Annotated in this window: 53 protein-coding genes and 1 pseudogene (1 of these 54 cut by a window edge); 36 read left to right on the forward strand and 18 right to left on the reverse strand. The window is 37.6% G+C overall.

From position 1 onward, the window contains the following. The first annotated feature begins 181 nt into the window (after positions 1–181). From BN1068_RS00855 to BN1068_RS00885, 7 genes are all read left to right on the forward strand, one after another. A complete protein-coding gene (locus tag BN1068_RS00855) occupies positions 182–1,420 on the forward strand; it encodes a dicarboxylate/amino acid:cation symporter (RefSeq protein WP_077600955.1) in 1,239 nt (412 codons plus the stop codon). A 257-nt stretch (positions 1,421–1,677) separates the two neighbouring features. Further along, on the forward strand, positions 1,678–2,457 hold the full coding sequence (locus tag BN1068_RS00860; RefSeq protein ID WP_077600956.1) for a class I fructose-bisphosphate aldolase: 780 nt from the start codon (positions 1,678–1,680) through the stop codon (positions 2,455–2,457). A 63-nt stretch (positions 2,458–2,520) separates the two neighbouring features. Next, positions 2,521–3,585 (forward strand): zinc-dependent alcohol dehydrogenase, encoded by a 1,065-nt coding sequence (locus BN1068_RS00865; protein WP_077600957.1) that lies wholly within the window; start codon positions 2,521–2,523, stop codon positions 3,583–3,585. A 163-nt stretch (positions 3,586–3,748) separates the two neighbouring features. Further along, a complete protein-coding gene (gene srlA, locus BN1068_RS00870) occupies positions 3,749–4,276 on the forward strand; it encodes a PTS glucitol/sorbitol transporter subunit IIC (RefSeq protein ID WP_077600958.1) in 528 nt (175 codons plus the stop codon). Positions 4,277–4,290: 14 nt separating this feature from the next. Then, complete coding sequence (srlE, locus tag BN1068_RS00875; RefSeq protein ID WP_077600959.1) at positions 4,291–5,301, forward strand: PTS glucitol/sorbitol transporter subunit IIB; 1,011 nt, start codon at positions 4,291–4,293, stop codon at positions 5,299–5,301. Positions 5,302–5,591: 290 nt separating this feature from the next. After that, positions 5,592–5,945, forward strand: a complete 354-nt coding sequence (locus tag BN1068_RS00880) for a PTS glucitol/sorbitol transporter subunit IIA (RefSeq protein WP_077600960.1) — start codon at positions 5,592–5,594, stop codon at positions 5,943–5,945. An 8-nt stretch (positions 5,946–5,953) separates the two neighbouring features. Beyond that, a complete protein-coding gene (locus tag BN1068_RS00885; protein WP_077600961.1) occupies positions 5,954–6,340 on the forward strand; it encodes a transcriptional regulator GutM in 387 nt (128 codons plus the stop codon). Positions 6,341–7,195: 855 nt separating this feature from the next. Here the strand turns inward: BN1068_RS00885 and BN1068_RS00890 are convergent. The 3 genes and pseudogenes from BN1068_RS00890 to BN1068_RS00900 form a co-directional block, all read right to left on the reverse strand. Then, positions 7,196–8,398 (reverse strand): CynX/NimT family MFS transporter, encoded by a 1,203-nt coding sequence (locus BN1068_RS00890; RefSeq protein WP_139344691.1) that lies wholly within the window; start codon positions 8,396–8,398, stop codon positions 7,196–7,198. A 110-nt stretch (positions 8,399–8,508) separates the two neighbouring features. Beyond that, positions 8,509–9,930, reverse strand: coding sequence for an NAD-dependent succinate-semialdehyde dehydrogenase (locus tag BN1068_RS00895; protein WP_077600963.1), 1,422 nt, complete (start codon positions 9,928–9,930; stop codon positions 8,509–8,511). 172 nt (positions 9,931–10,102) lie between these two features. Beyond that, positions 10,103–10,840: pseudogene (locus BN1068_RS00900) on the reverse strand (class II fructose-bisphosphate aldolase). A 456-nt stretch (positions 10,841–11,296) separates the two neighbouring features. Here BN1068_RS00900 and BN1068_RS00905 point away from each other — a divergent pair. Continuing rightward, positions 11,297–12,109 (forward strand): GntR family transcriptional regulator, encoded by an 813-nt coding sequence (locus tag BN1068_RS00905; RefSeq protein WP_077600964.1) that lies wholly within the window; start codon positions 11,297–11,299, stop codon positions 12,107–12,109. Between the two features lie 457 nt (positions 12,110–12,566). Here BN1068_RS00905 and rpsD read toward each other — a convergent pair whose 3' ends face one another. The 3 genes from rpsD to BN1068_RS00920 form a co-directional block, all read right to left on the reverse strand. Continuing rightward, positions 12,567–13,169, reverse strand: coding sequence for a 30S ribosomal protein S4 (gene rpsD / locus BN1068_RS00910; protein ID WP_077600965.1), 603 nt, complete (start codon positions 13,167–13,169; stop codon positions 12,567–12,569). Between the two features lie 472 nt (positions 13,170–13,641). After that, positions 13,642–14,928, reverse strand: a complete 1,287-nt coding sequence (locus BN1068_RS00915) for an RNA-guided endonuclease InsQ/TnpB family protein (RefSeq protein ID WP_077600966.1) — start codon at positions 14,926–14,928, stop codon at positions 13,642–13,644. 172 nt (positions 14,929–15,100) lie between these two features. Beyond that, complete coding sequence (locus BN1068_RS00920) at positions 15,101–15,580, reverse strand: GAF domain-containing protein (RefSeq protein ID WP_077600967.1); 480 nt, start codon at positions 15,578–15,580, stop codon at positions 15,101–15,103. A gap of 143 nt (positions 15,581–15,723) precedes the next feature. Here BN1068_RS00920 and refZ point away from each other — a divergent pair, with 143 nt between their 5' ends. The 5 genes from refZ to BN1068_RS00945 all read left to right on the forward strand — a co-directional run bounded on the left by refZ (position 15,724) and on the right by BN1068_RS00945 (position 21,109). Then, positions 15,724–16,350: a forespore capture DNA-binding protein RefZ gene (refZ, locus tag BN1068_RS00925; protein WP_077600968.1), complete on the forward strand. Its 627-nt coding sequence runs from the start codon at positions 15,724–15,726 to the stop codon at positions 16,348–16,350. A 171-nt stretch (positions 16,351–16,521) separates the two neighbouring features. Further along, positions 16,522–18,216: a septation ring formation regulator EzrA gene (gene ezrA / locus BN1068_RS00930; protein ID WP_077600969.1), complete on the forward strand. Its 1,695-nt coding sequence runs from the start codon at positions 16,522–16,524 to the stop codon at positions 18,214–18,216. Positions 18,217–18,436: 220 nt separating this feature from the next. Further along, positions 18,437–19,579 carry a cysteine desulfurase family protein gene (locus BN1068_RS00935; RefSeq protein WP_077600970.1) on the forward strand — a complete coding sequence of 381 codons (1,143 nt, stop codon included), beginning with the start codon at positions 18,437–18,439 and terminating at the stop codon, positions 19,577–19,579. A 5-nt stretch (positions 19,580–19,584) separates the two neighbouring features. Further along, positions 19,585–20,787, forward strand: a complete 1,203-nt coding sequence (gene thiI, locus BN1068_RS00940; protein ID WP_077600971.1) for a tRNA uracil 4-sulfurtransferase ThiI — start codon at positions 19,585–19,587, stop codon at positions 20,785–20,787. A 124-nt stretch (positions 20,788–20,911) separates the two neighbouring features. Beyond that, positions 20,912–21,109, forward strand: a complete 198-nt coding sequence (locus BN1068_RS00945; protein ID WP_040979745.1) for an alpha/beta-type small acid-soluble spore protein — start codon at positions 20,912–20,914, stop codon at positions 21,107–21,109. A gap of 177 nt (positions 21,110–21,286) precedes the next feature. Here the strand turns inward: BN1068_RS00945 and BN1068_RS00950 are convergent, their stop codons facing one another. Beyond that, positions 21,287–22,084, reverse strand: coding sequence for an NAD kinase (locus tag BN1068_RS00950; RefSeq protein WP_077600972.1), 798 nt, complete (start codon positions 22,082–22,084; stop codon positions 21,287–21,289). A 286-nt stretch (positions 22,085–22,370) separates the two neighbouring features. On the opposite strand from BN1068_RS00950, the gene BN1068_RS00955 reads away from it, so the two are divergent. The 6 genes from BN1068_RS00955 to BN1068_RS00980 all read left to right on the forward strand — a co-directional run bounded on the left by BN1068_RS00955 (position 22,371) and on the right by BN1068_RS00980 (position 27,644). Then, positions 22,371–22,928: a DUF2953 domain-containing protein gene (locus BN1068_RS00955; RefSeq protein ID WP_077600973.1), complete on the forward strand. Its 558-nt coding sequence runs from the start codon at positions 22,371–22,373 to the stop codon at positions 22,926–22,928. Then, entirely contained in the window at positions 22,928–23,470 is a 543-nt protein-coding gene (ytfJ, locus tag BN1068_RS00960; protein ID WP_077600974.1) for a GerW family sporulation protein, read from the forward strand. Before BN1068_RS00955 ends, ytfJ begins: the two co-directional genes overlap by 1 nt. Before the next feature lie 93 nt (positions 23,471–23,563). Continuing rightward, positions 23,564–24,064: a thiol peroxidase gene (gene tpx / locus BN1068_RS00965; protein ID WP_077600975.1), complete on the forward strand. Its 501-nt coding sequence runs from the start codon at positions 23,564–23,566 to the stop codon at positions 24,062–24,064. A 302-nt stretch (positions 24,065–24,366) separates the two neighbouring features. Then, positions 24,367–25,359 carry a class I SAM-dependent methyltransferase gene (locus BN1068_RS00970; protein WP_077600976.1) on the forward strand — a complete coding sequence of 331 codons (993 nt, stop codon included), beginning with the start codon at positions 24,367–24,369 and terminating at the stop codon, positions 25,357–25,359. A gap of 21 nt (positions 25,360–25,380) precedes the next feature. Further along, on the forward strand, positions 25,381–26,565 hold the full coding sequence (locus BN1068_RS00975; RefSeq protein WP_077600977.1) for an acetate kinase: 1,185 nt from the start codon (positions 25,381–25,383) through the stop codon (positions 26,563–26,565). Between the two features lie 251 nt (positions 26,566–26,816). Further along, a complete protein-coding gene (locus BN1068_RS00980; protein ID WP_077600978.1) occupies positions 26,817–27,644 on the forward strand; it encodes a DUF2785 domain-containing protein in 828 nt (275 codons plus the stop codon). Between the two features lie 107 nt (positions 27,645–27,751). Here BN1068_RS00980 and BN1068_RS00985 read toward each other — a convergent pair whose 3' ends face one another. Beyond that, positions 27,752–28,180, reverse strand: a complete 429-nt coding sequence (locus tag BN1068_RS00985; RefSeq protein ID WP_077600979.1) for a universal stress protein — start codon at positions 28,178–28,180, stop codon at positions 27,752–27,754. A gap of 227 nt (positions 28,181–28,407) precedes the next feature. Continuing rightward, complete coding sequence (locus tag BN1068_RS00990; protein WP_077600980.1) at positions 28,408–29,505, reverse strand: M24 family metallopeptidase; 1,098 nt, start codon at positions 29,503–29,505, stop codon at positions 28,408–28,410. Positions 29,506–29,691: 186 nt separating this feature from the next. On the opposite strand from BN1068_RS00990, the gene BN1068_RS00995 reads away from it, so the two are divergent. From BN1068_RS00995 to BN1068_RS01010, 4 genes are all read left to right on the forward strand, one after another. Then, positions 29,692–30,360 carry a PspA/IM30 family protein gene (locus BN1068_RS00995; RefSeq protein WP_077600981.1) on the forward strand — a complete coding sequence of 223 codons (669 nt, stop codon included), beginning with the start codon at positions 29,692–29,694 and terminating at the stop codon, positions 30,358–30,360. Between the two features lie 90 nt (positions 30,361–30,450). Further along, a complete protein-coding gene (locus BN1068_RS01000) occupies positions 30,451–31,137 on the forward strand; it encodes a metal-dependent hydrolase (protein ID WP_077600982.1) in 687 nt (228 codons plus the stop codon). A 109-nt stretch (positions 31,138–31,246) separates the two neighbouring features. Beyond that, a complete protein-coding gene (locus BN1068_RS01005; RefSeq protein WP_077600983.1) occupies positions 31,247–31,474 on the forward strand; it encodes a hypothetical protein in 228 nt (75 codons plus the stop codon). Between the two features lie 72 nt (positions 31,475–31,546). After that, entirely contained in the window at positions 31,547–32,854 is a 1,308-nt protein-coding gene (locus BN1068_RS01010; protein WP_077600984.1) for a DRTGG domain-containing protein, read from the forward strand. 159 nt (positions 32,855–33,013) lie between these two features. On the opposite strand, the gene BN1068_RS01015 is transcribed toward BN1068_RS01010, so the two are convergent. Next, positions 33,014–33,307, reverse strand: a complete 294-nt coding sequence (locus tag BN1068_RS01015; RefSeq protein WP_077600985.1) for a YtpI family protein — start codon at positions 33,305–33,307, stop codon at positions 33,014–33,016. A gap of 240 nt (positions 33,308–33,547) precedes the next feature. Between BN1068_RS01015 and BN1068_RS01020 the strand changes: the two genes are divergently transcribed. Further along, a complete protein-coding gene (locus BN1068_RS01020) occupies positions 33,548–34,495 on the forward strand; it encodes a DHH family phosphoesterase (RefSeq protein ID WP_077600986.1) in 948 nt (315 codons plus the stop codon). 229 nt (positions 34,496–34,724) lie between these two features. On the opposite strand, the gene ytrI is transcribed toward BN1068_RS01020, so the two are convergent. Further along, positions 34,725–35,231 (reverse strand): sporulation membrane protein YtrI, encoded by a 507-nt coding sequence (gene ytrI / locus BN1068_RS01025; protein ID WP_077600987.1) that lies wholly within the window; start codon positions 35,229–35,231, stop codon positions 34,725–34,727. Then, a complete protein-coding gene (locus BN1068_RS01030) occupies positions 35,231–35,563 on the reverse strand; it encodes a sporulation membrane protein YtrH (RefSeq protein WP_077600988.1) in 333 nt (110 codons plus the stop codon). The genes ytrI and BN1068_RS01030 overlap by 1 nt, the downstream gene beginning before the upstream one ends. A gap of 165 nt (positions 35,564–35,728) precedes the next feature. Here BN1068_RS01030 and dnaE point away from each other — a divergent pair, with 165 nt between their 5' ends. From dnaE to BN1068_RS01065, 7 genes are all read left to right on the forward strand, one after another. Next, positions 35,729–39,046 (forward strand): DNA polymerase III subunit alpha, encoded by a 3,318-nt coding sequence (dnaE, locus tag BN1068_RS01035; protein WP_077600989.1) that lies wholly within the window; start codon positions 35,729–35,731, stop codon positions 39,044–39,046. A gap of 297 nt (positions 39,047–39,343) precedes the next feature. Continuing rightward, positions 39,344–40,582 carry an NADP-dependent malic enzyme gene (locus BN1068_RS01040; RefSeq protein WP_077600990.1) on the forward strand — a complete coding sequence of 413 codons (1,239 nt, stop codon included), beginning with the start codon at positions 39,344–39,346 and terminating at the stop codon, positions 40,580–40,582. Positions 40,583–40,970: 388 nt separating this feature from the next. Then, positions 40,971–41,825, forward strand: a complete 855-nt coding sequence (gene accD / locus BN1068_RS01045) for an acetyl-CoA carboxylase, carboxyltransferase subunit beta (protein WP_077600991.1) — start codon at positions 40,971–40,973, stop codon at positions 41,823–41,825. 6 nt (positions 41,826–41,831) lie between these two features. Then, a complete protein-coding gene (gene accA / locus BN1068_RS01050) occupies positions 41,832–42,788 on the forward strand; it encodes an acetyl-CoA carboxylase carboxyl transferase subunit alpha (protein ID WP_077600992.1) in 957 nt (318 codons plus the stop codon). A gap of 136 nt (positions 42,789–42,924) precedes the next feature. Further along, a complete protein-coding gene (gene pfkA, locus BN1068_RS01055; RefSeq protein WP_077600993.1) occupies positions 42,925–43,884 on the forward strand; it encodes a 6-phosphofructokinase in 960 nt (319 codons plus the stop codon). Between the two features lie 282 nt (positions 43,885–44,166). Next, the gene (gene pyk / locus BN1068_RS01060; RefSeq protein WP_077600994.1) at positions 44,167–45,927 is read left to right on the forward strand and encodes a pyruvate kinase; all 1,761 of its coding nucleotides are present in this window, start codon (positions 44,167–44,169) and stop codon (positions 45,925–45,927) included. Between the two features lie 316 nt (positions 45,928–46,243). Beyond that, positions 46,244–46,639 (forward strand): FxsA family protein, encoded by a 396-nt coding sequence (locus tag BN1068_RS01065; RefSeq protein WP_077600995.1) that lies wholly within the window; start codon positions 46,244–46,246, stop codon positions 46,637–46,639. A gap of 4 nt (positions 46,640–46,643) precedes the next feature. On the opposite strand, the gene ytvI is transcribed toward BN1068_RS01065, so the two are convergent. Further along, positions 46,644–47,750 (reverse strand): sporulation integral membrane protein YtvI, encoded by a 1,107-nt coding sequence (gene ytvI / locus BN1068_RS01070; RefSeq protein ID WP_077600996.1) that lies wholly within the window; start codon positions 47,748–47,750, stop codon positions 46,644–46,646. A 643-nt stretch (positions 47,751–48,393) separates the two neighbouring features. On the opposite strand from ytvI, the gene citZ reads away from it, so the two are divergent. The 5 genes from citZ to BN1068_RS01095 all read left to right on the forward strand — a co-directional run bounded on the left by citZ (position 48,394) and on the right by BN1068_RS01095 (position 54,703). Beyond that, positions 48,394–49,512: a citrate synthase gene (gene citZ, locus BN1068_RS01075; RefSeq protein WP_077600997.1), complete on the forward strand. Its 1,119-nt coding sequence runs from the start codon at positions 48,394–48,396 to the stop codon at positions 49,510–49,512. Positions 49,513–49,573: 61 nt separating this feature from the next. Then, entirely contained in the window at positions 49,574–50,848 is a 1,275-nt protein-coding gene (gene icd, locus BN1068_RS01080; RefSeq protein ID WP_077600998.1) for an NADP-dependent isocitrate dehydrogenase, read from the forward strand. Positions 50,849–50,994: 146 nt separating this feature from the next. After that, positions 50,995–51,933, forward strand: a complete 939-nt coding sequence (mdh, locus tag BN1068_RS01085; RefSeq protein WP_077600999.1) for a malate dehydrogenase — start codon at positions 50,995–50,997, stop codon at positions 51,931–51,933. Positions 51,934–52,143: 210 nt separating this feature from the next. Continuing rightward, a complete protein-coding gene (locus tag BN1068_RS01090) occupies positions 52,144–53,556 on the forward strand; it encodes a hypothetical protein (protein ID WP_077601000.1) in 1,413 nt (470 codons plus the stop codon). A gap of 166 nt (positions 53,557–53,722) precedes the next feature. Then, positions 53,723–54,703: a zinc-binding dehydrogenase gene (locus tag BN1068_RS01095; protein ID WP_077601001.1), complete on the forward strand. Its 981-nt coding sequence runs from the start codon at positions 53,723–53,725 to the stop codon at positions 54,701–54,703. Positions 54,704–54,984: 281 nt separating this feature from the next. On the opposite strand, the gene BN1068_RS01100 is transcribed toward BN1068_RS01095, so the two are convergent. The 5 genes in view from BN1068_RS01100 to spoVAC are tightly spaced (at most 14 nt apart) and all read right to left on the reverse strand, a layout consistent with a single transcriptional unit that may run on beyond the window. Next, the gene (locus BN1068_RS01100) at positions 54,985–55,842 is read right to left on the reverse strand and encodes a DUF421 domain-containing protein (RefSeq protein ID WP_077601002.1); all 858 of its coding nucleotides are present in this window, start codon (positions 55,840–55,842) and stop codon (positions 54,985–54,987) included. A 14-nt stretch (positions 55,843–55,856) separates the two neighbouring features. Next, positions 55,857–56,060, reverse strand: coding sequence for a hypothetical protein (locus BN1068_RS01105; RefSeq protein WP_077601003.1), 204 nt, complete (start codon positions 56,058–56,060; stop codon positions 55,857–55,859). 11 nt (positions 56,061–56,071) lie between these two features. After that, positions 56,072–56,422, reverse strand: coding sequence for a stage V sporulation protein AE (gene spoVAE / locus BN1068_RS01110; RefSeq protein WP_077601004.1), 351 nt, complete (start codon positions 56,420–56,422; stop codon positions 56,072–56,074). Next, complete coding sequence (spoVAD, locus tag BN1068_RS01115; protein WP_175637035.1) at positions 56,419–57,435, reverse strand: stage V sporulation protein AD; 1,017 nt, start codon at positions 57,433–57,435, stop codon at positions 56,419–56,421. Before spoVAD ends, spoVAE begins: the two co-directional genes overlap by 4 nt. Beyond that, on the reverse strand, positions 57,435–57,671 hold the 3' portion of the coding sequence (gene spoVAC, locus BN1068_RS01120; protein ID WP_077601006.1) for a stage V sporulation protein AC. The gene runs 243 nt beyond the window's last position; only the last 237 of its 480 coding nucleotides appear in the window; its start codon lies off the right edge, out of view; the stop codon is at positions 57,435–57,437. The genes spoVAD and spoVAC overlap by 1 nt, the downstream gene beginning before the upstream one ends.

The raw sequence follows: 57,671 nt of genomic DNA on the forward strand, positions 1-57,671 counted from the left end.
GAACCTGTTGCAGATTTTCTTTAATACTCCTTTATGGCAGGATAAAAAGTATTTATAAAATCTTTCTGAAAGAGAAGTTGATAATTATAAGAATATTTAATAACTTCCCTTCATTTCAGCATTCCTGTAAAATAGAATAGATTCTATTAATATCATATTGTAAAGAGAGAGGAAATATAAAATGTTAGAAAAATTAAAAGCCTATCGATTTCCACTTATTCTTTTAGCTTCTATTATTATCGGAGCGATAATTGGGTTATTTTTTGGAGAAGATGCAGCTGTATTAAAACCTTTCGGGGACTTATTTATTAATTTACTGTTTATGATTGTTATCCCGCTCGTGTTTTTCTCTATTTCATCAGCTATCGCCAGCATGGACAGCATGAAAAGACTCGGAAAAATTATGGGTTCGATGATTACCGTCTTTGTGATAACCGGAGTTATTGCAGCTGTATTTATGCTTGTTGCGACAGTTATTTTTAAGCCTGGTTCAGGTGTGGATATTCCATTAAGTGCTCCTGAAAATGTAGAAGAGCAAAGCCTGTCAGATCAATTAGTCAACACGTTTACTGTTCCGGATTTTGTTGAACTGTTCTCACGAGATAATATGATGGCGCTTATTGTAATGTCGATACTGGTTGGTGTGGCGACCGGGCTCTCCAGAGAGAAGGGGAGGCCATTTGCGAGACTTCTTACGAGTGCATCTGATGTATTTATGAAGCTGATTCAGCTTATTATGTATTATGCACCTATTGGATTAGGAGCGTACTTTGCCTCCTTAGTCGGAGAATTTGGTACAGCACTGATTGGCGATTATGCAAAAGCAGTGATTGTTTATTATCCGGTGTCTATTTTGTATTTCGCTATTGGCTTTACATTATATGCATTTATCGCTGGTGGAAGAAAAGGAGTCAGCCGCTTTTGGAAGAATATACTTGGTCCAGCTGCTACCTCATTAGGTACAGGAAGCAGTGTGGCTACCATTCCAGTTAATCTGCAGGCAGCAGAGCGGATTGGTGTTCCAAAAGATATCCGTGAGACGATTATGCCTCTTGGAGCAACTATTCACATGGATGGTTCCTGTTTATCAGCTATGTTAAAAATTGCCTTTATCTTTGGCGTATTTAATCAGGATTTTACCGGAATTGACACATTTTTAACTGCTATTGGTATTTGTTTATTATCCGGTATTGTTATGAGTGGAATTCCGGGCGGAGGTTTTACAGGAGAATTAATGATAATTACATTGTACGGTTTTCCAATCGAAGCTCTGCCAATCATTACTGCGATCGGAGTTGTTGTTGATCCGCCGGCTACGATGGTTAACTCGACAGGTGATACAGTTTCGAGTATGGTTGTGGCTAGACATATTGAAGGGAAGGACTGGATGGAGAAGGCAGATGCATCATCCAGTGCTTAATATAAAAAAACAAGACGCACAAGTACAAAGCGTCTTGTTTTTTTATATGTTAAAAATCATATTATGAGATCATTTCATTTTACAGACATTAATCGATAATAAATAAATTGAAATTTTAAAATAATAAATTGACAAAGAATATCAATTATACTATTATAATTTTAAACCATTATACGTACAAACGGTTTAAGTTGTAATAATTTAAACAATAATGGGTTGGTACTTTATACAAAATAATCTAAGGAGTGGACGACCAAATGGGAAAATCGTTACGGCTGTCAAGAATTTTTAGAAAGGACACAGGTAACTCACTTATATTACCTGTAGATCATGGAATTGGAGGGAGTATTGAAGGATTAGAAGACCCAGTTAAGATTCTTAAAGAGTTACAAACACCTGATATTGACGCAATATTACTAAATGATGGTGTTGCTAGACAAGCTGAAGAAGTTTTTCATGGAAAAGGCACACCAGCCCGAATGTTAAATTCGGATATTTTTAGTTATGAAGTAAAAAATGAACGAATGGAACATCATTTAACGTTCAGTCCAGAGTTTGCAGTCCGTAAAGGATATGATTGTATAAAGCTTGTCTTGTTTTGGGATCGCCCTGCTGAGGAAAGAATGCGTTCTATGAAATTGATAGCCTCTGTTATTGAGGAAGCAGAAAAATGGGAAATGCCGGTTTTAGTGGAGCCCCTTACATCAAAGCCAATCGAAGATCCTAAAGAGCGGGCAAAAGTTATCTCTGATGCAAATAGAGCTGCGTTTGAACTAGGTGCGGATATATTAAAAGTAGCTCACCCTGGTGATACAAAAACACTTGAAAACTGGGTGAATTATTTTGATATTCCTATTATTCTGCTAGGTGGAAATAAAAGCGGGACTACGGAAGATTTAGTGAAAATGGTAGATGATGCTATTAATGTTGGTATTAATGGTGTTGCTATTGGCAGGAATGTTTGGCAACGGCCGCCAAAAGAAGCAAAAGAATTATTAGCTAGATTTGCAGAAATTATCCATAAGCCAAGAAACTAAAAATGTTAATTATTAAGTAACTCGAAATATTTAGCACAAGAATAACTTAAGGGAGGAATTTTGATGACTAAAATGAGAAAGTTTGCTGTTTTAACAAACGCAAAAAATGCAGAGGTACATGAAGGAGAAATCCCTGAGGTTGGTAATAATCAAGTCCTCATTAAGCAAAAAAATTGTAATATTTGTACAACAGATTTCGGGCAATGGCTTGGTCTAAGGGAACATCAACCATATCCGATGGCAGGCGGACATGAAGGTGCTGGAATCGTTGTCGCAAAAGGTAAAAATGTGAGAGATGAAATAAGTATAGGAGATCATGTTGCACTTGCTTATGATTACTGTGGAGAATGTACGGCTTGTCAAACTGGGAGAACGAGCGAGTGTGTAGAGATATCAAACCCTTTTAAAGATAAAAATGATGAAGGATATTACGGTCATTTAGGTTTTGCAACTTATAATGTTAAGGATGCAAATGCAGTGATTAAAATGAATCCTGAATTATCGTTTAGTGAGGCCGGGTTTTTGGAACCGCTCGCAACTGTGGTAAGTGGTCTAAAGCGATTAAGGGTTAGCGCGTTAGAACGTGTTGTTGTCATTGGTGCTGGAACAATGGGGATATTAAATGCACTAGCTGCTACAGCATATGGCGCAGAAGTCATTGTTACTGAAATGATGGATAAGAAGATTGAAGCGGCAAGATCAATGGGGCTAAATGTTATTGATGTAAAAGAATGTGATCCAGTAGAAAAAGTAAAAGAATTAACAAATGATGAGGGGGCAGATGCAGTTATTCTTGCCGTTGGAGCTACGAAAGCAAATAATCAAGCATTAGAAATGGTTAAGCGCTTAAATGGTAGATTGTTGCTTTTTGCTGCAGGGTATCCTGCTCCTGAATTACATGTAGATTCGAATTTAGCCCATTATAGAAAAATGGAATTGATAGGGACCTACGGAGCTGATATACATGACTTTAATAAATCAGCAAATTTATTAAATACTGGAAAAGTTGATGTGTCAAAATTAATTGAAACAAAAGTACCTCTAGAAGAAATCCAAAAAGCTTACGAGATTGCTAGTGCGCAAGGAAGTTACCGCGTAAGTGTTTTATTACAAGAAGAGTCAGAATAACTTTACGCAATAAAAATAATACGATGTATGAAGTAATTGGAGAGGGTATCACGCTCTCTTTTACAGTATGTAAGCGCAAACATATAATAAATTAATTTTTTGGCATGAAGTTTTTTAAAATCTCAATCAAAATCAGTATAACAAATAAAAGGAGGATGAAGTTATGTCGTTTGTTGTTGATTTTGCGGAACAGTTTATGGGCTTTTTCGGATTTGTAGGGGATACGTTTGTCGGCATGTTTACTGGCATTGTTCCTATACTTGTAGGAATGCTAACTTTAATTCAATTTATTGTAAATCTTGTTGGTGAAAACCGAATTGAAAGAATGGGAAAATTATTAGCAAAAAGTAGCATATTAAAATATTCGATATTCCCGGTATTTGCTGCATTTTTCCTTGGAAGCCCAGCAAGTGGTACTATGGGAAGGTTCCTACCGGAAAAGTCAAAACCAGGATTAATGGAAGCGTTTTTTAGAAATGGACATCCCTTGACTAGTTTATTTCCCCATACAAATCCAGCTGAATTATTTGTTTGGCTAGGAGTTGCCCAAGGTATTGAGGCACTTGGATTGCCAGTTGGAGCTTTAGCTATTCGCTATGTTATTACCGGTATTGTTGTAGGTGTCATCAGTGGTATTATTACCGAGATAGTATTTACAATTATTGCTAAAAGAAATAATTACGAAGTTTAACAGGGGGGATAAAAATGTCTAAAAGTATAACGATTAAAGTTGAAAAAGGTGGTAGTGGTTGGGGCGGTCCACTTTACTTACAATGTGAAGGGAAGAAAAACAAAGTATTATCAATGACAGGTGGAGGAATTCATGATTTAGCTACACATATTGCAGACGCTATAAGCGGTGTGGCAGTTGATGGATTTAAAGAGGTACCGAATGATGATGAGATTGTTTGTGCAATTATTAATTGTGGCGGTACATTAAGATGTGGTGTTTACCCACAAAAAGGGATTTACACGATTAATTTAAATGCGATTGGTCCATCTGGCCCTTTAGCTGAGCACATTAAAGAGGAAATATACGTTTCTGGGGTTAAAAAAGGAAATATTACAATAGTACAAGAATCAGACCAGCCAGATCATGAACACGCTGCGGTAGTAGAACCTGAATTAGAGAAACAACCAAAAAAAGTCGATAAACAACGCGCAGCCGAAGAAAGCGGTAACCTGATATTTAAACTATTAACCAAAATTGGTTCTGGCGTTGGCTCTGTAGTTTCCATGTTCTTAGACTCTGGTAGAAAAACGGTCGATCTGTTATTGAAAACGATTATACCATTCATGGCATTCGTTAGTATTTTAGTAGCACTAGTCCAATATACAGGAGTAGGGGAATTGATTGCGAACGCTTTAACCCCGCTAGGGTCGTCACTTTGGGGATTACTGCTTATTTCTATTATTTGTAGTTTCCCGTTCTTGTCACCTATCCTGGGACCAGGAGCAGCTGTTGCGCAGGTCGTTGGTGTTCTAGTAGGCACGCAAATTGCAGCAGGAGCAATTCCACCACAATTCGCATTACCAGCTTTGTTTGCTATCAACGCACAAGTAGGTGGGGACTTCTTCCCTGTAGGTATGTCTTTAATGCAGGCGAAACCAAAAACAATAGAATATGGTACACCAGCATTCCTGATCGCGAGACAAATTTCAAGCCCTATTGCTGTTGTTATTGCATATCTGTTCAGTATTGGACTCTATAATTAAAGTGATTGAACTATTAAAATTAAAAATTCGCAGTTAGCGAAAATTTAATAGTAGATGAGAGCAGGAAATAAATGGTTTATGCTAATCAACTTTCATTTAATTAGTAAAACAGGTATCTGTTTTTATTAATAGGATTGTATAAATGGTAGACTAACCAATTCAGCTCTCTATATTTTTTTGAAGTTAAAACTAACATAATAGTTACAATAATAGATTTATAAAAATCAAAAAGAAAAGATAAATAATATGTTAAAATATTTATCGTAAATATTTTTAAGGAGGTAATTTACTTGAAATATAACGTAAATATTGTCGAAGTTGGTTCAAATGTTGAGGGTATGTTGAAAACGGGGTTATTAATTCTTTTTAATCAAAGTGCACCGGAAGATTTAAAACCATTCTGTGTTGTTACCGAAGAAAATAAGCATGATGGACAAGTAGAGTCAGGTGATGTTATGACTATAGTAGGTTGTACGTATAAGGTCACAGCTGTAGGCAATATTGTCAATGAAAATCTCTATTCGCTTGGACATGCCTCACTATGTTTTGATGGAGCAAAGGAGGCACAATTACCTGGTCATATTCATTTAACACCGGATTTTGAAAGCGATTTATCCAATCTTGGGGAAATTACAATCGAGTAGGTGAGAAAATGGAGATTCTATTTTTATTCTTTATTGTTTTAGTTATTTTGCAATGGTTTTTTAAAGTAAAACAGACAAAAGTATTGCATACCCATTATAATAAGTTTTTAGAAACAGGAAATGTATTAGTGGAGAGAAAGAAAGGTATTTTTTCTGGTGCTATTATCATGCTTCAATTAGATAAGGAAGCGAATATTAAAGGCTGTTTATTGATGTCTGGTGCAACCTTTTTTTCTTCTTGGCGCAGTTGTGAAGAACTAATAAATGAAAACTTATTGAGTATAAACGAGGAAAACCTTAATGGCTATAAAAAAACTGTAAGAAAAGTAATTGCTAAAGCTGTTGAAAGTTATCAAAAGAGTAAAGAAAAAGAGCTACAGGAGAAACCGGTTTAGTAATTGTTGACTAAATATTTATTTCAAATCTTTTACTAATAAGAACAAAAGTCATTAAAAAAAGGAAGTATATTAAAAAAATGACAACGAAAAAATGAGAAATGATGTAATTATGCCCCAAGCGGGGGTTGGTGTTTATAAAATGATAGATCCGAAAGAAACGGTAAATGAAATGCCAATGGTTAACCCAGGTAGAATGTCAATCATATCTCCAGTAAAAGGAATTAAAAAGCTATTATGAGGAAAGCGAAATAGCTATTACAGCATGGGCACTTCTTGGTAAAGGAACAATTTTACAAGATGAGCTGACTAAAGAACTTGCTCAAAAATATGGTAAGATACCTGCCTAGATTATTTTGAGGTGGCGTTTAGAGTGTGATACAATTGCTATTCCGAAATCTGTTACACCGTTACGTATTAAGAAAAATTTTAAGTTATTTGATTTCTCAATTGAAAAAAAGATATGAATAAGCTTGCTAATCTTGATCATATTGGTCGAATAGATGCTGATTCAAATATTGATGATGATTTTAGACATTTTTAAGTAATAAAACAATTTGGTATGGTATATTGTTAAAAAAGTCCATTGAAAAATCCGAACTATGAATTCATTTTTTTGGGGTGGCGTTTATAGTTCGGATTTCCACTATTATTTTAATTTTGGATTCTTTCAATTATGGTCTCCAATCAGATGCGGTTGTGAACCATAACGTATTACCAACATTCTTATGCATTTTACCCCGGTTAGGCCCCTTAGTTTAGTCTTTTGCTACAGGTGAGTGCTTCCTGTTTAGAGTGAATATACTCTGCCAAAGTGCTCCTTGAACAATCTCTTTGTAATCTTGAAATTTTATTTTAAATAAATTTATTTTGCCCAATTTTTAATCCTAAAAAAGAACTGCAAATAGCAAGTAATATTAGCAAGAATAAGGGAATGGTCCAATCTCTTGTAATATCGTAGATGAAACCTATCACTATAGGTCCTAAAGCTGCTAGAGCATAACCAGTTGATTGTGCCATGCCGGATAAAAGTGTAGCTTGTTTTGTATTTTTAGTACGAATAGATAGTAACAGAAGGGCAATTGTAAAGTTACCACTTAAAGAAAATCCTATTAGTGTTGTGGAGATAATATAGCTTATATCATTATGATAAAGTAATAAATAAATAACTCCTATTATTAATAAAATATTTAAGCTGATAACTAAGCCTACTTGTGATTTAAGTTTTCCAGCTATAAGTGGAATGAGTAAACTAGAAACTATTCCTACTAGCTGTAAATAGGATAATAGGAAACCAGCGGTTGTTTTATTAGCACCAAAATCAATTAATATTTCTGGGAACCAAGAGATGGTAATATAGAATAAAAGGGAATGACACCCCATAAAAAAGGCAATAAACCAGGCAAACGGAGATTTTAGAAGATCCTTTTGTTTTTCTGTGGGCCTTTCTTTTATATGATTCATCGATTTCCGCCGTATAAGCACTAACCAATAAAAAGATGCAAAAATTGCAGGGGCTGCCCAAATTAAAAGAGCATTTCTCCAACCCAATCCCATGTTTTTGGCAATTGGTACACTTATTGCTGAAGCAACAGTAGCAGAAATTCCCATTATCGAGGAATATAGCCCAGTCATTACTGATAGTTTGTTAGGAAATTTATCTTTGATAATTCCTGGTAAAAGGACGTTACAAACTGCAATTCCTATTCCAATAAATAGTGTACCAAGAAGTAAAAGGAACATTATAGTAGAAGAACGAAAAATGATTCCCGTGCTTAATATCATTAATCCAAAAATTAATATTTTCTCATTTGAGTACTTTTGAGCTAAATATGATGAAGTAATTGACATAATAGCAAAAGCTACTAATGGTAAACTTGTAAGTAATGCAACATTCCAATTTGCAAAGCCTATTTCATCTCTAATGATTCCCATAATTGGCCCTATTGAAGTTAGCGCTGGTCTTAAATTAAGAGCAACTAAGAAAATCCCTATAATTATAAGAACATTGGTGTTATCTTTGCCTAACTCTTGTTTCTTAAATGTGTCTTCTCTCAATAAGATGCATCCTTTCCTCTTAGTTGTTACTTTTTAGGCTATATTATTTTTCTTAAGTAAATAGTATGAAGCAACCTAACCTTATTCGTTAAGTTGCTCCATTACTATAATTAGTAATTTACATTAAATGAAATGTATTTTGTAATTAAATACGCTTCTAGACCGTATTTACCACCCTCTTGACCAAGTCCACTTTCTTTCACTCCACCGAATGGAGTGTGGATCGCAAATGGAGCAGGGTCATTTATACCGACCATTCCATATTCTAATTCTTCCATCATTCTAAACGCACGGCTTAAATCCTTTGTATAACAATATCCTGCTAGACCATAATGAGTATGGTTTGCCTTTTCAATAATTTCTTCTTCACCTTCGAATGTAAAGATTGGAACAACTGGCCCAAATGTTTCCTCATAGGCGATTAACATGTCTTCATTAGCATTGGAAATAATAGTAGGTTCGATAAAATAACCGCTTGTCCCATTATCGTATTGTCTACCACCACAGATAACTTCCCCGTTTTTCGCTTTAGCATCAGCAATCTGGTTCATAATTTTCTCGAAGGAATTACTATCAATAACTGGACCAACATTAACGTCTTCATCTAAACCATTGCCTATTTTTAATTTCTCCACCTTCTGTACAAGCTTGCTAGTGAATTCTTCAGCAATACTTTTTTCAACGTAAATTCTGTTTGTGCTAACACAAGTCTGTCCAGAATTAGTAAATTTTGTAGTTAAGACGCCGTCTATAGCAACATCGATATCTGAATCAGCAAAGACAATAAATGGCGCGTGACCTCCAAGCTCCATTGAAGAGGCTTTAACAGTCTCAGCAGAGTCTCTTAGTAACAATTTGCCAACATCGGTAGACCCAGTAAAGGTGATTTTTTTTACGTCTTCACTCGTCGTTAATGTATTTCCAATTTCGCTAGCTTTACCTATAACAAGATTAACTACCCCTTTTGGCAAGCCCGCTTTATGAAAACATTCAAATACTTTAATCGCTGATAAAGGTGTAACAGATGCAGGTTTTAAGATTATTGTACAACCAGTTGCTAGGGCCGGAGCGATTTTCCTTGTAATCATTGAAAATGGAAAGTTCCATGGGGTGATTGCTGCGCATACACCAATTGGACGCCTTATAACGAAAAGTTGTTTATCTTTTGTGGCTGCTGGAAGAACATCACCATATATCCGTTTTGCCTCTTCTGCATACCAATGTAAAAAGGCAATTCCGTCGTTTACTTCATATCTAGCATCAGCAATAGGCTTGCCGTTTTCTTTTGTAATAAGTTGTGCTAATTCTTCACTTTGTTCTTCTAGTAATCTAGCAGCTTCCTCCAAATAGGTAACGCGTTCTGTAAAAGTTGTTTTTTTCCAAGATTTAAATGCTTGTTTTGCACTTTGTATTGCTTCTTCTGTTTCCGCTTTTCCTACTGTAGAAACTATCTTGATAACCTCGTTAGTCGCAGGATTACGTACTTCCATTCTTGTTTCGCTTTGTCGCCATTTTCCATTAATATAAACCATGTAAACACCTCATTATTTATTATAATTTACTCACTTTGTAACAAGCAGATCTTATTAATTCAGACAGTAAAACAAATTTATTAATTTTAAGTGACTGTAACTTAAGCCTTGTTGGCAGAGCTGAATAGTTTTATGTAATGTATGAGCGCTTCTTTATAACCCCCTCGATACGTTAGATGCTGTCAAAAATATTTATATTTGGATTATCATCAAATTCACTTCTTGGTTTATCTGATTGCAGTTCTGATTTAACTGGTTCATTGTTAACTCCTGTCAAGTAAGCATTTAAATGCTGCATACCCTGTTTGTTTAAATCAACAAATAGATTCACTTTTTGAATCCCGGTTTTAATAGTTCTTTTAAGGTTGTCATCACCTGTTCCAGAACCTCCGTGAAGGACTAAAGGTACATCTAAAATGCTATTTAATTTTTGTAATAGCTCAAAATCTAACCGTGGTTCTTCTTTATAAGTACCATGAGATGTGCCAACTTCAACGGCTAAACAATCAACATTCGTTTGTTTGGCATATTCGATCGCTTCTTTAGGATTGGTTAAACCACTATCCCTCGTTTTGTAATATTCATTTCCTACTCCTACGTGGCCAAGTTCGGCTTCAACAGAAACACCTACAGAGTAAGCAATTTTAACGATTTCCTTTACTTCTAAAACATTTTCTTGGAATGGAAGAGTGGAACTGTCAACCATAACCGAAGTAAAACCTGCACGAATAGCTTGTTCATAGGTTTCACCATGATCTAAGTTTTATGCTGCCACAACTTCAGGATATTATCTTTCATAGAAATAGGTGATCTCACTAACTTCTTTAATTGGATGAATTCCTGTACAATCCAGTATAATTGAAGACTTTAGAAGTTTTGCCGCTTCAAAGGCTGCACGGACAGTCTCCAAATTGAAAACATTTGGTACAGCTACTCCATAATTACCTTGTTTTGCCTGAATTAAATATTTTTCACGATTGCCAACATTATTTGCTCAATCCTTTCTTTATACTGATTAGCAGCTTAATAGACTTACAACGATTAAAATATATAATATACAAGGATAATTAAAATGATTTATTGTGTTGGTGAAACTAGATACACGGGCGTAACTTTAGTGAATTTCTTACAATATTGAATGAATTAGAAGGATTCTTGTTTTAACTGGAAAAGAATAATCCTTTATATTGATATCTTAACCGTTTGTACGTATAATCATATTAAGATACAAAATAAGATTTGTCAAATTAATTATTCAGTCTATTTCAATTATTATGTTAGAATATACATGTAAAATTATTATGTTAGAATATACATGTGAATTATTAAAAATAGTGCTGTTGAATTAAAGAAGGAAGTGTAAGTTATGCAGAATTTCCATATAAAAGAGGACGATAAGTATTTTGATCACAAACTGTTAGCTGATCCAATTAAAAGAAGTTTACAAAAAATTAATAGAAATAATCCTTTGCCTTTATATCAACAACTTTATGATTCCCTTTATAAGGTTATTGTTAATAAAGAATTGGAACCTGGCAGCTTTTTTGCAACTGAAAGTTTATTGCAGGAAGAAACTCAAATGAGCAGAGCTACGATACGAAAAGCTCTTGAGGAATTAGTTAGACAAAAATATCTAATGAGAATTACAGGAAAAGGTACTTTTATTTCAATTAGCTATCCAGAGAGCCATATTGTTTTACCGAATTTAAAAAGCTTGTCTCAAGAACTGGAAGAAAAGGGTATGATCCCTGGAAGCACTTTATTGCAAGCCAAAATAATACAACCAACAGAGGAAGTTGCTAAAAATTTAGACATAGATATGAATGATCGAGTCTTGTTTATTGAGAGGATTCGTACAGGAAATGATATTCCAATTTTATATGTATGTGGATATATTCCATTAAATATTGGAATTACCGAGGATTTTAATATTCCTGGATCTTTATATTTCTTCATTGAGCAACAATGCGGTAAGGTTATTCGTTCTGCAACGCATACGATAAATGCAACAATTATTAATTCAGAAGTAGCTAAACATTTAGGTATCAGTAAAAACTCAGCGGGTTTGTCGATGAAGCGTATTACTTACGATAATTATGGGGTACCAGTTCTTTATGAAACTGGTGTATTTCGAAATGATTTGTATAGCTATACTTTTTCCATGGAGAGAGATGACTAATATTTTCAACACGAGAGATTGAAGAGTTTTTTGATTGATTAAAAGTGTTAAAAGCTAGTTAATAAATCATTAATAAGAAAGTGTTAGAGAAAGGATTTGCAAAATTTTTAATGAATTTATCTTTGGAAAATTATAAAAAAAGGATATTATCGATTATTTAATATTAGATAAAGCCATTGAGTTTGAATAGTGGAGTCGTAACGTTTAATTCATGAAAATTTCATTTGTATAGTGGATGATGTAGAAAATATAAAATTTAGCTTTGTCCTTAATAGCAGTGAATCTAAGAAGATACACTATTTCTATCAGTTTTTTTATGGATAGATAGTGAGTAAAATATATCATTGATTTAAAGAAAAGAGGAACTTTGCATCGCATTTTCGATGCAAAATTCCTCTTCTTATTTGGGCTAGTTAATCCAGCCTCTTTAGATGTTATTCTCTGCAAAGCAGAAGAATTAACGAGAGTAGAATTCAACGATAAGCTGTTCGTTAATTTCAGCTGGAAGTTCAGAACGCTCAGGGAAACGAGCATAAGTACCTTCTTTTTTCTCAGCATCAAAAGTAGTATATTCTGGTACGAAGTTATTTACTTCAATAGCTTCAGTAACGATATCAAGCTTTTGAGATTTTTCACGAAGAGCAATTGCTTGACCAGGTTTTACAGAGTAAGATGGGATATCTACACGAGAACCATCTACTGTAACGTGACCATGGTTAACCAGCTGACGTGCCTGCTTGCGTGTACGGGCAAGGCCAAGACGGTAAACAAGGTTATCAAGACGGGATTCAAGAAGAATCATGAAGTTCTCACCGTGGATACCTTTCATGTTACCAGCTTTATTGAATAGGTTACGGAATTGACGTTCGTTCAATCCATACATGAAGCGTAATTTTTGCTTCTCTTGCATTTGCAAGCCGTATTCAGAGATTTTCTTTCTTTGGTTCGGTCCATGTTGACCAGGAGCGTAAGGGCGTTTATCTAATTCCTTACCAGTTCCAGATAATGAAATGCCAAGACGACGTGATTTCTTCCATACTGATCCAGTATAACGTGACATAGGACATTTCCTCCTTTATGTTTTATTTGTATAAAATAAAACGCGCGTGATCGTTTCGTTGTTCATTTTGTTTTCATGTACCATCGCTCCAGTAGCAGAGAGTTACACGATACACCTTTATAAGATTCATCTTTAAAAGGAACAAAATGAGTGCAAGCGTCGACTCACTTAGGCCACTTTATTATTTTACACAAATTCTAGTATATAATTTGCATGTACACCTGTCAATAGAAAAAAGAAAAATACGACATGAAATCTGTTTCAAAAGATATTATTTATTCGAAAAGCAAAAATAATTCATAAAAAAACAGTATCTGTTATAATGAATATGTGTCAACAAACCATGACTGAAACCACGGACTTGTAAGGTCTTGCAACCTTTAGAATTTACAGCGGACAACAAGACTAGTGTCTTGCCCTTCAAATCACGCGAGAGATACTGTCTGGGCTCCAAGCAACCCATTTGTAGGCTTTAAACCACAACGGTTTGTGGCAGGATTTTTTCTTTCGTATAACGTTCTCCGTATTGTTTCAGGTTGAACGCAGCATTCCTATCCCGGTCATGATAGCTGCCACATGAAGGGCAATCCCATTCTCTTATAGTTGCGTTTCCCTTTAATGCCGTATGCTTATATCCACAGGTTGAACATAATTGGGTCGATGCATAATTTTTTGGTGCTTTGACAAAATATTTTCCTCGTTGTTCTAATTTGTATGTTAGATACAGACGGAAATGACCAAAACCATTATCCTGCTGATTTTTGGCATAATACTTGTTTTGTCCAATAGCACGAAGGTCTAGATTCTCAACCACAATCATGTCATAACGTTTCGCAAGCGCATAGGCTTTCTTGTGAAGCCAATCTTTTCGTTGGTTGGCTACTTTTGTTTGTAACCTGGAAACAACAAGACGTTGTTTCTCCCAACGTTTTGACCCCTTCTTCCTGCGTGATAATATTCGTTGTTCTTTCACCAGACGTTCTTCCATTTCTCGATAATAGCGAGGATAATTGGCTTTCTTACCCTCATTGTCTACGAAAAAATGAGATTGCGAATAGTCTAGTCCCAGAATATGGGCAGGTGTACCAATGCTTTCAATTTCCATTGGAAATTGAACATAAATAGATACGTCAAATTGTCCTTTCGTGTTCATCGTAACCGTTACATTTTTTATTTTACTATTATTAGGTAACGGTCTATGCGTATTTAGCTTTAACCCAACTACTTTTACAGAAGACTTTTGTGCAGATGGAAGATATAATATGTCATCTTTTATGTAGATATTTCCATTTTGATTGAAGGTCGTATAACTGGATTTGCTTCTTTTACGGGAATGAAACTTTGGCATTCCTTTCAAATCACGAAATGTCGGTTCTATCCCTAGGGTCTTTTGACGTTTTAGAGCAGACTTCTTATATTGTTTCTTATACGCCATCTTGTTAAAAGCAGTTATCGCCTTATGGAAGTGTTGTTTTGCTTCATTGGAAGCATAAGCATCTACAAGATATAAATAAGCTACATTATTCCCATTGACACATTGTTTTTTGAACATAGAAACAGTAGGCATACCCATCTTCTTTAAAGACGGTAATTTATCACCTATTTGATAATTATTTTTCTCCAAATAATCGTATAAATGAGCTACATGCAGATTATATATTTTACGGTCTGCACCGAAGCATTGACGTAAATACATTTCCACTTCTTGAGAAATAGGGGCAGCACGATACACATAACCACGGTTTACTATTTCAAGCATTGGTTTCACCTCCTGTCTATTATAATTATACTACGAATCACATCATATATATAAAGAGAAACATGGAGTTAGCAGAAGCTAACCCTTGTCCGCAGCCGATTCATCTCATGACTAAAGTCAAGAGGGTTCTCGGCTAAAATCTAAAACTCTATATTGTAATAAAATGGGGCAATCATAAATGCTTTTCAAGTACCGCAACAAATTTTTCTAAACATTCCTGATCAATAGTATCGAATCTGTCATGAATAGGACTGTCAATATCTAATACACCAATGATCTCATTATTATGGCGGACAGGAATAACAATTTCCGATTTTGACGCTCCATCGCAGGCGATATGGCCAGGAAATTGGTGAACATCTGATATACGCTGTGTTTTCTTTTCTGAGACAGCTGTTCCGCAGACTCCTTTTCCAAAAGGAATACGGATGCACGCCGGAAGTCCCTGGAAGGGTCCAAGCACTAATTCTTCCTTTTCGGATAAGTAGAATCCAACCCAGTTTACTTCATCTAAAAATTGATTGAGAAGTGCTGAAGCATTTGAAAGTAGTGCGATTTGGTTTGTTTCACCCGCTGATAAAGCATCCAGCTGTTTGATAAGAAGCTCGTAATCCTTTGTTTTTTCTCCAGAATAATCAAGTTGTTGAAACATGATGTGTTACCTCCTAAAAGTTGCAATAGTAGTTTTGTGAAAAAATGACATTTAACGACATGCATACAGTTTTTGTCGATAATCGATTAAAGGATTTATCCCCTTCCTTGTCGTAAATGAATAGAGTAAGGAGTTGAATAAGAATGAAAAATAACGTAACCAAGCAAAAAGTAGTGGATGCTGCTTCCTCCCTATTCTTTCAAAAAGGATTTCATGGCACTTCTGTGCGTGATATTGCTGATCGGGCCTCTGTGAATGTTTCCTTAATCAGTTATTATTTTAAAGGAAAGCAGGGCCTTTTAGAATATGCTGTAACAAACTATTATGAAGCATACTTAGAGAAAATAGAAGAGTCACTTGAAACAACAGAAGGAAGCTCTTCTATCGATCGATTAAATGAATTAATTTTTACAATTATACATTATAAGCAAACGCATCATCAATTAACATGTTTTATTCAGCGTGAATTATCTCTTGACTCTGTATTCGTCAGGGAAATGACGGTTACATATCTGGCTAAAGAGAATTACTATTTAAAAGAGTTATTTCAGGAAACAATCGGCAGAAATGCTGATCAGGACGAGAAAAGGTATTTATTTATGCAGCTGAAAGGCATGCTGATAACCCCTTATATTTTACATTCAGATTGGAAAGACCAAATTTTAGGGCAATTCGCTCACGAACAATTTGTGAAAAAATATACCAAAAGTATCCAGAAATGGATTGAATTTAATGCAAATATAAAAATGAACGAGAAAAGTAAATACTAAAAAATAATTGACTTTTCCCCGGATAAATATCAAAAAGTTGTTGAATCAGTAAGAAAAATGTATTTTCTTTAGCCAAAAGGGCGGAATACATGATATTATAAAGGATATATTATTGTGATTTTGTAATTATAGATATATTTATATAGATGTTTATTGGTTGGGAGGCAAAGTATGGCTGTCGTAGTTGGGATTATTTTAGCGATTATTGTATGTTTAACGATTGCTTTAATTGTAAGAAAACGGGTTTATGATCAGGTAGACCATATTGAGAAATGGAAATTGGATATTATGGATAGAGATGTTGCGAAGCAGATTGGAAAAATTAAAACATTGAATCTATCCGGTGAAACACTGGAGAAATTTGAAGAATGGAAAGACGAATGGGAAAAAATTGTAACCAAATCTTTGCCTGACATAGAGAAGTATTTGATGGATGCAGAGGAGGCAGCTGACCGCTTTCTTGTGCCTAAAGCAAATAAAATTTTGAAAGAGGCAGAAAATCATCTCGAAAAAATTGAGGAAGAAATCAAAGAAATTATCGGTGAGTTAGAGGAATTACTTTACGCAGAAGAAACAGGTCGTGGCGGTGCGGAGGAATTAAAACCGAGAATTAAAGGGTTACGAAGTATGCTTTCCCAATCCAGATATCAATATGGAAAGGCCGAAAAGCAATTTGACAAGGAAATTGATGAGCTGGAAGCAATATTGGATCAATACGATGCATTCGTTAATGATGGTGACTATTTAAAAGCGAATGAAAGTATTAGTGAATTAAAGGAAAGTACTGAAAAAGTAGAAAATAAATTAGATACATTTCCTGATTTGCTCAAACAAGTGAAGCAGGAGCTGCCATCTCAATTAACAAATCTTTCTTCCGGCATGAAAGAGATGAGGGAAAGCGGCTACCGGATTAGACATTTAGGCTTTGAAAAAGAAATTATTACATATCAGGAACAATTGAAGGATATAGAATCTCAGCTTGAAACTGCTGATATAACTGATGTGGAACAGCTTCTTCAGCAAATAGAGACACGTATTTTAGAAATGTACGAAGCTCTGGAAGGGGAAGCAATAGCCAAGAACTATATAGAGCAGAAAGGGCCGGAGTATGAGGATTCTGTAAACCAGATAAGTGCTACGTATGAAACTGCGAAAATAGAAGTAGAAGAGATAAAGAAGGCTTACTACGTAGAAGACGATGATATGGAACGTTTCCAGACTATGGGTAAAGCAATTAAAGCTTTAAAAGGTCATGTAGAAGAATTACACCAGAGTATAGAGGACGATAAACAATCACATTCAGAATTGAAAAAAGGAATTGAAGAAGGATTTAAGAAAATTGCACAGCTGGAAGAAGAGCATGAATCCTTTAAAAAGTCTATTGCAAATTTACGGAAAGATGAGCTGGAGGCAAGAGATAAACTGGTAGAGATGCGCGGACAGCTTACAGATTTGAATAGAAAACTGAAAAAGAGTAACATACCGGGAGTACCAAGCTATATTTGGACCCGTTTTGAAACAGCAATACAGAAAAATGAGAAGGTAATGGAAGCGTTAGAAACCTATCCATTAGATATGAACAATGTACAGCAGGCGTTGACTGAGGCTAAAAAATCGATTGAGCAGGCATATGAGCAGGTAGATATGATGCTGGATCAGGCTTATTTGACGGAGCAGGTGATTCAATATGCAAACCGCTACAGAAGTAAGCACTCTGACTTGGACAACAAGCTGAAGGAAGCAGAGAGATTATTCCGTAATTATGAATATGAGCTTTCTTTAGAGCATGCTGCCAAAGCAGTAGAAGAGATTGAACCGGGATCGTTACAGAAAATAGAATCGTATCAGACGGAAAGAAGCCAGTAATTATAATAAATTCCTTCGTTGACGAGAAAAGGTTATTTACTGGACAAGAACAGGAGCAGGAGGAACATTTTTTTGAGATTACAGGTTGCCTGCTTTGTATCCGCTGAAGATTTCAGATACTATATAATATGAAAAATATAAGGTAAAGGCTGTCGCTAAGAATGGAATCTTCGTTAACTTAGGTCAGCCTTACATTTTTGTTAAAAAGAAGGTGGAAAACTTGATATATTTCGATAACAGTGCAACAACGAAGCCGCACCCGGAAGTGATTGAAAGCTTCGCAAAAGTATCAGCTAATTATTTTGCCAATCCCTCATCGATACATCCTCTAGGCGGCCAAGTGGAGAAACTGTTGGAGGCTGCGAGACAGCAGGCAGCAGATTTAATCGGCGTTCTCAAGGAGACATTAATTTTTACTTCAGGAGGGACGGAAGGAAATAATACAGCGATTAAAGGAGTTGCCCTTGAGCACCAGTCACGAGGGAAACATATTATTACAACACAGGCCGAGCATCCGTCTATTTATGATACATGCAGCAGCTTAGAAAAATTAGGTTTTGAAATAACCTATATGCCGGTAGCAGAAGATGGAACTGTTTCAGCGGCAGATGTTGAAAATTCAATCCGAAAAGATACGATACTTGTTACAATGATGCAGGTGAACAATGAAATTGGCTCGATTCAGCCGGTTGAGGAAATTGGAAATGTTTTAAAAAAATACCCTAAAGTGCTTTTTCATGTGGATGCTGTCCAAGGATTGGGAAAGGTTCCTTTAAACCTTTCAGATACTGGTATTGATTTATGTACTTTTTCAGGTCATAAAATTCATGGACTAAAAGGAACAGGACTCCTGTATGTGAATCATACGGCCAAATTATATCCGCTTCTTCACGGTGGCAGTCAAGAATATGGTATCCGTTCAGGAACAGAGAATGTGGCTGGCGCTGTTTCTTTTGTAAAAGCTTTGCGTTTAATCAAAGAAAAGCAAAACCATCAGAAGGATAATATGTTAAAAACTCTGCATGATAAGCTGATGAAGGGGCTCCGTCAGCTGGAGGATATTGAAATCAACAGTCCTTCAGACGGTGCTAATCATATCGTACACTTTTCGGTTCCGGGAATGAAGCCGGAGGTTATTATCCACAGCTTAAGCCAAAAGGAAATTTATATTTCTACAAAGTCGGCCTGTTCGTCCCGGAGTCTGACAGAGAGCCAGGTGCTGGCTGCCTGCGGTAAATCAAAGGAGATTGCTTCCTCAGGCTTGCGGATAAGCTTCTCTTATGAGAACACTGAAGAAGAAATAGATATTTTTATGAAAGAATTAAAAAAAGCAATTAAACAATTTAAAGAGGCATTGAGGTAGATAACATGCAATATGATCATATATTAATTCGTTATGGCGAGTTAGCACTAAAAGGAAAAAATGCGAAACAATTTATATTAAAGCTTCATGATAATATCCATCAAAAAGTAAAGGATTTTGATGGTGTAAAGGTAATGCGGACGCAAGGAAGAATGTTCGTTTTGCTGAATGGGAATGATCCGGAGCCAATCATTGAAAAGCTGCGTGATGTTTTTGGTATTCATAGTTTAAGCCTGGCAATTCGTGTTGAAAACGATGTAGAAGAAATGAAGGAAGCTGCTCTTTATGCATTAAAGCAGGAAACGGATGTTAAAACATTTAAAATGAGTGTACGCCGTACCAAAAAAGATTTCCCAAAACATTCCGGGGAAATGAATCATATACTGGGAAGCCATTTGTTAACTAATACAGAGGACATCACGGTAGATGTACATGATCCTGATTTAGAAATTAAAGTAGAAATTCGTAAAGAAGCGACCTATATTACCAGTGGAACAATTATGTGCAGAGGTGGGCTTCCGGTTGGAACCTCCGGCAAATCATTGCTCTTGCTTTCAGGCGGAATTGATAGTCCGGCGGCCGGCTTTTTGGCAATGAAAAGAGGCGTTCATTTAGAAGCAATTCATTTTCATTCCCCGCCGTTTACAAGTGATCGGGCGAAGCAAAAGGTGTTGGATCTTACGAAACAGCTCACGAAGTATGGAAAGTCCATCAAAGTGCATGTTGTGCCGTTTACCAAATTACAGCAGGAAATTTTTAGAGAGATGCCAAATGACTATGCCATGACAATCATGCGCCGCGTGATGTTCCGGGTCAGTGAACAGCTTTGCAGACGAGAAGGAATCTTGTCGCTGACAACAGGAGAGAACCTGGGACAGGTGGCGAGTCAGACGATGGACAGTATGCATACCATCAATGAGGTAACGAATTATCCAATTATCCGTCCGTTAATCGCTATGGATAAGGAAGAGGTTATTCGAATTGCACAGGATATCGGAACATATGAGACTTCGATTTTACCATATGAAGATTGCTGTACTATCTTTGTACCGAAATCTCCAAAAACAAAGCCGAAAAGAGACAAAGTCAATTTTTATGAATCCAAGTATGATTTTACACCATCAATTGAAGAAGCAATAGACGGTATAGAAACAATAAAAGTAACAGAGAAAACCTTATTCAATGAGGACTTTACAGATCTTTTTTAAGCAGATGGGCTCTTTTTTACAGCAGTTTTTTAAATAGCAGTTAAAAAGAAAAAATTACCATTAAATTAAATGCATGTTTTCATCTCAATTGACGCATTCTATAAGTACCAAGGAGGTGAACAACATGGCAAATAATAACTCAAATCAATTAGTTGTTCCAGGAGTGCAACAAGCACTTGATCAAATGAAATACGAAATTGCTCAGGAATTTGGCGTTCAACTTGGTCCTGACTCAACTTCTCGTGCTAACGGATCTGTTGGTGGAGAAATTACGAAAAGATTGGTAACAATGGCTGAGCAGCAATTTGGCGGAACTAAATAATAAAACTGAATGGCTAGCTGTCTCTGCAGATGCGGAGGCAGCTTTTATATTACATAAAAATAAGATATATCTAAAAGAGCTCTTTGTTCTTGTGTACAGTATATTTTAATACATCGCTTGTAAAAACCCGGAAATTCGCCTGTCTGAAAGTGAGTTTCCGGGTTTCTGATAAATGATTTATAAGAATGTTCTTTGTACACGGTTCCAGAATGTGTTATTTTTCATTTTTACAGTTTTGATTACTGTTGCGTCCATTTCGACATCAACATGGTGAATTAGCTGTACCGGCCATGCTTCGTTATCTAAACTGATAATTGGGTAGTCATTTCCGTCTTGAATGACCTCCAGTTGAAGTTTTCTATCTTGTCCCAAAATAAAAGAAGACCCAAGTGTCCGGTAACTATTATTATTCAAAGAAGCTACCTCAGATACCTGGAAGCCGGAAAGAAGCGGATCGATAACTGCTCCACGTGCAGATTTGGAATAGCCTGTGCTTCCAGTAGGTGTAGATACCACCATACCATCGCCCCGGAACGTTTCGAAGTTCTCGCCGTCTATTTTGACATTGATAACGATAGTTTTAATAATACTCGAGCGTAAAGATACCTCATTCAGGCAATAAAACGCTTTTTCACCATCAACACTCACTTTAATCGTAGGAAAACGGCGAACTTCAATTTTATTATTTGTTACTGCATCAATCATTTCATCGAATCTGGTTATACTAAAATCACAGTATAATCCAATTTGTGCGTCGTCTGTTATACCGGTATAGATACAATCCTGACGAAATCCAGTCTTGCGGACAGCCTGCAGGAAAGTACCGTCTCCGCCAAAGCTGACAATAATAGAAGCATTTTTTGGATCATTAACAACGTGTAAACCATTCTGTTCAGCAATCGATTTTAAGTAATCTGTTTTTTCGCCTTCCTGACGGGGGTGATAAAAAAAGAAAATATTATTACGATTTTGCATACGATAACCTCCAAGCAAATTTTATAGTGCAGTAATTTTTTGTCAGGCTCCCGTTTTCATGATTGAGATACTAGTTGTCAGACAGGAACATATCAAACAAGGTTTTAGTTCACGAAGTAAATGTAGATGGAAAAACCCTGAAGAAATATTATTTTTTCTTACATTCATCATAACATTTTCTAAGTGTTATTTCTCTTTAGAGATGTACATCATAGATAAGGAATGGATATGAAAGAAGACAAATAATTGTAAAATATATTTTTTCATCATTTTAGGAGAGTTGATTATGGATAGTTTATACATTTTGTTCATTTTTATTGCGGGTAGTATTTTGATCATTCTATTTCTTTTCCGAAGCAAATGGATCATTAAAGTCAACTATCAATTTCCGGAAATGGATGATATGCAGATTTCCGTCTTTTTTTATAAATGGTGTGTACTTAGAAAGAAAAAGTTGCGTATCCCAGATCAAAATGAAATGGAAAAAGGATATATGCATTTTTATAAGCATTTATCCCAAAAACAGCTTCATCTATTAAAACAATTGCAACTCCGGTCCTTATTAAAGGAAATAAAGGTACTTGAATTCAAATGGCAGACCAAGGGAGGGACGGGCAACGCTTTTACCACATCTATAGCAAGCGGGGCAATCTGGGCGATAAAAGGCTGGCTGATTGGTTACCTTACGCAGCATCTTCAGGTTTTTGAAAAACCGCAAATTCATGTACAGCCCGATTTTAAAAGCTGCAGTCTGGAGACCAGTTTTTCATGTATGATTTCCTTCCGCTTAGGAAAAACTATTCTGGGAATCATGCGCGTCTTGAAAATAAAGGAGGTAAAATAATGACTGAACATCCGATAGAAGGTTTAATGTCCAGTGCAATGAGAAGTATACAAAAGATGGTAGAGGTAAATACGATTATCGGGGATCCTTTGAAGGCTTCCGATGATACAGTAATTATTCCGGTTTCAAAGGTTGGATTTGGTTTTGCGGCTGGCGGAAGTGAATTCATGCCGGGAGAATTAAAATCAAGCGATTTTGAAGAGCATGAAATCCCGTTTGGTGGAGGAAGCGGAGGCGGAGTCTCAATAACACCGGTTGCTTTTTTAGTATTAAAGGAAGGCAATATGGAGCTGGTGCATATGGATCAGCATGCGCATCTGTATGAAAAAATAATTGATTTGATTCCTGAACTTCTGCAGCGGTCAGGTATGCCTAATAAAGAAAAAGTGTTAGAAAAGAAAGTAGAGCAAAGGCATCACAAAAAGGATGAGAAGGTGCATAAAGAACATCAAGAACATGAAGAACAAAAACAAGCTTCTGATCATGAACCGGAGAAAGAAAAAAAAGATCTGGAGTCTATTCTTGATCGTTTTGAAATTTAGATTGCAGAATAATAGCTATGATTGGACAGGTAATAAAACAGGCCCCATAATAGTAATTGAAACAGAATTGTAAAGATGGGGAGGAGAAATATAATGCCAAAACATGTTACTTTTAAACAAGAAACCGTTACTTTACTCGGAGAAGAGCAAAAAGCAGGGAATAAAGCTCCTGACTTTACGGTAATTGCAAATGACTTATCAGAGAAAACGCTTGCCAATTATGACGGAAAGGTTAAATTAATCAGTGTGGTTCCTTCTGTTGATACAGGAGTATGTGCTGAGCAGACGCGCCGTTTTAATGAAGAAGCTGCCAATCTGGATAACACAGTTGTTTTAACGATCAGTATGGATTTACCATTTGCTCAAGCCCGCTGGTGTGGTGCAAATGGAATTGAAAACGTTGAAACATTATCTGATCACCGCTTAGCGGATTTTGGCAAAAATTATGGGGTATTAATTGAAGAGCTCCGTTTATTATCCAGATCAATTTTTGTAGTAGATGAAAATAACGAAATCACTTACGTAGAATATGTTCCAGAAGTAACGAACCATCCAAATTACGATGCTGTATTGGAGCATTTAAAAACAAAATAATGAGAAAAAAGCATGATTCCGTCTGAGTCATGCTTTTTTTAAAAATAAAATACATAAACTTTAAGTTCGCAGGCTTAAAATGATAAGTAAAAGTGCGGGTATAATGATAAAAAAGAATTAAAGATTGCCGAATCCTGAAGCGGATAAAAATAATACGGCACTATCGTCGGCTAAAGAATGGTCATGTCTTCCACTTTTTTATCTAAGCAAATTATTTTATTTGGAAATAATGAAATTCCTTTTACATCTGGTGTGAGAATTGTTAAAATAGAAAGTTGTCAGCTTGGATAGGAGGACATGCCATGGAGCAATCGAATGTCGAAAAATTATTTAAATGTATTGATGAAGTAACTGAAATTATTCAAAGCGCAAAAAATGAAACCTATCTGGAAAGTTTGATTTTATCGTTAGATACTATCTTGGACGATGGAACTCGGAATGAATTGGACGATGTTACGGAACACAAGGTTACAAAACTTGTCCAGGAATTTAATGAAGAAGAGTTTGATGCAGAATCGTATCGGAAAGCATTGGGACTTTCCATTCTAAAAGGAATGAAGGGTGCAGCGCAACAGCAGCATTTAATGACCCCGGATACGGTTAGTTTTTTAATCAGTTACTTAGTAAATAAATTGATTGATAAAAAGGGACAGATAACCATTTTTGATCCTGCCAGCGGAACGGCTAATCTGCTTACAGCTGTGCTGAATCAGATAGAAAATCCTGTTAAGGCATACGCTTCTGAAGTAGATCCGACTTTAATTGAATTAGCTGTATTAAATGCAAATTTGCAGAAAAGAGAAATCAGCTTTTATCATCAGGACAGCTTGAGACCTTTTCTGATAGAACCAGTAGATTTTGTAGTTACCGATCTTCCGGTAGGATATTATCCGGATGATGTAACAGCGGAGGAATATCAGTTAAAGGCAGATGAAGGTCATTCTTATTCACATCATTTATTTATAGAGCAGAGCTTAAAATATATAAAAGATGGCGGATTTTTTATTGGCGTGATTCCAGAATTTTTATTTGATAGCGATCAATCGGCAAAATTACATGCGTTTTTACAGGAAACAGCACATATTGTCGGAGTTATCCGATTGCCGGAAACATCTTTTAAATCAAAAAATCAGGCGAAAAGTGTATTAATCCTGCAGAAAAAAGGGTATGGTACGAAAGAACCAAAGCAACCGTTACTTGTACAATTACCTTCTTTTAAGAATGCTCATGCAACGGCAGATATCATCAAACAGATTAATCAATGGTTTACATCTTATCCAAACAGGATTAAATGAGAATATAGGAGTGGAATGAAAATGAGTAATGTATTAGCAATTAATGCTGGAAGTTCATCTTTGAAATTTCAGCTGATTAAAATGCCGGAAGAAGAAGTAGCTGCAATCGGTCTGGTAGAACGAATCGGAATGCCGGAATCAATTTTTAAAATTGAGGCGAACGGCAAAGAGGATAAGACAGTAACCGATATTCCGGACCATAGTGTCGCAGTGAAAATGCTATTAGATGCTTTGATTTCTACAGGAATTATTCAATCATTTGATGAAATTGATGCAGTCGGACACCGGGTTGTTCATGGAGGAGAATATTTCACTGATTCTGTTTTATTAGATGATGAAGCAATTCAAAAAATTGAAGAAGTCTCTGAATTAGCTCCTTTGCATAATCCTGCTAACTTAACAGGAATTCGTGCTTTCAAAGAAATTCTCCCTAATGTTCCTATGGTAGCTGTGTTTGACACTGCTTTCCATCAGTCCATGCCGGAATCATCTTATCTTTACAGTCTGCCAAGAAATTATTATGAGGACTATGGCATCCGTAAATATGGTTTCCATGGTACTTCCCATAAATATGTATCTGAACGGGCAGCGGAGCTTTTAGGCAGACCATTAGGAAGTCTTCGCTTAATATCCTGTCATATCGGCAACGGTGCCAGTGTTACGGCAATTAAAGATGGTAAATCTCTGGATACCTCTATGGGCTTTACACCACTTGCAGGAGTTACAATGGGCACGCGTTCCGGAAATATTGATCCGGCATTAATTCCTTATATTATGCAATGTACTGGTAAAACAGTAGACGAAGTGCTTCATGTTTTAAATAAAGAAAGTGGGATGCTGGCACTTTCCGGGTTCTCCAGCGATTTACGTGATATCGAAAGTCAAGCAGATACAAACCCTCGCGCAGAACTGGCTTTAGATGTATTTGCCGGAAGAATTCATAAATATATTGGATCTTATGCTGCGAAGATGAACGGTGTGGATGCCATTATTTTCACTGCCGGTATCGGAGAAAATAGTATTACTATCCGTGAAAAAATTCTAAAAGGATTGGAATTCATGGGTATTTATTGGGATCCGAAGCTAAATGAAGTGCGCGGGAAAGAGCAGTTTATTAACTATCCGCACTCTCCAGTAAAAGTAATTGTGATTCCGACGAATGAGGAAGTAATGATTGCCAGGGATACGGTTAGATTAAGCAATTAATAAAAAGAGTTATTGATAGGTGAGCGGCTGCTGTAAGATATATGAAAGCCATCTTGGCAAGCCTGAAAAAGCTGACTTTTTTCTATGTAATTATAAAATACATGGGAAAGGTCAGCTTTTGTTTTATCCACGAAATCAGTCTGGGACAGTAGTTTTGTGTTAATATAACTGTAATGGTTATGAAGATTTACAATTTAATCAAAATATCTGGAACATAGAAAAGAGGTGACCGTATAACATTAAAATTAGAATTGAAGCAGGTAGACCTTGATACAAATTTAGAGCAAAAAGACCTGGATGTCCTGGTCGATAAAATGCTGGATAATATCGGATCCATTGACCCTGAACTGAGAGATACACTGATTTTTAACACATTTGGAAAATTGATTTTGGAAGACTTTTTAACTGACAAACAACTGGAGCATACTCTCAAGGTTTGTTTAGATAAATTGTTTTGGGGGATTAAAGAAATGGAAAGCGATTTCGTTTTTACCCGCTCTTTTTCTGCCTTAGTTATCGGGATAATTCTACATAAAGATAGACAGAAATCCTTTTTACAGCATGATGTTGTCATAAAAACAATTAAGAAGAGTATGGAGTATGTCAATCTTGAAAAAGATATTCGCGGCTATGTAGAAGGTAAAGGCTGGGCGCATAGTGTGGCGCATGGAGCAGATTTATTAACGGAAGCCATTAAACATCCTTGTTTTGATAACAGCTTGTCTTTTGAGTGTCTTGAAACAATCAGACAATGTTTATTTAAAGAAAGTATAACTAAAGCTCCTTACGTCGATGACGAGGAGGAAAGACTTCTTTTTATATTAGAAGCACTGATTGATAAAGGTATCAAAGCTGACGATATCACTTACTTGGTATCAGCTGTATCAGATGATCTGCAGGAATTAAAAACAAAAGAAAGCCATAATTTAAACTTTTTTTGGAAAAAAACGAACGTTATCAATTTTCTTAGGGGATTTTATTTTCGGCTGCTGTATAAAAATGCATATCCGCAAATAAGAAACAATATTACCGTTATTCTGGAACAATGGCATAACGAAACATATAATCCAAGTGAGTAAAACTTTCCAAGGGTAAACAGAAGCTTGTGATAAGTATACTTTTTTGCGTTTATATGTTCATTTTCCATCCCTTGAGAGGAGTTTCCCAAAGGATGGAATCCAATAGATTAACGAATGACAAGTACGTCACAGCTGGCGTATCTTGTAATGCTTTCAGAAACACTTCCGATTAAGAAACGTTCGACGGCGTTCATACCCGTGGCACCACAAATAATTAAATCAGCCTCAAAATTACCAGCTATTTCTTTTGCAATTTTTACTTTAGGAGATCCGTATTCAATACAGCGGACAATATCTGTTAATCCAACTGCTTCAGCTTGCGCTACATAATCGTCTAGTAATTCTTTTGCGTAAGTTTCCGCTCTTTCTGATAAGGAACGATCATAAGCTTCCGCTGTTGAGAAAGTACGGGAATCAACTACGTGAGCAAGGATTAATCGGGCAGTATTTCTTTTTGCGATATCGAGTGATTTACTAAATGCTTTTTCAGCTGCTTTAGATCCATCTACTGCGACAACAATATTTTTATATTCCATGATTCATCTCCCCTTTCTACTATTATTATATACCTGTTTTGAAAGCGTTACAAACGAATATCAGTAAATTACATAAAATTTCGAAAAGTAGTCAAAAAATAAATAGGCAGGCTTCCCTGTACAGAAAAAAACTTGACAATAGGAGTCAGGAGCAAATTCTGTACGAATAAAGCCCCGGTTTACATAGAACCGGGGCCGGAAAATAATTTAATTATAGTAAAAACATTCTAAGAAATCACTTGTAATGTTTTCGGATACTTTGTCAGATCTAAAGGCATATAATTCGTTGTGAACAGCATATCTTCAATTCTGACACCGCCGACTCCCGGAACGTAAATCCCCGGTTCAATCGTAAAGCACATTCCCGGTTCGATAGGCAGTGTGTTTTCGCTATGCATGGAAGGATACTCGTGTGTTTCGATTCCTAAGCCGTGCCCAAGCCGGTGGGTAAAATACTCACCATATCCCTGTTCTGTGATGTAGTTTCTTGCAATTTTATCCAGCTCACCGACTGCTGTACCGGTTCTGCTTGCATCAATTGCTCTTTCTTGAGCTTCCAATACAGTATCATATATTTGTTTCTGTTCATCAGTAATATTACCAAAGGCGACTGTCCGGGTAATATCAGAGCAATAGCCTTGATAAATAACACCTAAGTCAAAGAGAACAAAATTGTTTTTCTCCAACTGTGTTTTATCCGGGTTTCCGTGAGGGGACGCTGTTTTCGAACCGAATAATGCCATTGTCTGGAATGACATCTCGCGTATCCCTTGCTTTTTTAAGGTGTGCTCGATGGCAGCAACTACTTCTAATTCTGAGACACCTTCTTTTAGAGCTTCCACTCCGGTCTTAACTCCCAAATCGGCTAATTCAGCCGCTGTCCTTAATAAATCATGCTCTTTCTTAGATTTAATCAAACGCAGATTTTGGATTACTGGTGTTGCATCTATATATGCCGCATTCGGGAATGTTTCTTGAAGCTGATTATAACGATAAAGCGTCAGATGGTCTTTTTCTATTGCCATGACAGCAGGTTCTTTTTCTTGTTTTTTTAAGAAAGCCTGCAAAGCGTGCCAAGGATTTTCGTGATCATAATAACTTACAATTAAATGCTCCCATCCGGCATTTCTTGCATCCTCCTCCTCCATTTTAGGCAATAGGAAAATAGGATCGATTCCGTCCATAACGATAATTCCGATTACCCTTTCATGCGGATCTGTGTAATACCCGCTTAAATAATATACATTTGCTTTAGAACTGATAAAACAGCTGTCCGCTTGCTGCTTCTTGAGTTCGGCAAATAAAGTGTTAATTCGTTCTGACATTATTTTTTCCTCCTAGTTTATTAATATATAGCTGAGAATCCGCATGTATAAATGGTATCCTTTAAAAAATTATAGCAGATAGAAAGAAAAAATCCGATAAAAATGAAACTTTTTGCGAAACCAATCGTATTTCATACTGTACACGAATCGTACATTACTATTACTTATTCTAAGAGGAGGATTTGTATGTTTCAATTTTTTAACAGAATGAAAACAATTGTCAGTTCAGAACTGAATGCAATGATTGATAAGGCGGAAGACCCGGTCAAAATGTTAGATCAATACCTGAGAGATATGGGGAAGGATATTGAAGATGTCGAAGCAGCTGTAGCGAAGCAAATGGCAAATGAAAAAATGCTGAAACGGAAAGCAAATGATGCGAAAGCTATGGTAGAGAAGCGTCAGGAACAAGCGGAAAAAGCAGTCGAAGCTGATAATGAAGATTTAGCCAGAAAAGCATTAGAAGATAAAAGACATCAGGAAAAATCGTATGAGTCCCTGCAGGCTTCCTGGGAGCGGGCGGATGAGGATGTAAGAATTCTTAAAGAAAAATTATCTGAAATGAAAAAAGAATATCAGGAAATGAAGTTGAAAAAAGATTCCTTAAAAGCACGTGCAGAATCTGCGAAAACAAGAACGAAAATGAATCGTACAATGTCTTCTATCGGCAGTGATCAGTCCCGTCAAGGATTTGAAAGAATGGAAGAAAAAGTACTTCAATATGAAGCAGAAGCAGAGACTTCAGAAGATTTAAATGAAAATGCACGTACGCTGGATGATGAATTCAAAGTACTGGAAAATAATAATGATGTGGATGATGAGCTGGCTGCTTTGAAAAAGAAATTCAATAAATAAATTTGTGAAAAGATGCGTAGAATTATTTGATAACGGGAAAACACGTACTAAACCTAATAATAATCCAACTAATCAAAGGAGAGATTTTGAGTGAAAGTATCTTTTCATGGACATTCTGTAGTAAAAGTAGACACTGGAAAGCATCGTATTATTATTGACCCGTTTATCAAAGGAAATGAAGCATGCGATTTAGATCCAAGTACAGAAAAGGCAGATGTTATTCTGTTGACACATGGGCATAATGATCATGTTGGAGAAACACTGGAGATTGCTAAGAATAATAATGCGCTTGTTGTGGCAACGGCAGAGCTTGCTGATTATTTTGGATCCAAGGGTTTAAATACACATCCAATGCATATTGGCGGCTCTCGCGAATTTGATTTTGGAAAAGTGCAATTTACGCAAGCCTACCACGGTTCGTCCTATACGGAAGAGGATGGAACAGTTATTTATGGAGGCATGCCTGGCGGAATACTTCTTACCGTGAATGGCAAAACCATTTACCACCTGGGCGATACAGCGTTATTCACGGATTTAAAAATGTATGGCGAATTAAACGATATTGATATTGCCTTCATTCCAATCGGTGATAATTTTACAATGGGTCCAAGTGATGCGCTTCTTGCGGCTGAATGGGTGAATGCCAAGAAGGTTGTCCCCGTTCACTATAATACATTCCCGCCAATTGAACAGGATCCGGAAGCTTGGGCTTCTCAAGTGAAGGCCGGTAATGCTCATGTCATGCAAGTTGGCGAAACAATTGACTTAAATTCTTAAAAATAAATTTGTTTGTAACTGAAAAACCACAGAATATAGCGGTTCTGTGGTTTTTCAGTGCATAGAAACAACCATTCCTCATACACTTATAATAAAGGGGGATGTAGCTTTGAGAACAAATATTATTTTAAGATTATTATTAGTTGGCTTTTTTCTTTATATTGCCTGGCCGATGATTCCGCAATCTTCCAGCTCCTTAGAATTCCTCTTTTGGGGATGCTGGTTATTATTTGCATTTGTATTTATTGGTGCAAATCTTGCAACACTATTAAAGATGTCCCGTCCGCCAATTATGGAACAGGAAGGAATAAATAAGAAGAAACTGCGCAGCCATTGAGTTTATCCTGTATCAATTGTATAATAAAACTATTATGTTTTATATAGTACAGTTGAAAGAAGGTGATGGCAGATGGCGACCAAGCATGAACAAATATTACAGCATATTTTATCGTTGCAAGTAGGGAGCAAAATATCTGTCCGTCAAATTGCAAAAGATTTGAATGTTAGTGACGGGACTGCTTACCGTGCAATCAAAGAAGCGGAAAACCAAGGTATTGTCAGTACGATTGAACGTGTAGGAACGATCCGGATTGAACAGAAAAAGAAAGATAATTTTGAAGAGCTGACCTTTGCCGAAATAGTAAATATTATTGATGGACAAGTACTCGGCGGCAGAGATGGACTGCATAAAACCCTAAGTAAATTTGTCATTGGAGCAATGCAATTAAATGCTATGATGCGCTATACACAGGCAGATTCATTACTGATTGTCGGGAACCGGCATGAGGCGCATAAGCTGGCTTTAGAAGCCGGGGCAGCTGTACTGATTACAGGTGGATTTGATACAGACGATTCTATCAAACAGCTGGCGAATGAAAAACAGCTGCCTATTATTTCTACAAGCTACGATACTTTTACAGTTGCGGCAATGATTAACCGGGCAATTTATGATCAATTGATTAAGAAGGAAATTGTATTTGTCGGAGATATTTCAACACCATTCGAATCTTCCTATTATTTAACCACAAAACAGCAGGTGAAGGATTGGTATATTAATAATGAAGTTTCTTCACACACGCGATTTCCAGTGGTCGATGACCGGATGAAGGTAGTAGGAATGGTCTCCTCCCGTGACATCGTCGGAAAAGAGCAGAGTACGTTTATTGACCGTATCATGAGCCGTAAGCCTTTAGTGGTTCAAGAAAAAACCTCTTTAGCATCTGTAGCGCATATGATGGTTTGGGAAGGTATCGAGCTTGTCCCTGTAGTAGACGGATCTCATGTGTTAAAAGGGGTCGTTTCCAGACAGGATGTATTGAAGGCGATGCAGCAGATTCAGAGGCAGCCGCAGGTAGGAGAAACAATAGAAGATATTGTTTCCAATAATATGTCACAGAATCCGGACGAGGACGGTTTGTTTGAAGCGCGGGTTATACCGCAAATGACAAATCATTTAGGGACGTTATCACATGGTGTCTTTACAGCTCTAATTACGGAAGCCTGTGATAAAATGATGAAGATCGAGAAGAAGGCAGAAATTTCGATTGAGAATATTACGGTTTATTTCAGCAAACCAGTGCCAATCGATAGTATTTTGCATGTTAAGCCGGTACTTCTGGATGTCGGGCGTTTATATGCAAAAATAGATGTAGAAGTGATGCAAGGACAGACTACTGTCGGGAGAGCATTGATTATGGCACAGCTTATTAACCGGTAACCGGGGAACCGACTGTTGCAGGCTATAAAAAAACAACTGGAATCATATTATTCCAGTTGTTTTTACGATAAAGGGAAAAAAGTTTATCTGAAATTCGTTTCGTGAGAGAACAGAATGGACAGTTTTCTGCTTTTTTAACCGGTGCAGTTCACATTTTTCCTATTGTGGATGCAATCTTCTCCACTCTTTTTGATAGTGACGTGCCTCTTTAAAGCCGCGGATAAATTGCATTAATCCTAAAATGAAGATAACAAGGCCGATAAACAGACTAAGCTGTGTAAGGTAGAGCGTATATTGATTAATAGCAAAGGCCATCATAAACGCTCCCAGACAGGATTTCGACCTGCCGTTGTAATATTTCTGAGTTAATGTGCTTTTCTCTTTCAGGATAGATACTTTATAATAGATATAAAAAACAACTGAAACGATAATTATTATTGGGAAGATAATCATTTAAATGCTCCTAATTACTACATATTCTGAATGCTATGTTTATTGTACCGTTTTTTAGATGTGAAAGGAAGTATAATATCTTTGTGGAAATGAATTCCCAATCAGAAATAGATGAAGGCCAGTTTTGATTAAAAAAAGCGGAGGAGCCAGGGCGGGAGCATTCTAAGCTTGTAAAAGCATTTAACTTTTTTGGTTCATAATGAATTTATAGGAAATACATATATTGAGAGGGAGATAGCCATGGAAATTACAAAAATTATTGAATCGATTGAAAAAAATCAAAAAATCATTATACATCGGCATATGCGTCCGGATCCGGATGCAATTGGCTCACAGGCTGGTTTAAAAGCACTGATCAAACACTCTTTTCCGAAAAAAGAAGTCTATGCTGTAGGGGAAGATATTCAGTCCTTAACCTTTTTAGCGCAGATGGATCAAATATCAGATGATGCTTACCATGGAAGTCTGGTGATTGTCTGCGATACAGCCAATCAGCCGCGAATTGATGATGAGCGTTATGATACAGGTAATCAGTTAATAAAAATTGATCATCATCCAGTTACAGATTCCTATGGAGACATCGAATGGGTGTCAACAGATGCGAGTTCTACCTCTGAAATGATTGTTGAGCTCGCCTTAAAGGCGCAATCACGAGGCTGGTCTTTAAATAATAATGCAGCCCGTCTATTATATGCAGGAATTGTCGGTGATACAGGAAGATTTAAATTCCCGAGCACAACAGTGAAAACCTTTCAATATGCCGGGGAACTGGTTCGTTATGATTTTGACAGATCGGCTCTTTATGATGAGTTATATCAGGCAGATGAGAAGGTGCTGCGATTAAGCGGCTATATTTTACAGCATTTTCAATTATCCGATAATGGTCTATGCGTCATTAAATTAACAGCTGATTTGCTGGAAAAATATGATGTCAGTGTAGAGGAGTCCAATCAGCTGGTTCAGGTTGTGGCAGATGTGAAAGGGATTAAAGCCTGGGTTTTCCTGATAGAAGAAGACCAGATTCGGGTGCGTATTCGTTCAAAAGGAGTAATTATTAATGAGGTAGCAGGTAAGTATCATGGTGGGGGACATCCATTAGCCTCAGGCGCCACAGTGTATTCATGGGAGGAAGGAAACGATTTAGTATCTGATTTAGAAAAAGCATGCAGGGAATATGTTCAAAAATAGAATTTAAAATAAACTATTTAACGAACTTTAGCCAGGAAGTCTCCACCCTGAAGATAAAGAGAGTTCGTCCAGGGAGCAGGGTGGAGATGAACGGCTGCTTTCGTCATGGAATGGAGAAACTCCCGCTTCAAATTTTGTCAGAAATTAAAATGGGAGCAGCTTATGCAATAACAACCTTAGCAATTTGTTGACATATTTGAACAACCAGGCATCGCTCCAGTCACATCAATTATCTTACTGAATCAGGCAGGACAGCTATTTTTAATTCTGATCCCAAAGCAATAATTTGACTTACAGCGAATTGGTAGGTCATGCCATCAAGGGTGAAAGCTTTATTTTCAATGGTGGAAATAAGCAATTCATCTGAACGCGAGATAAGCTCTACATCCTGGCCGACGACATGATTGATTTCATCGCGAATTAAAGCTCGGAGCTGATCCTGCATTAATAAATCAATTTTCATAGAATCCGGATCTTCTATTTCAACTGTGATTTTTGAGATGGTAAGCGGTTGTCTGGATTGCTCACTCAAATCCTCTTTATCCTTCAGCAGTGTTTGATTTGTGTGCTCCAGTTCGGTTACTTCATTAGACAATTCAATATTTTCTTTTAACAGTTTTTCATACATGGTTCCGTACATATATGTGAAAACCATATATGAAATAATAGTGCCAAAAAAGAAACCGACAAAAATCAGCTGCCAGTTTGTTTTTTTATGATATGGCGGGATATGCATTATGGGACATCTCCTTGTGAAAACCATTGGATAATAATCAGCCCGACCTTTACACCGCCCATAGCAGATAAAATTAATAGTATCTGTTTAACTAAGTCCATTGGTGTTCCATCAAATAAACCTCTTTCAAAGTTGGCAATAGCATCAAAAGTTCCGCCGATAGCAGCAACAATTCCCCATATCCTTAAACGTTCTGCGATTCGATTCATTGAAGTCAAGGCGGCATCTCCTGTTGCAAAATCTCCAATGCTTCCGATAATGGAGCCTCCGATGATAACTCCCAATGCAATGAAAAAACAATGAATAAACGCTGCAAAAAACCGTTCCTCCATACTGACACTCCTCGCGCTACAGCTTGTCTTATAATTGGCAATCCTAATGATTGGAGGTGCATATTCTATCTTATGAATGAAGCAGGCGGGATATGAGCAAAACTAAATTTATAGGCACATATGTACTATCTTGTTATAATAGAAATAGAAAGAAGGCGGAGTAGAATGACATACACACATATCTCAGTGAAAAGCGGTTATAGTTTAATGGAGAGCACCATTTCTATACAAAAGCTGGTTCAAAAAGCAAAAAGTTTACATTATCAAAGCTTATGCTTAACAGATGAGGCTGTTCTTTACGGTGCCATTTCATTCTATAAAGCTTGTATGGAGCAAGGGATTAAACCAATTATCGGAATGACTGTTCATGTTCAAATAGAAGAAAATGAACCGGAGAATCCGTTTATTGTACTCGCCAAAAATAAGACAGGATATCAGCAGCTGCTGAAGTTAAGTACCTATTTACAAACAAATCATATGGATAAATTAACTGCCAGCCAGCTTTCGAAATATACAGAAGGTGTCATTGGTGTATTGTCTGGAAAACATTTCCTTCAAGACAGTAATCATTCTGCAGAAGCTGATGCAGATTTATTTTTTCAAGAGTTGAAAAAAGTAGAAGCATACTTTCAACCAGGTGATTTTTATATTGGAATCGATTCTGATGTACATCAGCTCCAAATTTGGAAAGAGGCAGACTTCTCTTATACAGCTATGCAGGAAGTTTTTTATTTAGATGAACAGGATGTATTGGCGTATGATTGCCTGCAATCGATGCGCCATGGAAAGAAATGGGTTCCAAAAAGGAAGGACCAGCTGCCAGAAAATCATCATTTTGCTTCTCCGGAGGAAATAAAGCGGTTATTCCACGCCTGGCCGGAGCTGCTTGATAAAACAGGAGAAATTGCTAATAAGTGCTCAACATACTTAAATTTTGATGAACAGCATCTGCCGTCCTTTCCAACTCCAGACCGGATGTCTGCAGATACTTATTTGCGGAAGTGCTGTGAAAAAGGGCTGCAGGAACGTTATACAACCATTACAGAGGTACATCGAAACCGGCTGGAATATGAGCTGGACACCATTATAAGCATGAATTACAGCGATTATTTCTTAATTGTTGCGGATTTTATTCAATTTGCTAAAACGAATCATATTATGGTTGGACCGGGCAGGGGGTCCTCGGCAGGTTCCATTGTGGCTTACATTCTAGGAATTACAGAAGTAGATCCTTTAAAATATAATCTGTTATTTGAACGTTTTTTAAATCCGGAAAGGCAGACCATGCCGGATATTGATGTGGATTTCTCAGATATCAGGCGTGATGAAGTAATCGATTATGTAAGAGATAAATATGGAAGAGAGCATGTTGCGCAGATTATTACTTTTGGAAGCTTTGCGACACGTTCTATTCTTCGTGAATTGATGAAAACGATGGACGTACATGAGCAGGATGTCAGCTATATTTTACGGGAGCTGAAGGGAGCCTCTTCGAAAAGTATCCAAAGACTGATGCAAGATTCAACGGAATTGACAGCGTATGTGAAATCATCTGAAAAATTAAAGATTTTATTTTCAATTGCAATTAAATTAGAGGGCTTGCCCAGAAATGTATCCACGCATGCCGCAGGTGTTGTGATCAGTGAGCATCCATTAGTGGCAGATGTTCCTTTAACAAGCAGCACAGGCGAAACATATCTGACGCAATATGCAATGAATGAACTGGAAGCAGCAGGACTGTTGAAGATGGATTTTTTGGGGCTTAGAAACCTTTCGTTAATAGAAAGAGTTACAAAAGGTGTAGCGTATACATTGAAAAAAGATGAGATATTAGCTGATATTCCAGAGCAGGATGAAAAGACCTTTGCAATGTTAAGGAAAGGAAAAACCAGCGGCGTCTTTCAATTGGAATCTGCAGGGATGCAAAATGTACTTAAAGAGCTGCAGCCATCATCATTTGAGGATATTGTAGCGGTAAATGCGCTTTACCGGCCAGGTCCAATGGATTTTATTCCTGTTTATATCCGGCGGAAATTTAAGCAGGAGCCTGTAACCTATCCGCATCCGGATCTGGAGCCGATTTTGAAATCCACATATGGTGTTTTGATTTATCAGGAACAGATTATGCAAATTGCGCATCGTATTGCCGGTTTCAGTCTTGGTGAGGCAGATATTTTAAGAAGAGCTGTAAGCAAAAAGAATAGAACCGTTATGCAGCAGCAGGAGGAAGCTTTTATCAAAGGGTGCTTAAAGAATGGATATTCTCATGCAGTGGCCGGAGAAATATTCAGCTGGATTGTGCGTTTTTCCAATTATGGTTTTCCGAGAAGCCATGCAGTAGCTTATAGTAAAATATCTTATCAGCTAAGCTTTCTAAAAGCACATTATCCGGCAGTGTTCTTCTCATGTCTGCTGACTGATGCCAAGAACCAGCCTGAAAAGCTGTCTGCCTATCAAGAGTCATTAAAAGAACTTCATATTGATATACTTCCGCCACATATTAATAGAAGTTTTCAGCAATTTACAGTTGAAAAAAATATGGTGCGTACGGGATTAGCTGCTATTAAGGGGATCAGTTATCAAGCATTAATTCACATTTTAGAAATTCGGAAAGAAGCTTCCTTTACCAGCTTTTTTGATTTTTGTATGCGGATTGATATAAAAATAGTAAATCGCGCTGCTATAAGAAATCTTGTTTTAGCTGGTGTATTCGATACATTTCACGATAATCGGGCAAGTCTGATAGCCTCTATTGAACCGGCTCTCGAACAAAAGGAGCTTTTTCAAGGGATGTTCGAAGATGCTTCCCTGTTTCAAGATGCGTTGGAATATACAGATATAGAAGATTATTCAACGATACAGAAGCTCACTTTTGAAAAAGAATTAATGGGTATCTATATATCCAATCATCCGTTTGAAAGCTGCCGGGATGTTTTAAGAGCAAACGGGATCATTTCATTCAAACAGGCAGAGAAATTCACTGGTAAGAGAAAAGAGATATATACGGCCGGAGTTGTGGAAGAAGTAAAGGTTATCCGAACAAAAAATAGGGAAAGAATGGCCTTTTTAACCGTGTCGGATGAGGATGAAAAGATGGACGCAGTTATCTTTCCGGATTTATTTCGTCAAATTTCTAACCAGCTGGAGGAAGAACAGATTGTCTGGATGCGCGTTTCTGTGGAGGAGAGAAATCAGAAGCTCCAGCTTGTTATAAAAGACATTGCGGCTTTAGACCTCTCAGAGATAGGTATACCTGAAACAAAAAAATTGTTTGTACGAATGACAAATCAAGATAAAAGCAGTGTTCTACAATATGTAAAGCAATTAGCTGATCAGCACCCTGGTAAAACGCCCGTGATTATATATAATCCTGTAAACAAAGAAACCTACCGGCTTGCAAATGATTATGCTTTATATTTGACTGAAAAAGAAATGCGACAGCTGAAAAATTATTTTGGAAATGAGAACGTGGTAGAGAGATAGCTTCCGCACCATCAATAGAGATGAAAGTTATAAAATCCGGGAGATTTACTTTTGCTGAAGTAAATCTCCCGGATTTTATATATTCTAAGGATAGCGAAGTACTATCGACTGCAGCGTATTTTTTTACAATACATCAGCTGATATTCGGATGATCGAGAAGATAGTAATTTAATATGCAGTGTTACTTTACACAGGTTCATCATCTGTTATAATAAAAGGGATTTAAAAGGGCTTGGCCCAAATTGTAAGCGTAATAATTTTACATATTACTTACAGTATTTAAAGGAGCGGGATTCGATGGCAAACCTACGAGACGAAGCATTACATTTACACAAACAAAAGCAGGGGAAACTGGAAATAAAATCAAAGGTTCCCATGAAAAACAAAGAGGACTTAAGTCTAGCATATTCCCCTGGTGTTGCAGAACCTTGCAAGGAAATTTATGAACGGAAAGAAATGGTCTATGACTATACGATGAAGGGAAATATGGTTGCTGTAGTAAGTGATGGATCTGCTGTATTAGGCCTCGGCAATATCGGTGCAGAAGCTTCTTTACCTGTTATGGAAGGAAAAGCGGTATTATTTAAAGGTTTTGCAGGAGTAGATGCTTTTCCAATCTGTCTGGATACACAAGATGTAGACAAAATTGTAGAAACAGTAAAATTAATGGAACCAACCTTTGGCGGAGTCAATCTGGAGGATATTGCAGCGCCAAACTGTTTTATTATAGAAGACCGCTTAAAAAGTGAAACAAATATCCCTATTTTTCATGATGATCAGCATGGTACGGCAATTGTAACGGTTGCGGGATTAATGAATGCTTTAAAATTAGTAAATAAGGATTTTTCTAATATAAAAGTTGTTGCTAACGGAGCGGGCGCGGCAGGTATTGCAATCATTCGATTATTAAAGAGCCTGGGTGTTCATGACATGATTATGTGTGATTCCAGAGGAGCAATTTATGAAGGACGTCCTAACGGGATGAACCGGGTGAAAGAGCTTGTGGCAAAATATACCAATGCACAGAAGATCGAAGGAAGTCTGGAAGACGTACTAGAGGGTGCAGACGTATTTATCGGTGTTTCGGTGGGTGGCGCATTAACAAAAGAAATGGTAAAGAAAATGAATGATGATGCGATTATTTTTGCTATGGCAAACCCTGATCCGGAAATTTTACCAGACGATGCAAAAGAGGCTGGAGCGAGGGTTATTGGTACAGGCCGGTCTGACTTTGCAAACCAGGTAAATAATGTACTTGCTTTTCCGGGGATTTTCAGGGGTGCATTGGATGTCAGAGCAACACGGATTAATGAAGAGATGAAAATAGCTGCTGCAGAAGGAATCGCCTCTTTGATTTCAGAAGAGGAGCTGAATGAAGATTATGTTATTCCTTCCCCTTTTGATGGCAGAGTCGCCCCGCTTGTGGCCAAGCACGTAGCTGAAGCGGCGATGAAATCCGGTGTCGCCCGTGTCCAGGTAAATCCTGAAGAAATAGCAGAGAAGACAAGAAATCTGACAAAGGAAATCAATAAATAGTTTGACCTGGCAATTATCCTCGGAACCTTTTTTTATTAAAAGTGTTTTGGGGATAATTGTCATTTTAAATCTAAAATTAATTCTATCGGGAGAAGGCATCGTATTCGTTTGTAAAACAGTATTTAGCCGCCCTTCATTTGATAAAAAATTATTGTGAATAAAAAAACGTGATTGCACGACTTGGCATCAGGTGGTAATCTATTTGTTGGGATTCTAAAACTAAAAATACTTTCATTTTATGGAATAACTATTATAACTCGGCAAAATAGTTTACAATAGTAAAATAGGAAACAGCTCTTATTGAAAGCTCTATTTGAATACTAGATAATATATACAGCTTGTTTATATATGCTCAGATAATCTAGTAGTAGAAAAAGGGGGGATAAACTTGCCACTTAAAGATTTTTTCGGCAAGCGTAAGAAGTATGCATCAATCCCGAGCGAGAAGGCGAAAGTAGATGTTCCGGAGGGTTTAATGCAGAAATGTGATAATTGTAAACAAATCTATTATCGAAAAGAAATAGTTAAATCTTTATATGTTTGTCCAAACTGCGGATATCATCATCCAATGACAGCATGGACGAGAATTGAGAGCTTATTCGATGAAGGGACATTTCAAGAGTGGGATGCTGGTTTAACCTCTGCAAATCCGCTAAATTTCCCTGATTACGAGGAGAAGATTAAGAAAGACCGTCAGAAAACAGGGTTGAATGAAGCGGTTGTTACTGGCACAGGGGTAATCGAAAATAATCAGGTTGCATTTGCCGTTATGGATTCACATTTTCGTATGGGAAGTATGGGATCCGCAATCGGAGAAAAAATAACCAGAGCAATTGAAGAAGCCAGAAAAGAATCTATTCCGTTTATTATATTTACAGCATCCGGCGGTGCCCGTATGCAGGAGGGGCTCTTAAGTTTAATGCAGATGGCGAAAACATCATTTGCTGTTAAACGGTTCAGAGACAGCGGGAATTTAATGATTTCTGTTATGACCCATCCAACCACCGGTGGTGTGTCTGCAAGTTTTGCATCTATCGGAGACTATAATTTTGCCGAACCGGGGGCATTAATAGGTTTTGCTGGTCGAAGAATTATCGAGCAGACTATTCGTGAAAAATTACCAAACGATTTTCAGACTGCTGAATTTCAATTAGAGCATGGGCAGATAGATAAGGTTATTCACCGTCATGACATGAAAAAAATGCTTGGAAAAATTCTTTCCATGCATGCAGATGGGAGGTAATCATAAATGGCGCCAATAATGGAATTTGAAAAACCAATTGTAAATTTAAAAGAAAAGATTAAAGAATTAAAAGCATTCACAGAAAACAGTGAAATTGATTTGAAAGATGAAATAAAGACACTGGAAGAGCGCTTGGCAAAACTGGAAGAGGATATTTATGGAAATCTGAAGCCCTGGAATCGTGTCCAGATGGCCAGACATCCTGACCGTCCTACTACATTAGACTATGTAGAAAGACTATTTGAAGATTTTATTGAGTTTCATGGTGACCGTTTGTTTGGTGAAGATGAAGCAATTGTTTCGGGAATTGCTTATTATAAAAATCAGCCGGTAACTATCATTGGTCATCAGCGTGGAAAAGATACGAAAGAAAATATCAAACGTAATTTCGGAATGCCACATCCTGAAGGCTATAGAAAAGCGTTGCGTCATATGAAGCAGGCTGAAAAATTCAATCGCCCAATTATCACTTTCATTGATACAAAAGGGGCGTACCCGGGCAAGGCAGCTGAAGAAAGAGGACAGAGTGAAGCCATTGCCAAAAACTTAATGGAAATGGCCGGCTTAACCGTCCCTATTGTGTGTATTGTAATTGGAGAAGGCGGCAGCGGCGGTGCATTAGGAATCGGTGTAGGAAATCACGTTCATATGCTGGAGAATTCTACATACTCCGTAATTTCTCCAGAAGGCGCTGCTGCCATCCTGTGGAAGGACGCAGGTGAAGCGCAGCGTGCCGCTGAATCAATGCGGATTACAGCTCCTGATTTGAAAAAATTGGGCGTTATTGATGAAGTGATACCAGAGCCGAAAGGTGGAGCGCATCGGGACATTGATAAACAAGCTGCATTTATCGATCAAGTACTTGAAAAGTCTCTAAAAGAGTTAAAAGAATTGTCATCTGAGGATATTGTAGAAGAAAGATGGCAAAAATATAAAAAGATAGGTTCATTTCAAACGGTTTAAGTATCGTTTATAAAGGCTGAGGATGAATATCAGCCTTTATTTTAATTTGGATTATAATGAAAGAATCATGTAAAATAGATAGAGTAGTGGATGAAAGATTGAGAAATCAATAATCGATTAATGAGGTGAATCATAAATGAAAAAAATTGGTGTTTTAACTAGCGGAGGAGACGCTCCTGGTATGAATGCTGCTATCAGAGCAACTGTAAGAAAAGCAATCTATCATGACATGGAAGTAGTTGGGGTTAAAAACGGCTACCAGGGTTTAATGGATGGAAACTTTGAACAAATGCACCTTGGTTCTGTCGGTGATATTATTCACCGTGGGGGAACAATTCTTTTCTCAGCAAGAAGTGAAAAGTTTAAAACGGATGAAGGACAGCAAAAAGCAATTGAACAAATGAAGAAAGCCGGCATAGAAGGTTTAATTGTAATTGGGGGGGATGGCAGTTTTAAAGGCGCACAAAAGCTGACAGAAAAAGGTATCCCTTGTATTGGTGTACCTGGAACAATTGATAATGATATTGCAGGAACGGATTTCACAATTGGATTTGACACAGCTCTTAACACGATCATAGATGCCGTGGATAAAGTTCGTGATACCGCTACTTCTCATGAGCGTACATATGTCATAGAAGTAATGGGACGGGATGCAGGCGATTTGGCGCTTTGGGCCGGATTGTCTGTTGGTGCAGAAAGTATTCTTATTCCAGAGCAAAAAGATGAATTCTCCCAAATCGTTGACCGGTTAAACCGGGGACATAAGCGCGGGAAAAAGCATAGTATTATCCTGCTTGCGGAAGGTGTCGGCAGCGGATTTGATGTTGGAAAACAAATTGAAGAAGCAACTGACTTGGAAACAAGAGTAACTGTATTAGGACATATCCAAAGGGGCGGTTCACCAACTGGTCAGGATAGAGTACTGGCAAGCCGACTTGGTGCTGCAGCTGTAGAACTGCTGCTCAATAATAAAGGCGGGCGTATGGTTGGAATTCAAAACAACCAAATTGTAGATAATGATATTAATGATATTTTAAAATTGAAGCATCATATTAATAATGACATGTTCCAGCTATCTAAAGAACTTTCTATCTAACATACTTAAGGTGGATGTTCAAAAAGTGATATATAAGTTAATTCTTGCTCGTATTATTTGCTAAAAACTAGGTTTGATCCATTCGTGTGAATCTCCCGATTCACACGCCTTTCAGCCTTGCTGAAAGGTAGCAGTATGATGATATAACAAGGAAATAAATAAATTTATTTCCTTGTTATATCATCATACTGCATAAATGGATCAGGAGCACATACCAGCACTTAGGAACTTTTTGAACACGCTCTTATGATAGAATTTGGTTGAATTTAAGGAGGAATTAAAATGAGAAACACAAAAATTGTATGTACAATTGGGCCGGCATCGGAATCAATAGAAACATTAGAGAAGTTAATTGATGCAGGAATGAATGTTGCCAGATTAAACTTCTCCCATGGAGATTTTGATGAGCATGGTGCCAGAATTAATAATATTCGTGAGGCAGCTGCTAAGAAAAATAAAACAGTAGCTATTCTTCTTGATACTAAAGGGCCGGAAATTCGTACAGGAAACTTTAAAGAAGGAAGAGCAGATATTGTTCAGGGCGAAAAAGTAATTATTTCAATGAAGGAAGTTGAAGGAACTGCTGAACGGTTCTCCATTACGTATGATGGATTAATCAACGACGTTCATGAAGGATCTAAAATCCTGCTGGATGATGGACTTATCGAACTGGAAGTAAAAGAAATTAATCAGGACAGTGGAGAAATTATCACTGTTGCGTTAAACTCCGGAGAAATTAAAAACAAAAAAGGAGTTAACGTTCCAAATGTATCCGTCAATCTTCCCGGAATTACAGAAAAGGATACCAATGATATTATTTTTGGAGTGGAACAAGGGGTGGACTTTATTGCAGCATCCTTTGTCCGCCGCCCTTCAGACGTATTAGAAATTAAAGAAGTATTAGAGCAGCATAATGCAGAGCATATTAAAATTATCCCTAAAATTGAAAACCAGGAGGGTGTAGATAATATTAACAGCATCCTGGAGGTCAGTGATGGTTTAATGGTTGCACGTGGAGATCTTGGTGTGGAAATTCCTGCAGAAGATGTTCCTCTTGTACAGAAAAAACTCATCAAAAAATGTAATACAGCCGGGAAACCAGTTATTACAGCAACACAAATGTTAGATTCGATGCAAAGGAACCCTCGTCCGACCCGAGCAGAGGCTTCTGACGTTGCAAATGCAATTTTTGACGGCACAGATGCAATCATGCTTTCCGGTGAAACAGCAGCTGGTACTTATCCGGTTGAATCTGTACAAACCATGAGTAATATTGCATTAAAAGCAGAATCTGCATTAAATCATAAAGCTATTTTAGAAGAACGTTCTAAAAATGTTGATATGGAGATCAGGGAAGCTATTACACAATCCGTTTCTCATACAGCATATAACTTGAATATAGGTACAATTATTACACCGACAGAAAGCGGATCAACATCCCGTATGGTTTCAAAATATCGTCCTAAAGCAACGATTATTGCTGTAACAGTCGATGAAATAGTAAACCGTCAGCTTTCACTTGTCTGGGGCGTCCATGCAGTTATGGGCACACCGACAAAATCTACAGATGAGATGTTAGAAGTAGCTGTAAAACGGGGACTTGAAGCAGAAGTATGTAAACGCGGAGATACAGTACTTGTTGTTGCAGGAGTGCCTGCCGGTGAAAAAGGTACAACAAACCTAATGAAAGTCCATGTCATTGGTGATGTTGTGGCGAAAGGACAAGGAATCGGCAGAAGTAAAGCGTACGGGCATGTTGTCTTTGCTAAAAATAATGAAGAAGCATTAACTCGTATGAATGAAGGAGATATCCTTGTGACGCATGCTACCGAAAAAGAAATGATGCCGGCAATCGAGAAAGCTTCTGCAATTATTACAGAAGAAGGCGGTCTGACTTCTCATGCGGCAGTAGTTGGTGTCAGCATTGGAATCCCGGTTATTGTTGGCGTAGAGAATGTTTTTGAGGTACTGAAGGATGGCCAGGATATTACTGTAGACAGCAGCCGTGGACAGGTCTATGCCGGTCATGCAGGCGTACTGTAAACATATAAAAAAAATAGGTATATAAAACCCCCGATAGGATATCGGGGGTTTTATTTAAGAATAAAGAAGAGCACTTTTTCCTGTGGAAGCATACAGGACGTATGTCAGTTCAATTCCTGAGACAACGTTTTTTGATGAAGCGAGTAATCGTAGTCCCGGCATAGTCCCAGGAAGTCGCGAACTTAACCGTGAAAATATTCATTTTCAATGATACAATTCAATGGATAGATAATATAGGTATTTCTACTTTTATATATTTCGGGTATATTCTGGGAATGGGTAAAAATACCGCATCGAGGTAGAAAGGGTGTTGAAAATGAGAAATAAATACCTTCTTCTGGCATTTATAATTATCCCAGCAATAGAGATTGGCGTGTTTCTTTGGTTAAGCCAGCTTATCGGCGTTTTATGGGTAGTTGGATTAATTATCGGAACAGCAATGCTGGGTATTTTCCTTGCCAGGTATCAGGGGATGGAAGTTTTTAGACGCGCACAGCTGCAAATACAGAGAGGTACACCGCCAACCGATGAAATTCTCGATGGACTGGCAACGATGCTTGGTGCATTTTTGCTTATTATCCCGGGCTTTGTTTTAGATATAGTTGGTTTATTATTACTGATACCTTGGACAAGAAATCAATTTAAAAAGCAACTAAAGAAAATAGCAATGCAGCTTGTGGGCAGAAACACAATAATTTATCGCCGCTGGTGATAGATTACCCCTTAATGTAAAGAAATAATTGCTGAAATACACCGGATTTTTTGATGGCAAGGATAACCACTAAAATTACAGGAGCAAGGATAAACCCAAAGACGCCAAACCATTGGATGCCTAAAAACATCCCTATGAGCATCATTAAAGGCGAAATCCCAATAGAAGTTGCCATAATTTTAGGCTCTATCAATTGTCTGATAATGATGATAAGCCCATAAAGTATGGACAAACCAATTGTTAAAGGGTAATTAAAGGTTAAAAAGCTGAAAAGAATCCAGGGTACAATAATAATACCAATTCCTAAATACGGGATAAAATCTGCAATTGCTGCAAATAACACAATTGTAAAGGCATGCTCCACACGAAGAATGAGAAGACCGGCCCATAAAATAACTGCAGAAATACAAACAAGTATAACTTGAGCTTTAAAATAACCAATTACAGCTTCTTTTAAATGAGAGGCTATTTTTTTATGAAGAACGTACCAATTAGAAGGTATGATTTCATGAAACTTATTTTGGATGTTATGAAAATCATAGCTGATCATAAGCGTAGCCAGTATAATAAAAATAAAAACAGTAAAAGAATTTGGCAGCATCATAAGAAAATTTGCCGTTTGTTGTAACAGCATTTGAAAAAAGCGGGTCAATGCTGCAGTAATCGTTTCTGTAAAGGAATTTATATATTCATAGACTTCCAAACGATAATCAACATGTAAAGTAGTCAGAAAAGAAAGCAACTGATCATATAAAGGTAATATATGGATATCTAACACCTGTTGAAATTGTTCCATCATGTGGTGAAAATAGGCGGGCAGCCTGTCCGATAAGTAAAGAATGCCCTGATAGACCTCGCTAACTAAAAAGAATAAAGCAAATGTAAACAAACTGAAAAAAAGAATAAATGTGCTGATTAAAGCAAGCAGCCTTGGCATTTTCAGCCTTTCTGCAAAAAATCTGATGAAGGGCTGAAAGAGAAGCGATAGTAAGAATGCTATCAGAATAGGATATATATAAGGGAAAAGCATATAGAGAAGAAAAATACTGCCGAGTAAAATGATAATGATAATAAGACTGCGGATAAGTTGTCCAGCGATTTTTGATTGCATGATATTTCCCCCAAATAAACGACCTTATTGTAATCTATGATTTTATATAGCAAAGTAGAAGTATTAAGGTATTTTTGAATTCTCCTTTTGGACCGGGGGCTGAGATCACCCGCCCTGCTGAAAGGCGTGTGAATTACTATTCACACGAATGGATCAACTTCGTATTTCAGCACATCATACGAGCAAGGATGCACTTATAGCACTTTTTGAACACGCTCTATAAGGAATAATTTGATTTAACATGTATAAGTACGGAGGATCCGGCAGTTATTTTACGAAATTTAAACGGTTTCAATTCACATTCTGCCTATTATCATTTATAATGAAAGATGGGCAGGCAAAAAGGATTGCTTTAATCAAATCAGGGTACAAATAAAGATAAAGTTTTTTTCTGAGTTTGTTTAAAAAGTAGAATAATAAATTCTTTGATTCGTAACTTTCAAAAGATTTTGGTTCCACGTTTAATCGTCCACGAAACGCGAGTTCCATCACCTGATTGATACTAAGCGAATGTAATAAGATTTGCTTAAATTTATTCCTACATAGCTTTAAACAGCCAAAATTTAGTTTGTCACCCTTGTATTATTTATTTAATGTAGAACAATATGTAATACTCTGATTAACTGGAAAGGGAGAGGGTAATATGTCAACAACAAAAGGATTAGAAAATATTGTCGCAACACAATCAGCAATCAGTTCGATCATTGATGATCAATTATCCTATGTTGGTTATAAAATTGATGACTTAGCTGAAAATTCCAGCTTTGAAGAAATTATTTATTTACTTTGGAATCAAAAGCTTCCTGCGAAATCAGAATTAGATGCGTTAAAAGCTGATTTAGCAAAGAATATGACAATTTCAGATGATATTATTGATCATTTACGTTCATACGACTTGAAACGTGTTCATCCGATGGCAGCTCTACGGACAGCGGTTTCATTATTAGGAGTTTATGATGAAGAAGCAGATGATATGGAAGAAGCAGCAAATAAAAGAAAAGCAATCCGCATTCAGGCAAAGATTGCTTCTATCGTAGCTGCATTTGCCAGAATTCGTGATGGAAAAGATCCGGTTCAGCCAAAAGAAGGTTTAAGCTATGCTGCCAACTTCTTATTTATGCTAAATGGAAAAGAGCCGGAGGACATCGAGGTAGAAGCGATTAATAAAGCGCTTGTTCTTCATGCGGACCATGAATTAAATGCATCTACGTTTACAGCACGGGTCTGTGTGGCAACACTTTCTGATATTTATTCAGGGCTTGTAGCAGCTATTGGAGCTTTAAAAGGCCCATTACACGGCGGAGCAAATGAAAATGTAATGAAGATGCTTCTTGAAATCGGGGAAGAAGAAAATGCTATTCCATATATCAAGGAAAAATTGGAGAATAAAGAAAAAATTATGGGAATGGGGCATCGTGTATACCGTAACGGGGATCCGAGAGCTAAATTCTTAAAAGAAATGTCTAAGCAATTGACAAAACGTACCGGGCAGGAAAAATGGTATAACATGTCTATTAAAATTGAGGACTATGTGAAAGAGCATAAGGGTCTGCCTGCAAACGTTGATTTTTACAGTGCATCTGTTTATCACAGCTTAGGTATCAATGAAGATTTATTTACACCGATATTTGCTGTCAGCAGAACTTCCGGCTGGATAGCTCATATTTTAGAGCAATATGCTGACAACCGCTTGATTCGTCCGCGTGCTGAATATAATGGACCAGACTTACAGGATTATGTTGCTATTGAAGATAGAGGTTAATGATAATATCGTTAAAATGTAGTAGAATGTAATAGGAGTTATTAATAGGAGGTTTTTATCTATGACACAAGGTGAAAAAATTGTAGTAGAAAATGGCGAAATGAATGTACCAAATAAACCGGTAATTCCATTTATTGAAGGGGATGGAACCGGTCCTGATATTTGGGCTGCAGCCCGCCGTGTTATCGAAGCATCTGTTGAAAAAGCTTATAATGGTGAAAAATCGATCGATTGGTTAGAAGTATATGCCGGTCAAAAAGCTTTTGATAAGACAGGTGAATGGTTACCACAGGATACACTTGATAAAATTAACGAATATAAGATTGCTATCAAGGGTCCGTTAACTACACCTATCGGTGGCGGTATCCGCTCCCTTAACGTAGCTTTACGTCAAGAATTAGATTTATTTACCTGCCTGCGTCCTGTACGTTATTTTGAAGGTGTCCCTTCTCCGGTAAAACGTCCGGAAGATGTAGATATGGTTATTTTCCGTGAAAATACAGAGGATATCTATGCTGGTATTGAATGGCAGGAAGGCACTGATGAGGTTAAGAAGGTTCTTGACTTCTTAAAAAATGAAATGGGCGTTAAAAATGTACGTTTCCCTGAAACATCAGGCATTGGTGTTAAACCGGTATCTGAAGAAGGTACAAAACGTATTGTTCGTGCTGCCATTGATTATGCGTTAAGTGAAGGACGCAAGAGTGTTACTTTAGTACATAAAGGTAACATTATGAAATTTACCGAAGGAGCTTTCAAAAACTGGGGCTATGAAGTTGCTGAACAGGAATTCGGCGATAAAGTATTTACTTGGGCTGAATATGACCGCATTGTAGAAGCGGAAGGTAAAGATGCGGCAAACAAAGCACAGGATGATGCATTGGCAGCTGGTAAAATTCTTGTGAAGGATTCTATTGCAGACATCTTCTTACAGCAAATCCTTACCCGTCCAAAAGAGTTTGATGTGGTAGCAACAATGAACTTGAATGGTGACTACATTTCTGACGCGTTAGCTGCACAGGTTGGCGGAATTGGTATTGCTCCGGGAGCAAATATTAACTATGATACTGGACATGCTATTTTTGAAGCAACTCATGGTACTGCTCCAAAATATGCAGGATTAGATAAAGTTAACCCGTCTTCTGTTATTCTTTCAGCTGTATTAATGCTTGAGCATTTAGAATGGAGAGAAGCAGCTGACTTAATTACAAAATCAATGGATAAAACAATTGGTTCGAAAGTGGTAACTTACGACTTTGCCCGCCTTATGGATGGTGCAACAGAAGTGAAATGCTCTGAGTTTGCTGACGAACTTATTAAAAACATGGAAGCATAAATAAAAAGCTTTCTATGCTAAAAAGAATATGAAACAGAGTAATTAATTCTGTTAATCCCGAGAGAATGTTTGCAGCAACGATATAAATTATCATTTGCTGCAAACATTTTCTTCAAATAAAGGAAAAACAGTGGGAGGTAAATTTGATGGTTTCTGTACGCAAAAAAGTTTCCGTTATCGGTTCCGGATTTACAGGAGCAACCACTGCATTAATGGTTGCACAAAAGGAATTGGGAGATGTTGTTCTCGTTGATATTCCGGATATGGAGAACCCGACGAAGGGAAGAGCATTGGATATGGCGGAAGCAGCCCCGGTTCAAGGTTTTGATGCAAGAGTATCTGGAACTTCGGATTATGGAGATACAAAGGATTCCGATTTAGTGATTATTACTGCCGGAATTGCACGTAAACCGGGAATGAGCCGGGATGATTTAGTAAATACAAACGCAAAAATAATGAAGTCGGTTACAAAAGAAATTGTGAAGTATTCCCCGAATGCAATTATTGTTGTACTGACCAATCCTGTTGATGCAATGACGTATACAGTCTATAAAGCATCGGGCTTTCCCAGAGAACGTGTAATAGGACAGTCAGGAGTATTGGACACAGCTCGTTTTAGGGCTTTTGTGGCGGAGGAATTAAATATTTCCGTAAAAGATATAACCGGTTTCGTTCTTGGCGGACATGGTGATGATATGGTTCCGCTTACCCGTTATTCCTATGCTGGAGGAATCCCCCTTGAAAAACTTATTTCTCCAGAACGTCTGGAAGAGATTGTGCAGCGGACCCGGACCGGCGGCGGAGAGATTGTAAATCTGTTAGGAAATGGAAGTGCTTATTATGCACCTGCAGCATCGTTAACAGTAATGGCCGAGGCTATCCTCAAGGATCAGCGCCGTATTTTGCCATCTATCGCTTATTTAAATGGTGAATATGGGTATCAGGATATTTATCTGGGTGTTCCAACCGTTCTCGGTGGAAAAGGAATGGAAGAAATTATCGAGCTGGATTTAACCGAGGAAGAGAAAGTACAGTTAGATAAATCTGCAGACTCGGTGAAAAAAGTCATAGATATTCTCGAATAAATTTTAAAAAAAGCGCAATGGTTTAGAAATTTACCATTGTGCTTTTTTCTGTTGAGATGGAAGAGATTATACAACAAAACGTTATCTGACATAAATTTTCGTTCTTTACTATGATAAAACAGCCCTCACACATATTTTTATTATTTTGTACCCTCTGTCTTCCATGCTGCATAGGCTATTGTACACATTGAAGGAGAGGATCTGAATGAAATGAGTTTAACTATCCCGCATTTACTGTATGGTTTTTTCACCCTGCTTATTTTAGTGACAATGATTTTCCGGAGAGGGATTGTCCTTCCAAGCTTACTGGGAACGTTCGTTATTGCATGGGCCTATAAAGGAAGTATAGTCAGTGGATTTATGGCTATTTTCTATGCTAATTTAGTCGCTGCTCAGGAGCTTTTCAGCATCTTTTTGATTATTACGTTTATGCTTGCGTTGTTAAATGCACTAAAGGATCTACGGGCAGATGTGCTGATGATTCAGCCGGTGCAAAAGGTCATGACGAATGGACACCTTTCTTATTTTGTTTTGATTATTGTTACGTATTGTATCTCCTTATTTTTCTGGCCAACTCCAGCTGTCCCGCTTATTTGTGCTTTACTTGTTCCTGCTGCAATAAGGTCCGGGCTTCCCGCAATTACAGCTGCAGTTGCAATTACCATCGCAGGTCAAGGGATGGCACTATCCTCTGATTATATTGTTCAGGTAGCGCCGGCTTTATCCGCGAAAGCAGCAGGTGTAGAAACGTCTATAGTTGCAGACCGGTCTCTGGTTCTATCCCTTATTACCGGGATAACAGTTGCTGTATTAGCTTATTTATTTTACCGGAAATCGATCCGTTCAAAAGATGATCCTAGAAATCAGGTAGAAGCAGAACAAATTCAAGACTATGATTCTTCCGGGCATAAAGCAGCTTCAAAGCATCTGATTAAATGGAGCCGTATTTTTGCTTGGCTGGTGCCGGTTGTTTTGCTGGCGGTAGTTGGGTATATGCTCTATAATAAATTTTTTGGATCCAGTGAGTTAATTGGCGGAGAAGGTGCTGCCCTTGTAGGGGGAGTAGCGGTTATTTTATTATTACTTGCTACAGCTGTATTTGGAAAACGAAATGCGCTGGATTATGTAGGTAATCATATTACAAATGGATTTGTATTTGCCTTTAGAGCAATGGGGCCAGTTATTCCGATTGCTGGATTTTTCTTTTTAGGCAGCGCTGAATTTTCTAAGGAAATATTACTTGTAGAAGAAGCCCCATCTTTTTTATTTGAGATTATTACTTCTATCCAATCTTTTCTTCCAGAAAGTACAGTCTTTGTTGCTTTTAGTTTATTGTTAGTCGGGATTATCACCGGTTTGGATGGATCTGGTTTTTCGGGATTGCCTTTAACGGGAGCTTTGGCTGCATCATTGGAATCTTCTTCTATAGATGCGAGTACATTAGCCGCTATAGGGCAGCTTGGAGCTATTTGGGCAGGCGGTGGAGCATTAATTGCCTGGTCATCCCTAATTGCGGTAGCCGGCTTCTGTGGTGTTTCTGCAATAGAATTGGTGAGGAAAAATTTCTTCCCGGTCATTATTGGTTTAGGGATAGCAACAATTGCAGCAGTTTTTATATTTTAGGCTGTAAAACTAATAAAGAGCTTTCTTTTTTTATAAAGAGAGCTCTTTACTGATGAATCATGTACATAATAAATTCATGAGCTTATAATTGGGTAAAGAATCATTCATATTTTAAAATGAATATATGGACTGGATATTATTTGAGTGAAAGGGAGGAGTTAAATTGATGAGAGCACTTGTACATGAAAAAGGCAGTTTAAAAATGAGAGAAATGGAATTACAGGAGCCCGGGGGATCAGAAGTAGTTGTTAATCTGAAGGCAGCAGGAATTAACCGGAGAGATTTAGGTATTCCTAATCGTAGAAAAGGAGCAGAGGAGGCTCTGATACTTGGGTCAGATGGCGCCGGAATCGTTGAAAAAACAGGCAGAAACGTTACAGATGTAAAAGTTGGAGATGAAGTGATTATTAATCCTGCATTACGATGGAATAGAAATAGTGAAGCTCCACCTGTAGAATTTGATATTTTAGGGATGCCGGATCATGGAACGTTTGCTGAGAAAATTGTTATTTCTGAAGATCAGGTAGAACCGAAGCCGGCCCATATGAGCTGGGAAGAAGCAGCGGCGTTTCCATTGGCTGCATTGACAGGTTACCGGGCGATGTTTACAAAAGGTCAGCTTCAAAAAGGAGAGACTGTTTTTATCCCTGGAGCAGGCGGAGGGGTGGCAACTTATTTAATTGCTTTTGCGAAAAATATTGGTGCCCGGGTTATTACAACATCAAGAAGTGCTGAGAAAAGAGAAAAGGCTGTAAAACTTGGAGCAGATGTTGTTATTGATACAGCTGATAACTGGAAAGAAAGGCTGGCCAATGAGACAATTGATATGGTTATTGATAGTAACGGAAAAGCAACCTTCAGCCGCTCTTTAGCTATTTTGAAGAAGGGAGGAAGATTTGTAACATTCGGCGCAACTACGGACGATATTGTGGAGTTTGATCTGCGTTCTTTCTTTTATGGGCAGTACAAGCTTATCGGATCCACGATGGGCTGCAGGGAAGAATTGATTGCTGCTCTTGAGCATGCTGAACAATACCAATTACATCCGGTGGTCGATCGTGTTTTTTCTCTCGATCAAAGTTTAGATGCATTCAGCTATTTAGATGGAGGAAAGCAATTTGGAAAGGTGATTATCCGTATTTCTTAAACTATAGCTTTCAGCAGCTGGATTTAAAAAGGGCCGGCGCCATTACCTGCCCCGAAAACAAGGCGTCCAATCAGTTATTAGATAAGCTTGGATTTCAAAAAGAAGGATTGTTAAGAAGTTATATTAACCAGGCGGAACAATCTCAGGATACCTGTATTCATTCATTTTTAAAAGAAGAATGGGAGCAGCGGTAAAATAATCAGGAAAATATAGGCAGGGGACTTTTATATAGCTGAAAAAGTCCCCTGCCTATTTATATGCATAATCAGCATTCAGCTGTATTATTTTAAATAAGGCTCCATTCGTCTCACTGCTTCCTGCAGCCGTTTTTGATTCCGGTCGTATAATTCCTTAGCTTGAGGATTATCCGTAGCTAAAGCAAACAGTTCTAAATCCGCCTGGCATTTTTTCATACTGGCTAATAATAGCGCAGATTGTGCTGGCTCAGGGACAGCAATGTGATCATCATAAAGATCAAGGAATAACTGTCCCTGATGATCCACCTGCCCGAGAAAAACATTATCTATCGTGACATTTTGTTTCTCTAATTCTGCTTCCAGCCAGGTCGGATTTAATGAAGCATTAGCCAGAGGCTCCAGCAGTATATTACCGTCCGCAATAACTGTTTGCGGCTCTTTGTCAGGTGCTGGAGTAATATTTAAGTCCTTTAAGGTTATCGGACGATTCTCCCGTTTTGGCAGAACATTTAATTCGCCAGTCGGCTCTAACACAGCAAATTCTACATCAGAAACAAGAAATTGATCGTTATTCCTGAGCTTTTCTAATAGGTCATCGGTAGAATAGCCTTCCTTTTTTAAATTTTCCTCCATAACCTTCCCATTTTGAATAAAAACGGTGCTTTTTCCATCCGTAAAGTCCCGTATACGCTTGCTTTTCAGGGATAGCTTTTCAATTGTGAATGCAGCAATAAACCAGACAAACATGGCTAATAATGCATAATAAAAGCTATTGTATGGATCAACAGTATGGAAGGCAGCAATTCCTCCGAGTACAATTCCGGAAATGGTTTCAAATATATTGAGCTGCGATAATTGTTTCGCCCCAAGCCACTTTACAAAGAAAAATAAGACGGTAATTAAAATAACGGAGCGAATAATAATTGATATCCATTCAGGCATGATTTTCCCTCCCTTTAGGATTTATATTGCGGTTCTTGTTTATCAATATGAATGATTTGCTGATGTATATCCTGACGTGCAATCTTAATTAATCGAGAAGTTTCATCTATTGTTGTTTTTAAGCCTTGTTCCGTTGTTGAGGCTTGTAACAGGTCTAATCCAGCTTCAATGGATTTTAAGGTAGCATAGCATGTTTTTACTTGTGATCCTACTGTCATAAAGCACCTTCCTATCCTTTTGGTTTAAAAATAATAGCTCCGATAACACCAAATATAATCGCAGCGGAAATACCTGCACTTGTTACTTCAAACATTCCTGTTACTACTCCAATTAATCCGTGTTTTTCCGCTTCCTGCATTGCTCCGTGTACTAAAGAGTTCCCAAAGCTTGTAATAGGTACTGTTGCTCCTGCTCCGGCAAAATCGATAAGCGGTTCATACCAGCCAACTCCATCCAAAATAGCTCCAGCAATAACTAAAATCGATAAAGTATGTGCAGGAGACAGCTTAAATACGTCGAACATAATTTGCCCAATAACACAGATAAGGCCTCCTACAACAAATGCCCAGAAAAAAATCATATATGCTCACTCCTTGCTTCTATTGATACAGCATGTGCAATACATGGGATGGGGTCTTTTTGCTGAACGCTTAGTGTAGAGTGAAGGGACCCGGTTGCTGCGACAAGAATTCTTTTTAAATTTCCTTTTATTACTTCCTGAAGGAAATGTCCATAGGTCACAATGGCAGAACATGCTGCTCCGCTCCCTCCGGCAAGAACCGGCTGGTCCTCCCGATAGATGGCAATTCCGCAGTCAACATATTTTTCTGCGTCAATCGGGATATTCCGGTCATGTAATAAATCCAGAGAAACCTCTCTTCCAATATGTCCAAGGTCGCCTGTTATGATTAAATCGTAATAAGATGGATCAATCTGCATATCCCGAAAGTGTGCTTCAATTGTATCGGCGGCAGCGATAGCCATAGCCCCGCCCATATTAAATGGGTCAGTCATGCCCATATCAGCTACCTTTCCAATTGTGGCAGATGTTATAGCTGGTCCGGTCCCATTTTGAGCGACAAGCGCACATCCTGCTCCAGTAACCGTCCACTGGGAGGTAGGGGGCTTCTGTCCGCCATATTCTGTCGGGTAACGAAATTGCTTTTCCGTAGCTGCGTTATGGCTGGATGCTGCACAAAGAATATAATTAGCTCCCTTAGCATTAATAATAGAAGCAGCGAGTGCCAGACTTTCCATCGAGGTGGCACAGGCACTGAAGGCTCCTAAAAAGGGAATGCTGCTTGTACTTGCCGCAAAGCTGGTCGGTGTCATTTGGTTAATTAAATCACCGGCAATTAAAAATTCCACGCTTTCTTTTTCGATACGGCCTTTTTTTAAAGTAGTCTGTATCGCTTCTTCCAGCATTTTTTGCTGGGCTTTCTCCCAGGAATCCTGATTAAGCCACATATCCTCATGAAGAATATCAAATGCTTCAGGAATTTTCCCTTTTGCTTCAAATGGTCCGCCAACAGTTCCTGTAGACAGAATAGATGGACGATTTTCGAAAATCCAGGATTGATGTCCTTTTAGCATTAGAATCCCCCCCATTGTGTGAGTATGGTTTTAATGATGGCTACGATAAATGCTGAAAATACGCCGTAAACAATGACAGGTCCGGCCAGTTTGAGCATATTGCTGCCGACACCGAGGATAAATCCTTCTGATCGATACTCAATTGCGGAAGAGATAACGGCGTTTCCAAAACCTGTTACAGGAACTGCAGAACCTGCTCCGGCAAATTGGGCAATACGGTCATAGACACCGAAACC

It is taken from the genome of Oceanobacillus sojae, assembly GCF_900162665.1.
GTDB lineage: Bacteria > Bacillota > Bacilli > Bacillales > Amphibacillaceae > Oceanobacillus > Oceanobacillus sojae_A.

Bases quoted from the DNA above. Each gene is read 5' to 3' on its own strand.
- BN1068_RS01065 (WP_077600995.1), top strand. From the start codon at position 46,244: ATGAGAAATAAATACCTTCTTCTGGCATTTATAATTATCCCAGCAATA.
- pfkA (WP_077600993.1), top strand. From the start codon at position 42,925: ATGAAAAAAATTGGTGTTTTAACTAGCGGAGGAGACGCTCCTGGTATG.
- icd (WP_077600998.1), top strand. From the start codon at position 49,574: ATGACACAAGGTGAAAAAATTGTAGTAGAAAATGGCGAAATGAATGTA.
- BN1068_RS00985 (WP_077600979.1), bottom strand. From the start codon at position 28,180: ATGGAATATAAAAATATTGTTGTCGCAGTAGATGGATCTAAAGCAGCT.
- ytvI (WP_077600996.1), bottom strand. From the start codon at position 47,750: ATGCAATCAAAAATCGCTGGACAACTTATCCGCAGTCTTATTATCATT.
- BN1068_RS01015 (WP_077600985.1), bottom strand. From the start codon at position 33,307: ATGATTATCTTCCCAATAATAATTATCGTTTCAGTTGTTTTTTATATC.
- BN1068_RS00920 (WP_077600967.1), bottom strand. From the start codon at position 15,580: ATGTTTCAACAACTTGATTATTCTGGAGAAAAAACAAAGGATTACGAG.
- rpsD (WP_077600965.1), bottom strand. From the start codon at position 13,169: ATGTCACGTTATACTGGATCAGTATGGAAGAAATCACGTCGTCTTGGC.
- BN1068_RS01095 (WP_077601001.1), top strand. From the start codon at position 53,723: ATGAGAGCACTTGTACATGAAAAAGGCAGTTTAAAAATGAGAGAAATG.
- ezrA (WP_077600969.1), top strand. From the start codon at position 16,522: ATGGCTGTCGTAGTTGGGATTATTTTAGCGATTATTGTATGTTTAACG.
- BN1068_RS01020 (WP_077600986.1), top strand. From the start codon at position 33,548: ATGGAAATTACAAAAATTATTGAATCGATTGAAAAAAATCAAAAAATC.
- BN1068_RS00905 (WP_077600964.1), top strand. From the start codon at position 11,297: ATGCAGAATTTCCATATAAAAGAGGACGATAAGTATTTTGATCACAAA.
- BN1068_RS00995 (WP_077600981.1), top strand. From the start codon at position 29,692: ATGTTTCAATTTTTTAACAGAATGAAAACAATTGTCAGTTCAGAACTG.
- srlA (WP_077600958.1), top strand. From the start codon at position 3,749: ATGTCGTTTGTTGTTGATTTTGCGGAACAGTTTATGGGCTTTTTCGGA.
- pyk (WP_077600994.1), top strand. From the start codon at position 44,167: ATGAGAAACACAAAAATTGTATGTACAATTGGGCCGGCATCGGAATCA.
- BN1068_RS00970 (WP_077600976.1), top strand. From the start codon at position 24,367: ATGGAGCAATCGAATGTCGAAAAATTATTTAAATGTATTGATGAAGTA.
- spoVAE (WP_077601004.1), bottom strand. From the start codon at position 56,422: ATGATTTTTTTCTGGGCATTTGTTGTAGGAGGCCTTATCTGTGTTATT.
- BN1068_RS00975 (WP_077600977.1), top strand. From the start codon at position 25,381: ATGAGTAATGTATTAGCAATTAATGCTGGAAGTTCATCTTTGAAATTT.
- thiI (WP_077600971.1), top strand. From the start codon at position 19,585: ATGCAATATGATCATATATTAATTCGTTATGGCGAGTTAGCACTAAAA.
- BN1068_RS01100 (WP_077601002.1), bottom strand. From the start codon at position 55,842: ATGCCTGAATGGATATCAATTATTATTCGCTCCGTTATTTTAATTACC.
- BN1068_RS00950 (WP_077600972.1), bottom strand. From the start codon at position 22,084: ATGCAAAATCGTAATAATATTTTCTTTTTTTATCACCCCCGTCAGGAA.
- mdh (WP_077600999.1), top strand. From the start codon at position 50,995: ATGGTTTCTGTACGCAAAAAAGTTTCCGTTATCGGTTCCGGATTTACA.
- BN1068_RS00855 (WP_077600955.1), top strand. From the start codon at position 182: ATGTTAGAAAAATTAAAAGCCTATCGATTTCCACTTATTCTTTTAGCT.
- srlE (WP_077600959.1), top strand. From the start codon at position 4,291: ATGTCTAAAAGTATAACGATTAAAGTTGAAAAAGGTGGTAGTGGTTGG.
- BN1068_RS01010 (WP_077600984.1), top strand. From the start codon at position 31,547: ATGGCGACCAAGCATGAACAAATATTACAGCATATTTTATCGTTGCAA.
- accA (WP_077600992.1), top strand. From the start codon at position 41,832: ATGGCGCCAATAATGGAATTTGAAAAACCAATTGTAAATTTAAAAGAA.
- citZ (WP_077600997.1), top strand. From the start codon at position 48,394: ATGTCAACAACAAAAGGATTAGAAAATATTGTCGCAACACAATCAGCA.
- BN1068_RS00885 (WP_077600961.1), top strand. From the start codon at position 5,954: ATGGAGATTCTATTTTTATTCTTTATTGTTTTAGTTATTTTGCAATGG.
- BN1068_RS00945 (WP_040979745.1), top strand. From the start codon at position 20,912: ATGGCAAATAATAACTCAAATCAATTAGTTGTTCCAGGAGTGCAACAA.
- BN1068_RS01090 (WP_077601000.1), top strand. From the start codon at position 52,144: ATGAGTTTAACTATCCCGCATTTACTGTATGGTTTTTTCACCCTGCTT.
- BN1068_RS00990 (WP_077600980.1), bottom strand. From the start codon at position 29,505: ATGTCAGAACGAATTAACACTTTATTTGCCGAACTCAAGAAGCAGCAA.
- tpx (WP_077600975.1), top strand. From the start codon at position 23,564: ATGCCAAAACATGTTACTTTTAAACAAGAAACCGTTACTTTACTCGGA.
- BN1068_RS00895 (WP_077600963.1), bottom strand. From the start codon at position 9,930: ATGGTTTATATTAATGGAAAATGGCGACAAAGCGAAACAAGAATGGAA.
- BN1068_RS00915 (WP_077600966.1), bottom strand. From the start codon at position 14,928: ATGCTTGAAATAGTAAACCGTGGTTATGTGTATCGTGCTGCCCCTATT.
- BN1068_RS01105 (WP_077601003.1), bottom strand. From the start codon at position 56,060: ATGACAGTAGGATCACAAGTAAAAACATGCTATGCTACCTTAAAATCC.
- BN1068_RS01030 (WP_077600988.1), bottom strand. From the start codon at position 35,563: ATGGAGGAACGGTTTTTTGCAGCGTTTATTCATTGTTTTTTCATTGCA.
- refZ (WP_077600968.1), top strand. From the start codon at position 15,724: ATGAAAAATAACGTAACCAAGCAAAAAGTAGTGGATGCTGCTTCCTCC.
- BN1068_RS01040 (WP_077600990.1), top strand. From the start codon at position 39,344: ATGGCAAACCTACGAGACGAAGCATTACATTTACACAAACAAAAGCAG.
- ytrI (WP_077600987.1), bottom strand. From the start codon at position 35,231: ATGCATATCCCGCCATATCATAAAAAAACAAACTGGCAGCTGATTTTT.
- ytfJ (WP_077600974.1), top strand. From the start codon at position 22,928: ATGACTGAACATCCGATAGAAGGTTTAATGTCCAGTGCAATGAGAAGT.
- BN1068_RS00865 (WP_077600957.1), top strand. From the start codon at position 2,521: ATGACTAAAATGAGAAAGTTTGCTGTTTTAACAAACGCAAAAAATGCA.
- dnaE (WP_077600989.1), top strand. From the start codon at position 35,729: ATGACATACACACATATCTCAGTGAAAAGCGGTTATAGTTTAATGGAG.
- BN1068_RS00955 (WP_077600973.1), top strand. From the start codon at position 22,371: ATGGATAGTTTATACATTTTGTTCATTTTTATTGCGGGTAGTATTTTG.
- spoVAD (WP_175637035.1), bottom strand. From the start codon at position 57,435: ATGCTAAAAGGACATCAATCCTGGATTTTCGAAAATCGTCCATCTATT.
- BN1068_RS00860 (WP_077600956.1), top strand. From the start codon at position 1,678: ATGGGAAAATCGTTACGGCTGTCAAGAATTTTTAGAAAGGACACAGGT.